At 73.9% G+C, this 57,671-nt stretch carries 46 protein-coding genes and 3 pseudogenes (1 of these 49 running past the window's edge); 27 read left to right on the top strand and 22 right to left on the bottom strand.

All coding sequences use genetic code 11. The annotated features are described in order from the left end of the window. The 3 genes and pseudogenes from ACZ4W5_RS27380 to ACZ4W5_RS27370 form a co-directional block, all read right to left on the bottom strand. A protein-coding gene (locus ACZ4W5_RS27380) for a hypothetical protein (protein WP_360244086.1) crosses the window boundary here: on the bottom strand, positions 1-561 show its 5' portion. The gene continues 435 nt to the left of window position 1, outside the view; only the first 561 of its 996 coding nucleotides appear in the window; the start codon lies at positions 559-561; the stop codon falls past the left edge of the window. Between the two features lie 1,432 nt (positions 562-1,993). Continuing rightward, a pseudogene (locus ACZ4W5_RS27375) lies at positions 1,994-2,856 on the bottom strand (ISL3 family transposase); the annotation flags it as partial. 29 nt (positions 2,857-2,885) lie between these two features. Further along, entirely contained in the window at positions 2,886-3,113 is a 228-nt protein-coding gene (locus tag ACZ4W5_RS27370) for a hypothetical protein (protein WP_465657534.1), read from the bottom strand. Between the two features lie 340 nt (positions 3,114-3,453). Here ACZ4W5_RS27370 and ACZ4W5_RS27365 point away from each other — a divergent pair, with 340 nt between their 5' ends. Next, entirely contained in the window at positions 3,454-3,765 is a 312-nt protein-coding gene (locus ACZ4W5_RS27365) for an Rv3488 family transcriptional regulator (protein WP_360244103.1), read from the top strand. A 7-nt stretch (positions 3,766-3,772) separates the two neighbouring features. Here the strand turns inward: ACZ4W5_RS27365 and ACZ4W5_RS27360 are convergent, their stop codons facing one another. Then, a complete protein-coding gene (locus tag ACZ4W5_RS27360) occupies positions 3,773-5,038 on the bottom strand; it encodes an APC family permease (RefSeq protein WP_465657533.1) in 1,266 nt (421 codons plus the stop codon). A gap of 77 nt (positions 5,039-5,115) precedes the next feature. Further along, positions 5,116-5,388, bottom strand: coding sequence for a hypothetical protein (locus ACZ4W5_RS27355; RefSeq protein WP_465657531.1), 273 nt, complete (start codon positions 5,386-5,388; stop codon positions 5,116-5,118). A gap of 150 nt (positions 5,389-5,538) precedes the next feature. Here ACZ4W5_RS27355 and ACZ4W5_RS27350 point away from each other — a divergent pair, with 150 nt between their 5' ends. The 3 genes and pseudogenes from ACZ4W5_RS27350 to ACZ4W5_RS27340 all read left to right on the top strand — a co-directional run bounded on the left by ACZ4W5_RS27350 (position 5,539) and on the right by ACZ4W5_RS27340 (position 6,930). Continuing rightward, positions 5,539-5,736 carry a hypothetical protein gene (locus ACZ4W5_RS27350; RefSeq protein ID WP_465657530.1) on the top strand — a complete coding sequence of 66 codons (198 nt, stop codon included), beginning with the start codon at positions 5,539-5,541 and terminating at the stop codon, positions 5,734-5,736. A gap of 88 nt (positions 5,737-5,824) precedes the next feature. Continuing rightward, positions 5,825-6,211: pseudogene (locus ACZ4W5_RS27345) on the top strand (thiopeptide-type bacteriocin biosynthesis protein); the annotation flags it as partial. A gap of 95 nt (positions 6,212-6,306) precedes the next feature. After that, entirely contained in the window at positions 6,307-6,930 is a 624-nt protein-coding gene (locus ACZ4W5_RS27340) for a hypothetical protein (RefSeq protein ID WP_465657540.1), read from the top strand. Positions 6,931-7,088: 158 nt separating this feature from the next. Here the strand turns inward: ACZ4W5_RS27340 and ACZ4W5_RS27335 are convergent, their stop codons facing one another. Together ACZ4W5_RS27335 and ACZ4W5_RS27330 are read right to left on the bottom strand one after the other, a co-directional pair. Then, positions 7,089-7,739, bottom strand: a complete 651-nt coding sequence (locus ACZ4W5_RS27335; protein WP_465657529.1) for a helix-turn-helix domain-containing protein — start codon at positions 7,737-7,739, stop codon at positions 7,089-7,091. Positions 7,740-7,766: 27 nt separating this feature from the next. Further along, positions 7,767-8,810, bottom strand: coding sequence for a zinc-dependent alcohol dehydrogenase family protein (locus ACZ4W5_RS27330; protein ID WP_465657527.1), 1,044 nt, complete (start codon positions 8,808-8,810; stop codon positions 7,767-7,769). Positions 8,811-9,007: 197 nt separating this feature from the next. Between ACZ4W5_RS27330 and ACZ4W5_RS27325 the strand changes: the two genes are divergently transcribed. After that, the gene (locus ACZ4W5_RS27325) at positions 9,008-10,723 is read left to right on the top strand and encodes a sensor histidine kinase (protein ID WP_465657525.1); all 1,716 of its coding nucleotides are present in this window, start codon (positions 9,008-9,010) and stop codon (positions 10,721-10,723) included. On the opposite strand, the gene ACZ4W5_RS27320 is transcribed toward ACZ4W5_RS27325, so the two are convergent. The 6 genes from ACZ4W5_RS27320 to ACZ4W5_RS27295 all read right to left on the bottom strand — a co-directional run bounded on the left by ACZ4W5_RS27320 (position 10,720) and on the right by ACZ4W5_RS27295 (position 13,906). Beyond that, positions 10,720-11,703 carry an Acg family FMN-binding oxidoreductase gene (locus tag ACZ4W5_RS27320; protein WP_465657524.1) on the bottom strand — a complete coding sequence of 328 codons (984 nt, stop codon included), beginning with the start codon at positions 11,701-11,703 and terminating at the stop codon, positions 10,720-10,722. The genes ACZ4W5_RS27325 and ACZ4W5_RS27320 overlap by 4 nt on opposite strands. A 32-nt stretch (positions 11,704-11,735) precedes the next feature. Beyond that, on the bottom strand, positions 11,736-11,876 hold the full coding sequence (locus ACZ4W5_RS27315) for an SHOCT domain-containing protein (protein ID WP_360244124.1): 141 nt from the start codon (positions 11,874-11,876) through the stop codon (positions 11,736-11,738). Positions 11,877-11,976: 100 nt separating this feature from the next. After that, complete coding sequence (locus ACZ4W5_RS27310) at positions 11,977-12,654, bottom strand: response regulator transcription factor (RefSeq protein ID WP_360244127.1); 678 nt, start codon at positions 12,652-12,654, stop codon at positions 11,977-11,979. 31 nt (positions 12,655-12,685) lie between these two features. Further along, positions 12,686-13,123: a universal stress protein gene (locus tag ACZ4W5_RS27305; protein WP_360244130.1), complete on the bottom strand. Its 438-nt coding sequence runs from the start codon at positions 13,121-13,123 to the stop codon at positions 12,686-12,688. Positions 13,124-13,136: 13 nt separating this feature from the next. Further along, a complete protein-coding gene (locus ACZ4W5_RS27300; protein ID WP_360244133.1) occupies positions 13,137-13,739 on the bottom strand; it encodes a CBS domain-containing protein in 603 nt (200 codons plus the stop codon). Beyond that, the gene (locus ACZ4W5_RS27295) at positions 13,739-13,906 is read right to left on the bottom strand and encodes a CBS domain-containing protein (RefSeq protein WP_465657521.1); all 168 of its coding nucleotides are present in this window, start codon (positions 13,904-13,906) and stop codon (positions 13,739-13,741) included. Before ACZ4W5_RS27295 ends, ACZ4W5_RS27300 begins: the two co-directional genes overlap by 1 nt. A 161-nt stretch (positions 13,907-14,067) precedes the next feature. Here ACZ4W5_RS27295 and ACZ4W5_RS27290 point away from each other — a divergent pair, with 161 nt between their 5' ends. Next, complete coding sequence (locus tag ACZ4W5_RS27290) at positions 14,068-15,480, top strand: MBL fold metallo-hydrolase (protein ID WP_360244139.1); 1,413 nt, start codon at positions 14,068-14,070, stop codon at positions 15,478-15,480. Between the two features lie 77 nt (positions 15,481-15,557). Here the strand turns inward: ACZ4W5_RS27290 and ACZ4W5_RS27285 are convergent, their stop codons facing one another. Continuing rightward, a complete protein-coding gene (locus ACZ4W5_RS27285) occupies positions 15,558-16,229 on the bottom strand; it encodes a CBS domain-containing protein (protein ID WP_465657519.1) in 672 nt (223 codons plus the stop codon). A 5-nt stretch (positions 16,230-16,234) separates the two neighbouring features. Next, positions 16,235-18,952 (bottom strand): bifunctional acetate--CoA ligase family protein/GNAT family N-acetyltransferase, encoded by a 2,718-nt coding sequence (locus tag ACZ4W5_RS27280; protein ID WP_465657517.1) that lies wholly within the window; start codon positions 18,950-18,952, stop codon positions 16,235-16,237. A gap of 184 nt (positions 18,953-19,136) precedes the next feature. Here ACZ4W5_RS27280 and ACZ4W5_RS27275 point away from each other — a divergent pair, with 184 nt between their 5' ends. Continuing rightward, the gene (locus ACZ4W5_RS27275; protein ID WP_465657515.1) at positions 19,137-21,497 is read left to right on the top strand and encodes a glycoside hydrolase family 65 protein; all 2,361 of its coding nucleotides are present in this window, start codon (positions 19,137-19,139) and stop codon (positions 21,495-21,497) included. Positions 21,498-21,505: 8 nt separating this feature from the next. On the opposite strand, the gene ACZ4W5_RS27270 is transcribed toward ACZ4W5_RS27275, so the two are convergent. Further along, positions 21,506-22,123 (bottom strand): Rv1733c family protein, encoded by a 618-nt coding sequence (locus tag ACZ4W5_RS27270; RefSeq protein ID WP_465657514.1) that lies wholly within the window; start codon positions 22,121-22,123, stop codon positions 21,506-21,508. A 192-nt stretch (positions 22,124-22,315) separates the two neighbouring features. Between ACZ4W5_RS27270 and ACZ4W5_RS27265 the strand changes: the two genes are divergently transcribed. From ACZ4W5_RS27265 to ACZ4W5_RS27225, 9 genes and pseudogenes are all read left to right on the top strand, one after another. Further along, on the top strand, positions 22,316-22,558 hold the full coding sequence (locus ACZ4W5_RS27265; RefSeq protein WP_360244154.1) for a DUF1918 domain-containing protein: 243 nt from the start codon (positions 22,316-22,318) through the stop codon (positions 22,556-22,558). A 12-nt stretch (positions 22,559-22,570) separates the two neighbouring features. Then, positions 22,571-25,117, top strand: a complete 2,547-nt coding sequence (locus ACZ4W5_RS27260) for a cation-translocating P-type ATPase (protein WP_465657512.1) — start codon at positions 22,571-22,573, stop codon at positions 25,115-25,117. 150 nt (positions 25,118-25,267) lie between these two features. Beyond that, on the top strand, positions 25,268-26,146 hold the full coding sequence (locus ACZ4W5_RS27255) for a universal stress protein (protein ID WP_360231323.1): 879 nt from the start codon (positions 25,268-25,270) through the stop codon (positions 26,144-26,146). A 156-nt stretch (positions 26,147-26,302) separates the two neighbouring features. Beyond that, positions 26,303-26,836, top strand: coding sequence for a flavodoxin family protein (locus tag ACZ4W5_RS27250; RefSeq protein WP_360231326.1), 534 nt, complete (start codon positions 26,303-26,305; stop codon positions 26,834-26,836). 6 nt (positions 26,837-26,842) lie between these two features. Continuing rightward, positions 26,843-29,797, top strand: a complete 2,955-nt coding sequence (locus ACZ4W5_RS27245; RefSeq protein ID WP_465657509.1) for a cation-translocating P-type ATPase — start codon at positions 26,843-26,845, stop codon at positions 29,795-29,797. Between the two features lie 192 nt (positions 29,798-29,989). Continuing rightward, positions 29,990-32,353: a phosphoenolpyruvate synthase gene (gene ppsA / locus ACZ4W5_RS27240; protein ID WP_465657507.1), complete on the top strand. Its 2,364-nt coding sequence runs from the start codon at positions 29,990-29,992 to the stop codon at positions 32,351-32,353. 143 nt (positions 32,354-32,496) lie between these two features. Continuing rightward, entirely contained in the window at positions 32,497-32,958 is a 462-nt protein-coding gene (locus tag ACZ4W5_RS27235; protein WP_360231335.1) for a universal stress protein, read from the top strand. A gap of 441 nt (positions 32,959-33,399) precedes the next feature. Beyond that, complete coding sequence (locus tag ACZ4W5_RS27230; protein WP_360231338.1) at positions 33,400-33,678, top strand: dsRBD fold-containing protein; 279 nt, start codon at positions 33,400-33,402, stop codon at positions 33,676-33,678. 333 nt (positions 33,679-34,011) lie between these two features. Then, a pseudogene (locus tag ACZ4W5_RS27225) lies at positions 34,012-34,338 on the top strand (transposase); the annotation flags it as partial. 138 nt (positions 34,339-34,476) lie between these two features. Here ACZ4W5_RS27225 and ACZ4W5_RS27220 read toward each other — a convergent pair. Continuing rightward, positions 34,477-35,637, bottom strand: a complete 1,161-nt coding sequence (locus ACZ4W5_RS27220; protein WP_465657538.1) for an MFS transporter — start codon at positions 35,635-35,637, stop codon at positions 34,477-34,479. Positions 35,638-35,742: 105 nt separating this feature from the next. On the opposite strand from ACZ4W5_RS27220, the gene ACZ4W5_RS27215 reads away from it, so the two are divergent. The 5 genes from ACZ4W5_RS27215 (at position 35,743) to ACZ4W5_RS27195 (ending at position 45,981) form a co-directional block, all read left to right on the top strand. Further along, positions 35,743-36,498 (top strand): AraC family transcriptional regulator, encoded by a 756-nt coding sequence (locus ACZ4W5_RS27215; RefSeq protein WP_465657504.1) that lies wholly within the window; start codon positions 35,743-35,745, stop codon positions 36,496-36,498. Positions 36,499-36,569: 71 nt separating this feature from the next. Continuing rightward, positions 36,570-37,313: an SOS response-associated peptidase gene (locus ACZ4W5_RS27210; protein ID WP_402490164.1), complete on the top strand. Its 744-nt coding sequence runs from the start codon at positions 36,570-36,572 to the stop codon at positions 37,311-37,313. 155 nt (positions 37,314-37,468) lie between these two features. Further along, positions 37,469-43,666 (top strand): FxSxx-COOH system tetratricopeptide repeat protein, encoded by a 6,198-nt coding sequence (gene fxsT / locus ACZ4W5_RS27205; protein ID WP_465657502.1) that lies wholly within the window; start codon positions 37,469-37,471, stop codon positions 43,664-43,666. Between the two features lie 6 nt (positions 43,667-43,672). Beyond that, a complete protein-coding gene (locus tag ACZ4W5_RS27200; protein ID WP_465657501.1) occupies positions 43,673-44,932 on the top strand; it encodes a CHAT domain-containing protein in 1,260 nt (419 codons plus the stop codon). Then, complete coding sequence (locus ACZ4W5_RS27195; protein ID WP_465657499.1) at positions 44,929-45,981, top strand: hypothetical protein; 1,053 nt, start codon at positions 44,929-44,931, stop codon at positions 45,979-45,981. Before ACZ4W5_RS27200 ends, ACZ4W5_RS27195 begins: the two co-directional genes overlap by 4 nt. Before the next feature lie 28 nt (positions 45,982-46,009). Here the strand turns inward: ACZ4W5_RS27195 and ACZ4W5_RS27190 are convergent, their stop codons facing one another. Further along, positions 46,010-46,555, bottom strand: coding sequence for a hypothetical protein (locus ACZ4W5_RS27190; RefSeq protein WP_402490154.1), 546 nt, complete (start codon positions 46,553-46,555; stop codon positions 46,010-46,012). A gap of 225 nt (positions 46,556-46,780) precedes the next feature. Beyond that, positions 46,781-48,022: a styrene monooxygenase/indole monooxygenase family protein gene (locus ACZ4W5_RS27185; protein ID WP_465657497.1), complete on the bottom strand. Its 1,242-nt coding sequence runs from the start codon at positions 48,020-48,022 to the stop codon at positions 46,781-46,783. A gap of 230 nt (positions 48,023-48,252) precedes the next feature. Here ACZ4W5_RS27185 and ACZ4W5_RS27180 point away from each other — a divergent pair, with 230 nt between their 5' ends. The 3 genes from ACZ4W5_RS27180 (at position 48,253) to ACZ4W5_RS27170 (ending at position 51,775) form a co-directional block, all read left to right on the top strand. Next, a complete protein-coding gene (locus ACZ4W5_RS27180; protein ID WP_360231362.1) occupies positions 48,253-48,606 on the top strand; it encodes a zinc ribbon domain-containing protein YjdM in 354 nt (117 codons plus the stop codon). Between the two features lie 187 nt (positions 48,607-48,793). Further along, positions 48,794-49,858 (top strand): alcohol dehydrogenase catalytic domain-containing protein, encoded by a 1,065-nt coding sequence (locus ACZ4W5_RS27175; protein WP_465657495.1) that lies wholly within the window; start codon positions 48,794-48,796, stop codon positions 49,856-49,858. A gap of 183 nt (positions 49,859-50,041) precedes the next feature. Continuing rightward, entirely contained in the window at positions 50,042-51,775 is a 1,734-nt protein-coding gene (locus tag ACZ4W5_RS27170) for a penicillin-binding transpeptidase domain-containing protein (RefSeq protein WP_465657493.1), read from the top strand. Positions 51,776-51,960: 185 nt separating this feature from the next. Here ACZ4W5_RS27170 and ACZ4W5_RS27165 read toward each other — a convergent pair whose 3' ends face one another. Beyond that, positions 51,961-53,232 (bottom strand): MFS transporter, encoded by a 1,272-nt coding sequence (locus tag ACZ4W5_RS27165; RefSeq protein ID WP_465657537.1) that lies wholly within the window; start codon positions 53,230-53,232, stop codon positions 51,961-51,963. 144 nt (positions 53,233-53,376) lie between these two features. On the opposite strand from ACZ4W5_RS27165, the gene ACZ4W5_RS27160 reads away from it, so the two are divergent. Together ACZ4W5_RS27160 and ACZ4W5_RS27155 are read left to right on the top strand one after the other, a co-directional pair. Further along, positions 53,377-54,537, top strand: coding sequence for a hypothetical protein (locus ACZ4W5_RS27160; RefSeq protein ID WP_465657492.1), 1,161 nt, complete (start codon positions 53,377-53,379; stop codon positions 54,535-54,537). A 32-nt stretch (positions 54,538-54,569) separates the two neighbouring features. After that, the gene (locus ACZ4W5_RS27155) at positions 54,570-55,094 is read left to right on the top strand and encodes a GNAT family N-acetyltransferase (RefSeq protein ID WP_465657490.1); all 525 of its coding nucleotides are present in this window, start codon (positions 54,570-54,572) and stop codon (positions 55,092-55,094) included. Positions 55,095-55,118: 24 nt separating this feature from the next. Here the strand turns inward: ACZ4W5_RS27155 and ACZ4W5_RS27150 are convergent, their stop codons facing one another. Next, entirely contained in the window at positions 55,119-55,613 is a 495-nt protein-coding gene (locus ACZ4W5_RS27150) for a nitroreductase family deazaflavin-dependent oxidoreductase (protein ID WP_465657488.1), read from the bottom strand. A 148-nt stretch (positions 55,614-55,761) separates the two neighbouring features. Between ACZ4W5_RS27150 and ACZ4W5_RS27145 the strand changes: the two genes are divergently transcribed. Beyond that, positions 55,762-56,445, top strand: a complete 684-nt coding sequence (locus ACZ4W5_RS27145) for a TetR/AcrR family transcriptional regulator (RefSeq protein WP_465657486.1) — start codon at positions 55,762-55,764, stop codon at positions 56,443-56,445. Positions 56,446-56,530: 85 nt separating this feature from the next. Here ACZ4W5_RS27145 and ACZ4W5_RS27140 read toward each other — a convergent pair whose 3' ends face one another. Then, complete coding sequence (locus ACZ4W5_RS27140) at positions 56,531-57,571, bottom strand: helix-turn-helix domain-containing protein (protein ID WP_465657484.1); 1,041 nt, start codon at positions 57,569-57,571, stop codon at positions 56,531-56,533. Between the last annotated feature and the right edge of the window lie 100 nt (positions 57,572-57,671).

The raw sequence follows: 57,671 nt of genomic DNA, 5'->3' as shown, positions 1-57,671 counted from the left end.
CATGGAGATGGCGTCGGCGATGGAACTGTCCATCAGCCAGCTGAACGAGGCGGGGCCGGTGTCACAGATGCGGGCCAGCCCGATACTGCAGCCGTAGTTGTTGGCGGAGTTCATCCGGTAGACGCTGGCGTCCCATGCCGACGGGGAGTCGTTGAGCTGGGCGTGCAGGCCGACCTGCCCGTTGGTGGGGGCGTGGTCGAGTTTCTCGACGTACTGGAAGAAGTACTCCCGGACCAGGGCGAGCAGCGCGTGCACCGCGTCGTGCCCCCAGCCCTGCTCGTCCATGGCGGTGACGACGTCGGCGGCCGAACGGCCGTACATGCGGAAGTCGCCGCGCACCAGGTCCAACGGCGGGATGCAGATGTCGTCGCAGATCGTGCTCAGGGCGACGTAGTGCAGGACGGCCGGCTGGCTCGCGTACCGTTCGCCGCACCAGGTGGCCATCCACTGAAGGGTGTCCCGGCAGGCGTAGGCCACCACCTCCGCGGCCGTGGTGTCGCCCTTCTTCGCCCAGTCGGAATAGTCGATCCTCGTTCCTTCCCCGGCGTCGACCCTGGCCACGACCGCGCGGAGGAGAGGCCAGAGGTTCGCCTCGTGGGACTTCGAGGTACCCGCCTCGTAGCCGCCACCTCCCATGAGGAGAAACAGGTCCGCAGTGTCCTTGTTGTACCGGGACCGGGCCGAACGGGGGACCGATGGCGCTGGAGTGGTCCTGGGGTAGTGCAGAAACGTGCACGCCACGGTCTCGCGGCAGGCCGGGCCGCACCACATCAGGTGCGCCGAATCGAGCAACTCCGCTGTGGTGCGGGACCGGGCCAGCCCACGCAACGCCTCCGTCGCCGACTGCCGGTAGTGCAGGAGGTCCACGCACACCGGAGCGCGACCGCTGCCCACCGGCCCCACGACAGGCGCCGGCAACGGTCGCACCGTCCGGGTGCCCACAACGGTGGCGAACTCCGAGGCCGGAGGTACCCCTTCCCAGAGTGCACCGACCCTGCCGGCCGAAAACCTCATCCGCTGATCGAGCATGCCCATGTTCGTCACCGGACCGGTCTATCGCCCGGGCTGCGCACACGGGGTGATCGAGTACTTTCCTCACTCGAACGAGCTAGTGTGATGCGCCATAAACCGCCCGCCGGATCGCACAGCGGAGTTGATCGCTGCGACGATGCCCAACACGGTGGGCAACGCCCCATGCGGGCCAGCGAGTCCGTCGGCCCGGGCGGCGTCGTCCGGCGCGGTCCGCAGGTGGCCGAGGTTTTCGCGCTCGCCGACGCGTCGGGCGCCGTGGGTGGCGGCGGTGAGGTGGTCCAGGGCGTCAAGGTCGGGCACCGGCGGGCGGCGCTCACCAGGCCCAGGAACAGACCATCTGATCTGGAAGTCAGCTGCTGAGGTCGAACACGCCCCACGTGGTGAACGGCTCGGTCTGGACGTAAATCCTGCTTCCTCGGCTGACGACCCGTCGGCGGCTGGAGGCTGGGCCATCGGGCAGGGAGAGCCGGCCGACGTCGGTTGGCTCGACAGATGTCTCGGTGAGCTCTCCGTAGGCGAGTCGGTCCCGCTCCTCGCGGTAGCCGCCGTAGAAGGCCACTCGCTCGCCGTGGATGGCTACCGCTTTGGCGCCCCGAACGCGGTTCGACCACACCCTCACGGTCGACGAGCGGGAAGTCCGTGTAGGGGCACGCCCAGGCGGTGGTGCTGGACACGTTCAGGGCGTAGCAGTCGAAGAGGCCGGGGATGCGGGCGCCGTCCGACGTCCAGGTGAGCCGGCCCGTGGCGCTCCAGCGGCGGATTCCGTCCGGGTTCTCGTCGAAGTGACCGACCCAGATATGGTCGGACTCGTCAACGAGCAGGTGCTCGATGGCGTCTCCGACGGAGAAGGACGAGGTCTCGCGCCCGAGGGCGTCGAAGACCTGGACCTGGTTCGCGTCCTCGTCCCGTCCGGCACGCGACGCGGCGACGACGAACCCACTGTCCGACAGGCGGTCCAGGCGCCCTGGCCGAGCAGCTCGTGGACTCGCTTCCAGCGCTCGCGGCTGGTCTGCTCGCGCACACCCCCGGGCCGGGCAGGGTTCACCACGGTCACCCAGCAGGAAGCGTGGGAGCGGACCTCGGCCAGGACCCTCCCGCACAGGTTCGACCAGAGGTGCCACCTGTCGCTGACCTGCACCGCTTCGGGGAGGGCCTGCGGATCGCCTCGCCGTAGGAGCCGGAGCCGTCGCGGCAGACATACTCGGCCCCGGGGTGCTCGCGCAGCCACGCGGCCAGGGGCTGGGCGGTGCGGTCGGGCAGGGCGTCAATCCGCTCGCCGGTCTCGGCGTCGACGAGCACGGTGGCGTAACGCTGACGCCGGCGCAGGGCGAAGTCATCGACGCCGAGCACGCGCGGGACGCACAGCCGTGGCAGGGCCTGGCGCATGAGCAGGCGCAGGGCGGTCGAGCGGGAGATCGCGCAGGCCAGCACGCGGGAAAGGCGGGCGCCCGCCCGGCCCGCTAACTCCTTGACGATGTAACCGAGTTGGTCGGCAAGGCGGCTCGTGCGCCGCTGGTAGCGTTCGATCAGTCCGGCGACCTGCTCGCGGAACGTCTGCCGCGGGCAGCCCAGGACCGGGCAGACCATGCGCCGGACCCGCACCGACACCACGACGCGCCGCCCGTCCACCGGCACGTCCGCGACCACCCGCCCGTGGAAGCCGTGCACCCGCCCCGTCGGCTGCCCGCACATCGGGCAGGGCACCGGATCATCCCGGGTCCGTGCCGACACGCGGATGACCTCGCCCTCGTCTGTCACGGCATCGACGACGAGCGCCGACAGTCCCGAAAACACCACAGTCACAAGCCCGTTGACATCACGCATGCCATGCCAACAACAACCGTCACCCTTCGTTACCACCGATTACGGGACAGAGCCATTCCTTGTACAGACCCCAAGCCCCCGGCCTCGCACCCGAGAGTGTAGGAGCCGGGCATCGAGAGGCAGGGCCGCAGCTCGCCTACGGCGGTCTTGATGACCTCGGCGACGGCGAAGGCCGCGACGACGGCGAGGGGTGCGGCGAGGGCGGCGGTCATGGTGGCGGCGTCGGAGCGGCGGGCCTGCCACCAGGCGGGGAGCATGAGGATCGCGAAGACACCCAGGCCGTAGTTGGTCCATAACTCGGCGGGATGGTTGAGCCAGTGGGTGTGGCAGGCGAAGTCGGTGACGGTGGTGAACAGCGAGCCGCCGATGTGCGAGCCGTCGTAGGCGAGCTGGGCGGCAGGTGGTGTCGTTACGCGTGGTCTTCTGGTGGGCGGTGCTGCCGGGTGTGCGGGTGGGGGCCCTCCGACACTGTCGTCTACATGAATGTAGACGTTCGGAGTGGGGGTCCGGTTGCGGGCGCCCTGTTGGTGAACGAGCCGACCCGGAGCGTAGTATCGGTAGCCGATATCGGATTCGTGAATACCTGGGAGGTCGGGGGTGCGGGAGTTCCAGCGGGGAGCGGTGCGGCTGCACATCCTCCACCACGCGGCCGAGGAGGAGATCCACGGCGCCTGGATGGCCGAGGAACTGGCCTCGCACGGGTACAAGATCAGCCCGGGGACGCTGTACCCGACGCTGCACCGGCTGGAGTCGGCCGGACTGCTGGCCTCCGAGCAGCGGGTGGTGGACGGGCGGGCGCGCCGCGTCTACCGGGCCACCGAAGCCGGCAAGCGGGCGCTGACGGAGGACCGGCAGGCTTTGGCCGAGCTGGCCCGCGAGCTGTTGCCCCCGGACCAGCTCCGGCCCTGACATCCAGTCAGCTGCGGGCGCGGGTCTTGCGGATGCCGTAGGCAGCGGCGCCGAGCGCGATCACGACCGCGCCCCACAACACCGAGGTGGCGGGCAGCGCGAACGCCAACACCGCGCAGCCGATCGCTCCGACGATCGGCACGATCCTGGGCGGGCGTCCTTCAGCGAGGGTGAGGGTCCGGGCGGAGGCGTTGGCGACGGCGTAGTAGGCGAGGACGCCGAAGGAGGAGAAGCCGATCGCGCCGCGCACGTCCGCGAACGCCGCCAGGACCGCCACGATCGCGCCGACCGTGAGCTCAGCTCGGTGCGGTACCTGGAAGCGCGGGTGGACGGCGGCCAGGGCGTGGGGCAGGTGGTGGTCACGGGCCATGGCCAGGGTGGTGCGGGAGACGCCGAGGATCAGCGCGAGCAGCGAGCCGGTGGCGGCGACCGCGGCGCCGACGCGCACCACCGGGGCCAGGCTCGGCACCCCGGCGGCGCGGACCGCGTCGGCCAGCGGCGCGGTGGTGTGGGCGAGCCGGTCGGGGCCGAGGACGGCGAGGACGGCGAGCGCGACGACGGCGTAGACGACCAGGGTGATGCCGAGCGCCACCGAGATGGCACTCGGGATCGTGCGCCCCGGGTCGCGGACCTCCTCGCCGAGGGTGGCGATGCGCGCGTACCCGGCGAAGGCGAAGAACAGCAGCCCGGCGGCCTGGAGCACGCCGTTCCAGCCCGTGCCGGTGCCGATGGTCCAGTGGCTGGTGTCGGCGCCGGAACTGGTGAAGCAGGCGGTCACCACCGCGGCGAGCACTGCCAGCACCACGGCGACGATGGCCCTCGTGAGCCAGGCGGCCTTCTGCAAGCCGACGTAGTTCACCGCCGTCAGCGCGACCACGGTGGCGACCGCGACCGCGTGGGCCTGGGCGGGCCAGACGTAGGAGCCGACGGTCAGCGCCATCGCGGCGCAGGAGGCGGTCTTGCCGACCACGAAGCCCCAGCCGGCCAGGTAGCCCCAGAAGTCACCGAGCCGCTCGCGCCCGTAGACGTAGGTGCCGCCCGACTGCGGGTAGCGGGCGGCCAGGCGGGCGGAGGAGGTGGCGTTGCAGTACGCCACCACGGCCGCCAGCGCCAGGCCGAGCAGCAGTCCGGAGCCGGCCGCCGAGGCTGCCGGGGCGAGGGCGGCGAAGATCCCGGCGCCGATCATCGACCCGAGGCCGATCACCACGGCGTCGAACACGCCCAGGTGCCGCTGCAACTGCCCGGCGCCAGCCTGGGTAGGTGGCTTTCTCATGACCCACTCCTTGGCGGCGCGCACCCGCACCACTACGTCTACGAAATCCGATATCGGCAGACGATATATGAGCCGGGTTACAGGCCCGGCCGAGTGGCGGACAGGAGCGGCAGGCGGTCATGGACCTTGCGGAAGAGCCCCGTAGCGGCGACAGCGTCCTGCCCGACGGTCGTCCGGCCGCGTCGCGGTCGCGGGCCTGGCGACCCGGTGTGCTGGCCGCCGCGGTCGCCCTGTGCCTTGGGGTGCTCGGCGCGGGCCTGGCCGCCTCCGGCACCCCCCGCCTTCGACAGCTCGACCAGCGTGACGGTGCCGGCCGACGGTTCGGCGGACGCCGGGTTCGCGCGCGACATGGCCACCCACCACCGGCGGGCCATCGACCTGTCCTTCATCGTGGCGACCGCACCAACCTGCGCTCGGGCCCGCACGCGCTACTCGTCGAGGAACCCGACCCGGCCGCTCTCGGCTAGGCCGGCGGCCGCGCCCACGAGATCGTCGTCCCGGTGACCGCAACCCGAACCCCGGCCTGGCCGCGCGTGCCCAAACCCACCCCGGCCCGCATTGTGCGGCGCGGCCACGGCGACGCCCCTGGCACCTCACGGGTGCTCCTCGCTTCCCTCTACGGCGACCCGGCCCGCCAGGACACGGTCCTCGCCCGCCACCTGCCCGACCTGTTGGAGCGCCTCGGCCGGCCCGCGTGACGGTTCGTCCGCTTCCGCGACCCGCGCCAGCACCTGCGACTGCGCATCGCCCTTCCCGCCCCGGGCGCCTTCGGCCCCCGCCGCCACCGTGATCAGCAGCCGGACCGCCGAACTCCACCAGGCCGACCTGCTCGCGGAGGTCGTGTACCCGACCTCCTACGCGGAGACCGGCCGGTGGGGTGAAGGGCCCGCCTGGACCGCGGCTGTGCTGGTTTTCCGCGCCGACTCCGCAGCCGTACTCGCCCAGTTGACCCAGCCCGAGCTGCCCGACCGGCAGGCGCTGCTCGCCGCGCACGCCGTCGCCATCGCGGCCGGGTTCACCGGTTCGGCGACCGCCGGCCTGCGCTGGCTCGTCGACAACGTTCCCTCCCGTGCCCCGGCAGCCATCGCCCGGCCCGTCTTCGCCGAAGCGGTACGCCTCGCGGACCCTACGGACGGCTGGGCGGCGCTGCGCGAAGAGCCAGGCGGAGCCGAGCTCGTGCAGGCGTGGGCCGGCCGCGAGATCGCGCTGGAGGCCTACCGCCACCACTTCCCTGGACCATCGCCTTCGAGCGCCGCGAGGAGGGCTGGGTGTCGGTCGACGACCAGCTCGCCGTCTTCATGCCGCTGCGCGGCAGCATGGACGACGCCCGCCGCACCGTCCACCTCACCGGTGAGGGCGACGTCACCCTCCAGGTCCACGCGGTGCTCACCGTGCTGTGCCGCCCCGGCGATCAGCGGGCAGCCGAACGGGCGATCGACCACTGCCTCGCCTTTGAACCGGACGAGGGCCTGGCCGTCTTCACCACCCGCTTGACACTGACCGCGCTCGACGCGGCCGACCTGGACACGCTCGCCGCCCGAAAGCTCCTCGCTCACCTGGCCAGCCGGACAGGTGAATCCGGCGACGGCTACGCGCTGCGCGACCTCCTCGCCCACGCGGGTGTCCGACGCCGTCTTGACCCGGTTCACGGCGCGGCACTCGAACGGGCTCTCGCCGCCTGCGCGCTGGGCTCCGCGACCCTCCCCGACGTCCTGCGCAACCGGCTGGAGGAGGTGCTGAAGCAAGCCCAGGAGGTGCTCGAAAAGTGCCCGTTCGACCCAGGCTCGCCTGGAGCGAATCCGCTGCAGCGCCGCGTTCGAACAGCACCGTCGTCCGTCGCCTCCGCACGCGCGAAGGCGTCCAACTCCTATTTCTCAAAGGAGAGTTGCTGAACTGATCGGTCTGAGATAGGCGGAGACCGCCGACCAGGCCAAGGAGGCGCGATCTCACCGAGGTGCCGGAAGCCGAGCACACCGACGCCGCCGGCGTCGACCGGTTCGCCCACGCCTCGGGAGTCCGACCGGCTCATCCCGACAACCAGACGGAGCGTTCACCCTGCGCCGATCCTGCGGCCGGTGACCTCGGTGGGCCGGATGCGCACCCACAGCGGGCGGGCGCCGCCGGCCCAGGGTGTGGCGCCCGGTAGCGCTGCGAGCCGCTGCTGCTCCTGCGGGTCGTCGATGTGATGGGCCTCGCCGAGGATCAGGACGCTCCAGCCGTCGCTGCGGTGGTCGTCGATGTGGTCGACCTGGAACGAGGCGGGCGAGCCCTCGACCGGGGCGGCGGTGCCCCTGGGGGAGGTGCGGTAGACGATCGTGCGGGCGTCCACCGTGTAGTTGACCGGAAGGACGGCGGGTGCGGGTCCCACGGGCAGGCCGACCCGGCCCACGCCGTGGCTGCCGAGGAGTTCCCAGCACTGCGGCTCGGTCAGGTGGAACAGTGGGCGCGGGTCGGCCTCGGCCTGCCCCGGTGGTGCGTCCGGGCGGTGGCCGGACAGCAGCTCCGGCCAGCTCGTCCCGAGCGCGGTGGCGATCCGGACGAAGGCGGGCGGGTCGAACTGGGGCCCGGTCTTGAGGAGTTGGCGCAGGTAGGCCGGTGCCATGCTCGCCCGGTAGGCCAGCGTTCCTTCGCTCAGGCCGAGTTGGTCGCGGCGCTGGACGATCCGGCGGGCGATGGCGACGGGGTCGGGGCGTTCGGTCATGGTGGCGGTTCCTCCGTCCATGGCAGGTCACGTCCGGAAGAGCGCGACCTTGAGCGCGCCGGTGTCGGCCGCGTCGGCGAAGACGTCGTAGGCGTCCTGCATCTCGTCCAGCCCGAAGCGGTGCGTGACCAGCCCGCCGACGTCCAGTCGTCCGACCGCCAGCATGTCGAGCAGCAGCGGGGTGCTGTGGGTGTCGACCAGGCCGGTGGTGATGGTGACGTCGCGGATCCAGAGGTCCTCGAGGTGGAGCACCGCCGGCTTGCCGTGCACGCCCACGTTGGCGACCCTGCCTCCGGGGCGTACCAGGCGGGTGCACAGTTCGAAGGACTCGGGGACGCCGACGGCCTCGATGGCGACGTCGACGCCGAGTCCGTCCCGGGTGAGTGCCCGCACGGCCTCCGGGGTGGCTTCGGCGACGGTGAGGGTCGTGTCGGCGCCGAAGCGTTTGGCGGCGTCGAGGCGGCTCTGGGCGAGGTCGATCGCGATGATCCGGGAGGGGCTGTAGAGCCGGGCGGTGAGGACGGCGGCGAGCCCGATCGGCCCGGCGCCGACGATCGCGACGGTGTCGCCCGGGCCGACCCGGCCGTTGCGCACCCCCACCTCGTACGAGGTGGGCAGGATGTCGGCGAGCAGCAGGGCGTCCTCGTCCCGTACACCGTCCGGCAGCTTGTACAGGGAGGTGTCCGCGAACGGGGTGCGGACGTACTCGGCCTGGCAGCCGTCGATCAGGTGGCCGAGGATCCAGCCGCCTCCGCCGGTGCACTGGCCGTAGCTCGCCGCGCGGCAGTAGGTACAGCGGCCGCAGGCGGAGATGCAGGAGACCAGCACGCGGTCGCCGGCCGCAACGGTGCGCACGCCCGGTCCGGTCTCGGTCACGGTGCCGACGGCTTCGTGGCCGAGGACGCGGCCCTCGGTGACCTCGGGGACGTCGCCCTTGAGGATGTGCAGGTCGGTGCCGCAGATGGTGACCGCGTCGACCCGGACGACGGCGTCCTCGGGGTCGCGGACGGTCGGGTCGGGGGCCTCGCCCCAGGTGCGGCGGCCGGGGCCGTGGTAGGTGAGCGCTTTCATGACTACGGTGGCTCCTCTCGGGCGGCGGAGCCGGGGCGGTTCCGTTCGCCCTTCCAGCGTTCTCCGCGCCGGTGCCCGCTGCCAGGGGGCTGGTGGGGTGTTCGCACTGGGCCGATGGACCCCTTTCGCCCGACGTGCCACGGCGGGCGCGCCTACGCTGGTCTGTGGGCCATCGGGGGTGAGCCAGGGAGGATCCCTTGGACAGCGAGTCGGAGAGCTCCGAGCCCGTGCCGAAGCTGCGGCTGGACGAGCTCCTGGAGGAGCTCCAGGCCCGCTTGGACGCCGCTCGTGGGACCCGGGACCGGGTCCACAGCCTGCTGGAGGCGGTGCTGGCGGTCGGGCGTGATCTGGAGCTGGCCCAGGCCCTGCAGCACATCGTGGAGGCGGCCGTCACCCTGGTGGACGCCGAGTACGGCGCGCTCGGGGTGATCGGCGAGGACCAGCGGCTGTCACAGTTCATCCCGGTCGGGGTCACCGACGACCAGGTCAAGGAGATCGGCGACCTGCCGTCCGGACACGGCATCCTCGGCGAGCTGATCCGCCGCCCCGAGCCGCTGCGGCTCAGCCGGATCTCCGACCACCCGGCCTCCTACGGCTTCCCGGACAACCACCCGCCGATGCGCAGCTTCCTGGGAGTGCCGATCCGGATCCGGGACAAGGTGTTCGGCAACCTCTACCTGACCGAGAAACGCGGCGACGGCGACTTCGACGCCGAGGACGAGTCCGTCCTCGCCACCCTCGCCGTCGCCGCGGGCGTCGCCATCGACAACGCCCGGCTCTACGACTGGGCCAGGCAACGGCAGCGCTGGCTGGAGGCGAGCGCCGAGGTGACCAGCAGCCTGCTCTCCGGGAGCGCGGAACAGGAGGTACTCGACCTGCTGCTCGCCCGGGCGACCGAGATCGCCGGCGCGGACCTCGCCGTCGTCGCCGTGCCGCTGGCGGACACCGGCGAACTGGAGGTCCGCATCGCGGTCGGGCTGGGGGCGGAGGAACACCGCGGCCTGGTGCTGCCGGTCGAGGGTTCCCTCGTGGGCGCGGCCTTGCGCACGGGCGGGCTCGTGGTGAGCCCGGACGTCCAGACGGATCCTCGGATCACCGCGGGCCCGCCGCGCTGGCGGGGGCTCGGCCCGGCGCTCGCGGTGCCCGTCGGCTCCGCCGAGCACGGGATCCGGGGCGTGCTGTTGCTCGCCCGCGCTGCCGGCGCGCCGCTGTTCGAGAAGGACGAGGCCGGGCCCCTGCTCGGCTTCGCCGGCCAGGCGGCGGTCGCGATGGAACTCGCCGAACGGCGTCGCGACTCCGAGCAGGTGGCGCTCCTGGAGGAACGCGACCGGATCGCCCGCGACCTCCACGACCTGGCCATCCAACGCCTCTTCGCCACCGGCATGACCCTCCAGGGCGCGACCCGCTTCATCGATCACCCCGAGGCGACCGACCGCGTCCTGCGGGCGATCGACGACCTGGACGAGACTGCCAAGACCATCCGCGCCACCATCTTCGGCCTGCGCCTGCGCGAGAAGGGCCCGGCAGCGACCGGACTGCGCACCCGCATCGTCGAGGTGCTCGAACGCGCCGCCCGCTCACTCGGCTTCGCCCCCGGGCTGCGGATGAGCGGCCTGCTCGACGTCACCGTGCCGCCGGAGATCGCGGAGGCGGCCGTCGCCGTCCTGGAGGAGGCGCTGTCCAACGCCGCCCGTCACGCGAAGGCCTCGGCCGTGGACGTCACCGTGACCGCCGGCGAGGAGCTGACCGTGGCGGTCACCGACGACGGCGTCGGCCTACCCGAGGGCGGCCGCCGCAGCGGCCTCGCCAACCTGGCCGACCGCGCCACCGCCCTGGGCGGCGCCTTCACCGCGGACGCCCGTCGGGAGGGCGGTAGCGAGCTGGTGTGGCGGGTCCCGCTGCCCGACGGTTAGGCGTCGGGGGCCAGGACATCGCCGGGTGCCAGCCGGGGCGTCGGCGCGCCCTCGGGGCCGTAGCCGAGACGGATCAGCATCTGGACGTGGCCGGGGCCGCGGTCCGGGTCGCGGGCCTCCCAGCGCAGGTACGGCCACTCCATGGCCTGGTGCAGCAGCGAGGCGCGGACGCCGTGGACGGTGGCTGCGAGCAGGACGTGTTCCAGGGCCAGGCCGGCCCGCAGCCAGTCCTCCGGGTTGTCGCGTTCGGTGGCGAGGACGGCGATGCGGGGTTCCCTCTCGAAGGGGGCGGGCGCCTGGTGCTCGGCGGCGTGGATCGCGGAGAAGTCGCGCATCGGCAGGTGACCGGCCGCGTCCTGGGGGCCGAGTGCGTCGACCGGGATGCCGTAGGGCGGTGCCTCCCCGGTGCGGATCCAGCTGCGGCTCTCGGTGCGCTGGGCCTCGTCGGTGGTGTTGCGGCGTTCGGCCTCGGCGGTGAGGTGCAGAAGTCGGACGGTCTCCTGGTGGTCGGGCAGGTGGAGCAGGGTTTCCTCGGACCGTGCGGCGGTGACGAGTTCGTCGAGGACGGCTTGCGGAACCGGCTTGCCGGTGAACGGTGTCCGGGTGGAGTGCCGGTGCCAGATCGCCTCGTACAGCTTGTCGGTGCCCTGGGCACGTGCGGCGGCCGGGGCGTCCAACTGGACGGTGGCGAACAGGTCCGGTTCGCCCGGGTCGGGTAGTAGCCGTACCTCGGGTGCCCAGCCGAGGTGGCGGGCGGCGACCCGCAGGTTGAGCACGGCCGCACCGACGGAGATGTGCAGCGCTCGGCCCTGGGGGTCGGCGGTCGGCACCGCCCGGCTGAGGTCTGCCCGAACCTCCATGGTCGAGGTGTCCGGCTGGAGCCGGAAGCGCCAGGGCTGGCTGTTGTGGATCGAGGGCGCCGCGACCGCCGCGGAGACGAGCTTCTCCAGCGCGGTGGCGTCGAGGGCGAGGGTGGGCATGACCGCCTCCATGGTGCGTGGATCAGCCGACGTCAGCCGAAGGCGTGCGGGTTGCCGCCGCGCAGGGTGTCCAGTCGGGCGTGGTACTCGTCGCGGTCGATCTCTCCGTGGCCGAGGCGCTTGGCGAGCAGTTGTCCCGGAGTGGACGGCTGCGGCACTGTCGCGCCGGGCACCGGCGCTGACGGGAGGTCGATCACCTCCACCGTGCGGCGAGGGAACGGCGTACCGCTTGGGCCGTTCGGCACCACCTCCGGGCCCATCGGGCCTGACTGCTCAGCGCGGTCGCTGGTGGTGCTGTTGCTCGGGTTCGGCGTGGGCGGCGAGGACGGCTGCCTGGAGACGGCGTTCGACGCCCAGCTTGGCGAGCAGGCGCGAGACGTGGTTCTTCACCGTCTTCTCGGCGAGGTACAGCTCCTGGCCGATCTGCCGGTTGGTCTTGCCCTCACCCACCAGCGCGAGGATCTCCCGCTCGCGCGGCGTGAGTCCGGCGAGCACCGTGTCGGTCTCGTTCTCGTCGTGGTGGCGCAGGCTCTCCATCAGCTTGTGCGTGGTCGCCGGGTCGAGCATGGACTGGCCGGAGGCCACCGTGCGGACGGCGCTGACCAGGTCGGCGCCCTTGACCTGCTTCAGGACGTAGCCGGCCGCTCCGGCCATGATCGCGTCGAGGAGGGCGTCATCGTCGTCGAAGGAGGTCAGCATCAGGCAGACCAGGCCGGGCATCCGGTCCCGCAGCTCACGGCACACGGTGACGCCGTCGCCGTCCGGGAGCCGAACGTCGAGCACGGCGACGTCCGGGCGCAGCGCGGGCACCCGGGCGAGTGCCTGGGCACAGGTGCCGGCCTCGCCGACGACCTCGATGTCCTCCTCGGCCTCCAGCAGGTCCCGCACCCCCCGGCGGACCACCTCGTGGTCGTCCAGCAGGAAGACGCGTACGGGCTGGGGCGCGTCCATGGCCGGCTCCGAGGGTGGGTGGGGTGTGACATCACCGATTCTGCGCGTTCGTGCCGCCCTCCGCACAACGTCGGCCGTCGGGCACCACGACGACCGGGCAGCGGACACCGCGGATCACCGCCCGGGTGACCGGGCCCAGGTGCCGCCCGGTTCGGCCGAGCACCACCAGCTCCGCGGAGGCCGCGGCAGCCACTACCCCGGCGGGCGCGTGCTCGTCCATCAGGGCGACATCCACCTCCAGCCCGGGGTGGTCCGCTCGCAACCTCTGGGCCGCGTCCGCCAGCACGCCGACCACTCGGCCGCGGACCTCGCTCACACCGGGCAGCCCGGGAGCCGCGTGCTGCGGCCAGGGCCAGGCGTGCACCAGACGCAGCCGCAGGCCGCGGCGGACGGCCTCGTCCGCTGCCCAGCCCGCAGCGGCGAGGCTCTCGGGCGAACCGTCGACGGCGGCGAGCACGAACGCGGCCACGGTACGTCTCCGGTCAGGCCGGCGCGGCGAGCCGCAGTTCGACGCCGACCACACCGGGTACGGAGCGCACCAGGCGTTCCAGGATGTCGGCGGAGACGGTGTCCGGCAGGCCGCCGGTGAGGGTGATCCGACCGTTCTCGGAGCGGACGTCGGTGTCCACCGCGGCGCTCGGGCCGAGGGTGGCGACGAGCTCGAAACGGACCCGGTCGGCGAGTTCGCGGTCGTCGCCGAGGTAGACCTTCAGCAGGTCGCCCCGACTGACGATGCCGACAAGGTAGTCCTCCTCGTCGACCACCGGGAGCCGCTTGAGGTGGCCACGGGCCATCGCCCGGGCGGCCTCGTTGAGCGGACTGCCGGGGTGCACGGTGACCGCGGGGACGGACATCATCAGCCCCGCCGTCAGGGCTTCGGCCCGCTCGCTGTCGCGGTCGCGGGCGGTGAGCAGGTCGGCCTCGGAGACCACCCCGATCACCCGGCCGTCGCCGGTCAGCACGGGGACTGCGCTGACCTGCCAGCGCTGCAGGGTCTCGGCGATCTCGCGGAAGTCCGCGTCGCGGCCGACGGCGACCACGGCGTGGGTCATGACGTCGGCGACGGTGCTCGGTGCGCTGGTCATCACGGACCTCCTACGACCAGGCCCAGCGGTCGGCCCTGATCGTCGACGACCGGGATGGCGGTGATGTCGTTGCGGTGGAACAGCGCCGCCACCTCCTTGACCGGCGTATCCGGCCGCGCGGTGACGACTTCTCGGGTCATCACGTCGTTCACGCTGCGGTGCTGCATCGTCCTCACTCCTCCTCGGGTGGGCCCCGCCTTCACTGTCCGTCGGCCGGTGGCGGCCGCACAGGGCCGGACGGTCCTCCCCGGGGGCCGATTCGGCCCAGGACAGCGCGGCCGGGCGGCCGGACGATGGGAGGAAACCTCGCATCCCGCTGGAGGCGGCCATGACGACGAGCACCGGCACCCCCCGGGCCGGTCTGCTGACCTTCCTCGGCGGAGTGGGCACTGTTACCGGCAGCAAGTTCCTGGTCGAGACGGACCACGCCCGTGTGATGATCGACTGCGGCCTCTTCCAGGGTCTGGCCGACCTGCGCAGGCTGAACCGGCGCCCGCTGCCGCTCGACCCGGCCGACGTCCGCGCCGTCGTGCTCACCCACGCGCACCTCGACCACTGCGGGTACCTGCCCCGGCTGGTCCGCGATGGGTTCCGTGGCCCCGTACTCACCACCCCCGACACCGCCCGGATCGCCGAACTGATCCTGCGCGACAGCGCCCACCTGCTGAAGGAGGAGGCGGACCACGCCAACGAGCACGGCTGGTCCAAGCACCGGCCGGCCCAGCCGCTCTACGATGACGAGGACGTCGAGAACGCGCTACGGATGTTCGACCCCGTCCCGCTGGACACCGATGTCGAGATCACCACCGGCAACGTGCTCCGAATGCACCGCGCCGGACACATCCTCGGCTCCGCCTGGGCGCACCTGGTGCTGGAGGACGGCCACACCCTCGCCGTCAGTGGGGACCTCGGCCGCCCCGTCCACCCCCTGCTGCGCCCGCCGGAACCGTTCACCGGGGCCGACGTGCTGCTGATGGAGTCCACGTACGGCCACCGTCACCACGAGGAGACGGCCGCCCGTGAGTGGTTCGCCGCCGCACTGGAACGGACGCTTGCCCGCGGGGGGACGGCCGTCATTCCGTCCTTCGCCGTCGACCGCACCGAGGTCGTGCTGCACCAGCTCACCGAGCTACGGCGGTCCGGCCGGCTACCGGCCGCCGTACCGGTGTACGTGGACAGCCCGATGGCCCTGGCCACCCTGCAGATCTACCGGGAGGCGTTCGCGGCCGGTTCAGACCAGCTGCGCCCCGACGTCCTGGCCCAGGGCCCGGCCGCCCTGGACCCGGAACCCTTCACACTGGTCCACTCCCTCCAGGACTCCCTCGCCCTCGACCACGCCCATGGCCCCGCCGTCATCGTCTCCGCCTCCGGCATGGCCACCGGCGGCCGAGTCGTCCACCACCTCGCCCGCCTGCTGCCCGACGCGCGCAACACCGTCGTCGTGGTCGGCTACGCCGCCGAGGGCACCCGTGCCCGCGACCTGGTCGACGGCGCCCGTACGTTGAAGATGTACGGCACCTATGTCCCGGTGCGCGCCGAGGTCGTCAACGTCCCCGCCTTCTCCGCGCACGCCGACGCCGCCGAGATCATCGACTGGCTGCGCCAGGCCGCGCCGCCCAGCGCCGTCTACCTCGTGCACGGGGAGCCCGAGGGCTCGGAGGCGCTGCGCGACCGGATCGACCGGGAACTCGGCTGGACAGCGGTCGTCCCGCGTTCGGGCGAGCGGGTGCTGATCCGCTGACGAGCCTTGGTGGGGCGGACGAATGCGCCGGCTGGCTCGATGGCGTCGGGCTCGACGTGAACGAGGAAGGCGGAGAACTACTGGATGTCGTCGATGTCCCAGGACAGGTGGTCGGCGAGGGCGTTCAGGCCGTCGATGCGGGCGATCTGGAGGCACAGGGCAGCGGCATCGCTGCGCGCGCGGGTGCGGCCGGTCACCGAGACCAGGCCGCGTTCGCAGCGGATGTGCAACGAGCCGGGAACGACTCCGCTGCCCGGGGTGAGGGCGATGGCGAGCGCCTCGGAGCGGATGGCCTCGTCCTCTCGGCGCAGGGCGTCGAGCAGGTCGTGGGTGGAGAGCAGGCCGACCAGGCGGCCGCCGGCGTCCACGACGGGCAGGTGGTGCAGGGAGTGCTCGGCGATCTGGGCCACCGCTTCGGCGACGCTCGCGTCCTCGGTGACGGTGACGGCCGGAACGGTCATGAGGTCGCGGGCGAGCAGTTCCCGCTGCGGGTCCCGCTCGGCGTGGGCGGCGAGGAGGTCGGAGGCGGCGACCACGCCGACGACGGCGCCGTCGGTGGCCGTCACCGGCACGATGCCGCGGCGGGAGGCGCTCAACACGGCGACGACGGTGGCGAAATCAGTGCCGGGGGTGACCGCGATACCGGGGCGGCTCATGCAGTCCCGGACGAGCGTGCGACCCGGCGACGGTGTGGGGTCGGCGGACGGGAAGGTGTCGGCGGGGCTGCCGTCGAGGATGCTGCGCCTCATGGTGTTCACTGCCCTTCGGCGGCGGAGGGGCGCCGTAGCCGCCGCAGGTAGGGGTCGAAGGACGGGCGGCGTTCGAGGCGTACCCGGGCGTCCACGCACACGGCACCGTCGGGACGGGCGATGACCGGGTTGAGGTCGGTCTCGACCAGCTCCGGGAAGTCCTCGGCGAGCCGGGACAGCCGGGCGAGGACGGATCGGACCGCCAGGAGGTCCACGGGCGGCGCCACGCCGGTGCCCGTCAGCAGGGGCGCGCTCCGGAGTTCGGTGACCATGGTGGTCAGGTCGCGTTCGCTCAGCGGGGCGAGCCTGGCGACCTGGTCGGCCAGGACGTCGGCGGCGGTGCCGCCCATGCCGAGCACGACGAGTGGGCCGAACACCTGGTCCTGGACCACGCCGGCGAGAAGTTCGACTCCCGGTGAGGCCATCGGCTGGACCACCGCTCCGGCCAGTTCCGCGCCGAACCGCTCATCGAACTCCCGGTACACGGCACGCACTTCGGCGTCGGTGGCGAGACCGGTGCGAACGGCGCCGACCGCGCTCTTGTGCACCTGGTCCGGCCAGTACGCCTTCAGGGCCACCTTCCGCTCGTGCCCGAGGCCGCGCAGCCCGTTCGCCGCCACCACCGCCGTGTGCTCGTCGCGGGCCCACACCGAGGTGGTCAGCGGCAGCCCGTAGGCCTCCAGGAGGTCGGCGGTGGTCAGCGGGTCGAGCCAGCCGCCCTCGGGGTGGGCGGTGAGGTAGCCGTCGACCAGGCTGCGGGCGGTGTGCACGTCGCAGTCCGGGGCGTCGGCGGGCGCGGACGGAGATTCGGCGAGCCAGCGGGCGCGGTCCCGCGCGTGGGCGAGGGCACGGGCGGCGGCGACGGAGTCCGAGTAGGTCGGCAGCAGGCCACCGTCGGCGCAGCCGCGGTAGCAGACGGGCACCTGCTGGTCGAGGAGTACGGCCGCGATCGGGACGCGGCGCCGGGCCGGGCCCTCCAGCAGCGCATGTGCCGGGTCCTGGCCGGAGGGTTCGCGCAGTGCCGTCGGCACCAGGCAGACCAGGATGGCGTCGACCGCCTCCTCACGCTCCAACGCTCTGAGGAACAGCGCGAGTTCGGTGGGCCGTACGGCCGCCGTGGTGTCCACCGGGTTGCGGGTGGAAGCACCGGGCGGCAGCAGCTCACCGAGGCCTGCCGGGAGCTCCGGCAGCTCCAGTCCGGCCTCCGCGCAGGCGTCCGCAGCCAGGATGCCGATGCCGCCCGCATTGGACACCACGGCGACCGCGCCGCGCGGCGCGGGCAGCGGCTGGGCGTGCAGCAGCGCGGCGGCCTCGACGAGTTCCTCGATGCTGCGGGTCGCGGTGATGCCGGCCTGCCGGAACAGCGCCTCGCGGGTGACGGTGGGGGTGGCTGCGGCCGCGGTGTGCGAGGCGGCGCCCCGGCGGCCGGCGGTGGAGCGCCCGGCGTCGACGGTGAGCACCGGGATGGTGCGGGTGACGCGGCGGGCGGTTCGGGCGAAGGCGCGCGGGCTGCCGAAGGACTCCAGGTGGAGCAGCGCGAGGTCGGTGCGACCGTCCGCCTCCCACCACTGGAGGAGGTCGTTCCCGCTGACGTCGTACTTGTCGCCGAGCGAGACGAAGCTCGACACCCCGACGCCCAGCCAGGCCAACCGCTGGAGCAGTGCGATCCCGACGCCGCCGCTCTGCACCGCCACTCCGGCGGTGCCCGGCCTGGGGAAGGCGCCGCCGAACTCTGCGTCCAGCCGGACGGCCGGGTCGGTCTGGGCCATACCCAGGCTGTTCGGCCCGACCAGGCGCATGCTGTGCCGGCGGCAGGCGCGCATCAGCCCGCGGGCCTCCTGCGCGTCGAGGCCCGAGGTGAGTACCACCAGGGCTCGGACCCCGGCGGCGCCGCATTCCTCGGCCACCCCGGGGACGGCCCCGGCGGGCACGGCCAGCACGGCGAGGTCCGGCACGGCGGGCAGCGCACGGACGGAGGGATACGCGGGCTCCCCGTCGATGTCCCTGGCGTGCGGGTTGACGGCCCGGACCGTGCCCGTGAAGCCGCCCCGCCGGATCTTCCCGAGGACGGTCCGTCCGACCGAACCCGGCCGCCGGGACGCCCCGACCACCGCGACCGAGCCCGGGCGCAGCAGGGCCGTGAGGCTCGCGATGTCGGCGAGGCGGCCGCGTTCGTCCACGGCTGAGCGGTAGCGCTCGTCGCTCTCCTCCAGCGGTACCCGGATCCTGACCTCGCCCTGGGTGTAACGGCGCTCGACGGGTAGCCCGAGGTCGGCGAAGACCTGGTGGACGGCGCGGTTGCCGAACAGGGTGTCGGCTTCGAAGAAGCGGATGCCATCCGCCCGGGCGCGGTGCACCAGGTGTTCCAGCAGCAGGGTCGCCACTCCTCGGTGGTGCCAGCGGTCGGCCACCGCGAGGGCCAGTTCGGCGGTCTCCGCCGGGTGGTCCAGCCGCTCGCAGTCCGCCTCGCCGACCAGGTCCTCGCCGGCCCAGGCGCCGAGCGCCAGCAGCCCCGGCCTCGGCGCGCACAGCCGGTCGGCGGCCCGCACGGGCGCGTTGCGGCTGACCCCGAAGAACCGCAGCCGGCGGCTCTCCTCCGACATCCCTTCGGCGTGCAGGGCGAGCACGGCGCGGTGGTCGTCCGGGCCGAGCGGCCGGAGTTCGACCGTGGTGCCGTCGGCCAGCAGGGCCTCGGCGCTGGTATGCGGTGGAACGGTCGGCATGGCGCACCTCCTGCTCCGTTCCAGCCTCCGCGCCCGCCCAGGCCGGTGGAAGGGCCGACCGGCCCTGGCCGCCCCCGCCGACCGGCGTGAGGCGGCGCGGCAGCCGGGTGGGCAGACTGGAGGCAGGCCAGTCGGCACGGGAGGTCACCTCGTGGCACCAGACCCACCCGCGGGGTATCCCGACATGCCGGACCCGTGGACGCTCCGCTACGAGGGCTTCGACCCGGTTGAGGAGGGGCTACGGGAGGCGCTGTGCGCGCTCGGCAACGGGTACGTGGTCAGCCGGGGCGCCGCGCCGGAGGCGGTGGCCGACGGGGTGCACTACCCGGGGACGTACCTGGCGGGCTGCTACGACCGGGCGGAGTCGACGGTCGCCGGGCGGGTGATCGGCAACGAGGACCTGATCAACGGCCCGAACTGGCTGCCGCTGACGTTCCGGCCGGTGGGCGGATCGTGGTTCACCGGACCGCCGGCCGAGCAGGTGCTGGAGCTGGACCTGCGACGGGGGCTGCTCACCCGCACCGCCCTCGTCGTCGACGAGCAGGGACGGCGGACCCGGCTCGTACAGCGCCGCATCGCCAGCCAGGCCCAGCCGCACCTGCTCGCCCTGGAGAGCAGCTTCACGCCGGAGAACTGGTCCGGCCCGCTGCAGGTCCGCTCGGGCCTGGACGGCAACGTGGCCAACACGGGGGTCGCCCGCTACCGGGGGCTGGCCTCGCGTCACCTTCTGCCGGCCGGACAGGGGGCGGACGCTGCGGGGCTGCTCCGACTCGAAGTCGAGGCTGTCAACTCGCCCTTGCGGATCGCTCTTTGCTGCCGGACGACGGCCGCTGCCGCGGAGCCGGCGGCCGAGTGCCGCGAGGGCTGGGCGGCCCACCTCCTCACCCTGGACACCGAACCGGGCCGGTCCGTCACCGTCACGAAGACGGTCGCCGTGCACACCTCCCGCGACCGGGCGATCGGGACCCCGCTGCGCGCCTCCCGCCGGCTCGCCGCCGAGGCCGGCGACTTCGGGCAGCTGCTCGCCGAACACGCCCTGCGGTGGGCGGAGTTGTGGCGCCGCTGCGGGATCGATGCCGATTTCGACGGCGCCGGTCCACTGCACCTGAACCTGTTCCATCTGCTGCAGGCCTACTCGGAGCACTCCGTCGACCTCGACGTCGGCATTCCCGCCCGGGGACTGCACGGCGAGGCGTACCGGGGGCACGTCTTCTGGGACGAGCTGTTCGTCCTCCGGCTGCTCAACCTGCGTTTCCCCGAACTGGCCCGGGCCGTGCTGCGCTACCGCCACCGCCGCCTCCACGCCGCCCGCCGAGAGGCCCGCGAAGCTGGACTGCGCGGAGCGATGTACCCGTGGCAGAGCGCGAGCGACGGCAGCGAGGAGTCCCAGCAACTGCACGTCAACCCGCTGTCCGGCCGCTGGCTGCCCGATCACAGTCACCTGCAGCGCCACGTCGGCTCGGCGGTCGCCTACAACATCTGGCAGTACTACCAGGCAACCGGGGACCGGGACTTCCTGGCCACGGCCGGCGCCGAGACGCTGCTGGAGATCGCCCGCTTCTGGTCCTCGGCCGCCTCCTACGACCGGCCCCGGGAGCGCTGGTCGATCCGCGGCGTCCTCGGCCCCGACGAGTACCACGACGCCTACCCGTGGGCGGACCGGCCGGGACTCGACGACAACGCCTACACCAACGTGCTGGCCTCCTGGGTGCTGGCCCGCGCCCAGGACGCCCTGGACGTCCTGCCCGGCTACCGACGCGACGAACTGCGCGAGCGCCTGGCCCTCGACGACGCGGAGCTCGAACGCTGGCAGGACGTCGGTCGGCGCCTGAACGTCCCCTTCCACGAAGGGGTCCTCAGCCAGTTCGACGGCTACGAGCGGCTCGCCGAACTCGACTGGACGGCCTACCGGCTCCGCTACCCCGACCTGCGCCGACTCGACCGGATCCTGGAAGCCGAGGGCGACACCGTCAACCGCTACAAGGCCTCCAAGCAGGCCGACGCGCTGATGCTCTGGTACCTCTTCTCCGCCCGCGAAGTACGCGACCTGCTACGGCGCCTCGGCCACCCGGCCGGCCACGAGCTGCTGCGCCGCACGACCGACTACTACCTGCGGCGCACGGTCCACGGCTCGACGCTCAGCTCGGTGGTGCACGCCTGGGTGCTCACCCGCTCCGACCGCCGAGCCTCCTGGCGGTACTTCCGTGACGCCCTGGTGGCCGATCTCCGGGACAGCCAGCACGGCACGACGGCCGAAGGCGTCCACCTGGGCGCCATGGCGGGCGCGGTGGACCTCCTCCAGCGCTGCTACACCGGCCTGGAGGTCCGCGAGGACGCCCTCTGGCTCGACCCGCACCTGCCCTCCGCCCTCGGCCGGCTCGACCTGGACCTGCGCTACCGGGGCCACTGGGGCCTGGGAATCTCCGTCGACCGCCGCACGGTCACGGTGAGTCTGCGCGAGGACCGCCAGGAACCGGTCCGCATCCGCCTGCGCGGGGCCGAGGCGACGATCCGGCCGGGCGAGACCCGGCGCTTCCACCTGTAGCCAGGACCTCACCGCCGCCCGGACCACCCGGGTTCCACCTGCTCCCACGCGGACTCCCAGTCCGCCTCCGCCCGCCGGTCCAGCCGACGGCGGCGCAGGGCGACCCAGCCCTCCGTACCGAATCCGAGCGCGGTGACCGCGCCGACACCCACCAGGACGGCGTCCGAGACGAGCAGTCCGTTCGACCGGGGGGCGCCGACCGGCTGCCCGGCGTCGTTCAGCCCGACCGGGAGCGCCGCGCCGGTCGTCGTGCCGTCCGGCACGGGGATGCTGCCCGCACCGGGCCCGATCGGGTACGTCCACCGCGCCGGGGCGTGCTCCCGCGCGCTGCCCGCCCTGGGGTCGTCCGACTGCGCGGGACCCGTCGTGACGGCGGTGACGACATGCCGGTGGCGGGCGGTCTGCGCCGCGTCGTGCGCCTCCGAGCGGTACACCAGGAGGGCGGCGACCGCAGCCAGCACCAACGTGACGAGCACCATCAGCGCCGCCCCGGTCACCAGGCGGCTGTACGCCCGGTCGAGCGGACGGCAGAGCGGGTTGTGGTCACGGCCGGCAGCCCGGCGGACGTGCCCGCGCAGGGACGTGCGCGATACGGGGCGCCTGTGCGTGGCGGCTGCGGCGAACATGGCGCGCCTCCTCGGTGTCGGGCGGCTTCTGTTCTCACGGATCAGTCTGGCGAGCCCGCCGCGGTTCCCCGAGGGTCTGACGGGCCCGGGATCAGGGACCGACCGGCCCCAGCCCCGGCCCGGTGCCCGGTGGTGCGATAGGAGGTGGACGGCGGCCGCGCCCCGGCCCCGCACCGAGTCAGGGAGGACGCCATGAGAGCCGCCGTCGGAGACCGCATCATCGTCCAGGGCACCCGGCCGGGCGCCGCGCGCAGGGACGGCGAGATCGTCGGCCTGCACCATCCGGACGGCAGCCCGCCGTACGACGTGCGCTGGTCGGAGGACGGCCGGGTGACGGAGTACTTCCCCGGTCCGGACGCACAGATCCACCACTTCCGCCATCATCCCGAGGCCGCCGCTACCGCGCCGCCCCATCCGCACCTTTTCGCCGACTGACGGGCCACCGCCGTGACAGTCGCAGCCCGTGCCCCAGCGCGTGGACTCACCAGTACCGAGGCCGCGCGACTGCTCGCCGAGCACGGCCGCAACGAGGTCGCGGCCGACCACCGGGTGCCGCTGTGGGCCCGGGTGGCCGACCAGCTCCGGGATCCCCTGATCACCGTGCTGCTCGCAGCCGTCGCACTGACACTGGCGATCGGCGACCACCCGGACGCGATCGTCATCACGCTGGTCATCGTGATCAACACCAGCGTGGGCGTGGTCCAGGAGGTCCGGGCGGAGAGCGCCGTCGCAGCACTCTCCCGACTCTCCGCCCCGGCCGCTCTGGTGGTGCGTGACGGGGTGCAGCGCACGGTGTCGTCGGCCGAGATCGTCCCGGGAGACGTCGTCGCCCTCGCCGAGGGGGACATCGTGCCGGCCGACGCCCGGCTCACCGAGGCGGCAGCGCTCCTGCTCGACGAATCGATGCTGACCGGCGAGTCCCTGCCGGTGCCCAAGTCGGTCGAACCCGGGGCCCCGGGGGAAGACAGGGTCCGGGCGGGGACGGTCGTGCTGAGGGGCCGCGCCCTGGCCGTGGTCACCTCCACCGGCGCCGACAGCACGCTCGGCCGGATCGCCGCCATGCTGCGGCCCCGGCCCGAACCCACGCCGCTCCAGCGGAGGCTGGCCGGGCTCGGACGGGTGCTGGCCGCCGTGGCGATAGGACTCTGCGCGCTGGTCTTCGTCCTCGGCCTGCTCCGGCAGCAGCCGCCCGGCGAGATGGGGGTGACGGCCATCAGCCTTGCGGTCGCCGCCGTGCCCGAGTCGCTGCCGGCCGTCGTCACGCTCGCCCTCGCCCTGGGCGCGCGCCGGATGGCCGCCCGCCACGCCGTGGTCCGGCGGCTGCCGGCCGTGGAGACGCTCGGCTCGGTCACCGTGCTGGCGACGGACAAGACCGGCACGCTCACCGAGGGCCGCATGGTCGTCGAGCGCCTCTGGACACCGCATTCCACGGCCACCGTGACCGGTCCCGGGTACGGACCGGCCGGTGGGATCCGGATCGACGGAACCCCCGACGACGAGGTGAAGAGTCTGCTCACCGCCGCCGCGCTGTGCAACGACGCCGCCCTGCGGCCCCCGACGGACAAGGACGGCCAATGGGGAGCGCTCGGCGATCCCACCGAAGCCGCCCTGCTGACGGCCGCCGCCAAAGCGGGCCTCGACTACCGACAGTTGCGGGAGACCCATGCCCGGGTCGCCGAGACTCCGTTCGACAGCACCCGCAAGAGAATGAGCACCGTCCAGCGCAGGCGTGACGGAGCCCTCGTGGCCTGCCTCAAGGGCGCCCCAGAGGCGGTCCTCGACCCCGCCGTCCTGGCCGACCCGCCGGAACTGCTGGAGCGGGCCCGACGGGCGGCCGCCGCCCTCGCCGCCGAGGGCTACCGGGTGCTCGCCGTGGCCAAGGGGCACCTCGATCGCCTGCCGCAGCCGCCCGAGGAGGCCGAACACGGCCTGCGGCTGCTCGGCCTGACCGCCCTGGCCGACCCGCCCAAGCCGTCGGCGGCCGCCACCCTGGCCACCTGCCGCCGCGCCGGCATCCTTCCCGTCCTGATCACCGGCGACCACCCCGCCACCGCCCGCGCCCTGGCCGTCCGGGTCGGCCTGCTCGAACCGGGCGCCGGACCGGAGGTCGTGGTCAACGGGCAGGCCATCGCCACCGGAGCGGTCACCGACCTCACCCGGGCACGGATCTTCGCCCGCACCGACCCCCGACAGAAACTGGACATCGTCCAGGCCTGGCGCGCCCGGGGCGCCGTCACCGCGATGACCGGCGACGGCGTCAACGACGGTCCCGCCCTGCGCCAGGCGGACATCGGCGTCGCCATGGGCCGGCGTGGCACCGAAGTCGCCCGCCAGGCCGCCGACCTGGTCCTCGCCGACGACGAACTCGCCACCGTGGTCGGCGCGGTGGAGGAGGGCCGCCGGGTCTACGACAACATCCGCCGCTTCCTGGTCTTCGGGCTGGCCGGCGGTGCGGCAGAGATCCTGGTGATGCTGGCCGGACCGCTCTTCGGCCTCGCACTGCCGCTGCGGGCAGGCCAGATCCTCTGGATCAACCTGCTCACCCACGGCCTCACCGGCGTCGCCATGGGCGCCGAGCCCGTTTCCCCCGGCGCGATGACCCGGCCCCCGCGCCCGCCGCACCAGCACATCCTCGGCTCGGGCGTGTGGCAGCGGGTGCTGCTGCTCGGCCTCGTCGTCGCAGCAGCCTCGCTCGGCGCCGGGCTCTGGGCCCACGGCGATGGCCGCCCGTGGCAGACCGTCCTGTTCCTCGCCCTGCTGACGGCCCAGCTCGGCACCGTCCTCGGGCTGCGCGAACGCCTGCTGACCCGCGCGAACCTCTTCCTCCCGCTGGCCGTCCTCACCTCCGCCGCACTCGCGGCGGCCGCCCTCTACCTGCCGTTCCTGCGCGACGTACTGGACACCGCGCCGCTGTCCTGGAGCGACCTCACCGCCCCCGGAGCCGCCGGGCTCGCAGGCTTCGCGACGGCCCGGCTGCGCAAACAGGGGATCTAGGAACCCGGAATCGCCATCGCTTCCGACGGCCGACTGGCCGCGCTGGGCCCGACGGTCTGCTGCGGCGGGGCCGGTCGGCCCTCGCGGCGGGCTCGGACCGGTGCCTAGCGTAAAGGCAGGTCCGCGAATGCCGAACCGAGGAGGACCGCCATGACACCCGCGAGCTCCGACAGCCCCGGCCGTTCCGTCGTCCTCGGTGTCGACGCGGACGACACCGGCCGGATGACCGCCGCCTGGGCCGCCGACGAAGCCGATCGCCGGGGCCTGTCGCTGCGACTGGTGCACGCCGTCCCGCCGCTGTACCGGGGGTTCCGGCACGTCGACGAGGACCGCTACCACAAGGCCCTGCTCGAACGGGCCGAGCGAGCCCTCGACCGGGCCGGGTCCGTGGCCTGGGAGCGCCACCCGGGGCTGGAGCTGACGACCGATGTCCCCGAGGACTTCCCAGCCCCGGCGCTGTGCCACGAATCCCGGGATGCCGCGCTCGTCGTGCTCGGCTCCCGTCGGCTGGGCCGGGCCGAAGAGGCACTGAGCGCCTACTCGGTCGCCGTCCCGGTGAGCGCCCAGGCCCACTGCCCGGTGGTCGTGGTCCGCGACCCGGAGCACACCACCCAGGACCCGCCGTACGTCGTCCTGGGCGTGGACGGCAGCCCGTCCTCGGAGCACGCCGTCGACTTCGCCTTCGACTTCGCCGCCGAACGCCGGGCGGCCCTGCGGGTCCTCTGGGTCTGGCGGCGGCCGCCGGTCGGCAACCTCGACGAGGCCGCCACCGAGCAGATCCTGCGCCGGCTGCTCTTCGAGTCCACCGCGGGGCGCCACGAGCGTGCCCCCGATGTCACCGTGACCCACGAGCTGGTCCGCGGCCACCCGGTCGAGGAACTCGCCAAGGCCTCCGAGCACGCCCTCGCCGTGGTCGTCGGCCGCCGGGGAAGCGGCGGGTTCACCGGCATGAGGCTCGGCTCGGTACCCCACGGCCTGCTGCACCGCGCGCACTGCCCGATCATCACCGTGCCCGCTTCCCCGCGCTGAACCAGCCCGCTCGTTGCCAGCTGGACGGGGTCGGCTCGAACTGGTCGAGATCGCCCCGCACGGCTGCGGGACCGTCCGGCTGCCCGATCCGGCCCGAACGGCCCATCTCCGCCCCGGATCAGGGCGCGAGGCTGGAGCCGACGAAAGGTGGAGACCATGCACACCGTGATCGTGTACGAGAGCATGTACGGCAACACCCGGGAGATCGCCGAGGCGATCGCCGAAGGCGTCCACCGAGCCGACCCCGGGGCAGCCGTGGACTGCCTCCCGGTGGCCGAGGCCGATGCCGAGCTCACCCGCTCCGCGGACCTGCTGGTGGTCGGCGGCCCGACGCACATGCACGGCATGTCCTCCGGGATCAGCCGCCGGATGGCCGCCGCAGCCGAGGCACACGAGGAAGGACACGAGGAGGCCGCCGCCGAGGCGCGGGAGGCCGTGGAGGGCCCGGGTCTTCGGACCTGGTTCCACGACTTGCCGAAGACCGGAGACGGCGTCCACGCCGCCGCCTTCGACACCCGGGTCGACATGCCCCGGGCCGGCGGCGCCGCCAACGGTATCGCCCACCGGCTCGCCCACCGCCACTACGACGTCGTCGCCGAACCCGAGGGCTTCATCGTGGAACGCAACGACGGGCCGCTGCGGGCCGGCGAACTCGACCGCGCCCGTGCCTGGGGCGCCAAGCTGGTCTGACCGCAGGTGGAACCGGACCCGCAGGACGGTCTGATCACGGCCGGCGACAGCCGGGCCGCGCCCCGGGCCGCCCCACTTGGAACAGCTGAGGCGACCCCCGAGCCCCGTGAGCCCCTCGCCCTGCTCTTTCGCGACCTGCGCACCTCGCCCGACGGCCTGAGCGAGCGCGAGGCTGCCCGCCGGCTGACCGTCTACGGGCCCAACACGCTCGTACGACGCGAGGGCCGCCGCTGGCCGCGCGAGCTCGCGCACCAGTTCACCCATCCGCTCGCGCTGCTGCTCCTCTGCGCCGCCGCACTGGCGGGCGTCAGTGGTGCCCCGAACCTGACAGGCGCGATCCTCGCGGTGGTCGGGTTGAACGCCCTGCTCGCCTTCGCGCAGGAGCGGCAGGCCGAACGCGCCGTGGAGGCCCTCGCCGGGTTCCTGCCCGACGACGCGACGGTGGTCCGCGAGAGCCGGCGACGGTCCGTGCCGGCCACCGAGCTGGTGCCGGGCGACGTCCTGGTGGTCGAGGAGGGCGACCGGGTCTCGGCGGACTCACGCCTGCTCTCGGGCGGGGTGGAGGTCGACCTCTCGGCGCTGACCGGCGAGTCCGTACCCGTGTTCCGCTCCGCCGAGTTCACGGACGGATCCGGGCCGCTGCTGAACGCCCGTGACCTGCTCTTCTCCGGCGCCGCGTGCACCGGCGGAGCGGCCGTGGCGGTGGTGACGGCAACGGGCATGCACACCGAGCTCGGCCGGATCGCCGCCCTCAGCCAGCGCACCCGGCGCGAGGAGAGCCCGCTGGAACAGCAGGTCAAGCGGGTCGCCCGGCTGATCGCGGTGATCGCGGTCGGAGTCGGACTCGCGTTCCTGCCGATGGGCTTGGCGGCCGGCCTCTCCCTGACGGCGTCCGTGGCGTTCGCCGTCGGACTGCTCGTCGCCAACGTGCCCGAGGGCCTGCTGCCGACGATCACCCTGGCGCTCGCTTCAGGCGTTCGCGACCTCGCCCGGCGCGGTGCGGTGGTCAAGCGGCTGTCCGCCGTGGAGACCCTCGGCTCGACCACGGTGATCTGTACCGACAAGACCGGAACGCTGACCGAGAACCGCATGCGGGTCACGGAGGTGTGGACCCCCGGAGCCGCGACGAACGGCACCCCCGTACCGGACAGCGAAGCCCTGCCACTCGCCGAAGCGGCCGCCACCTGCACCACCGCCGACCCGGCGGCGGGTCACGGAGACCCGACCGAACTCGCCCTCCTCGACCTGTCCGCCCGTCTGGGAAGCGATCGCACACCGTCTCGACGGGACGAGGAACGACGGGCCCTGTTCCGATTCGACCCGCGTATCAAGCTGATGACCACCGCGGACGCCCGTGACGGCTCGGTCGTCCTGCACACGAAGGGCGCCCCGGAGGAGGTGCTCACCCACACCACCGGGCTGCTCGACCACGGCGTCGAGCGCCCGATCAACGCGGCCGACCGTACGGAGGTGGTCAACGAAGTCGGCGAGCTCGCGGCGCGCGGCCTGCGCGTCCTGGCCGTCGCGCGCCGTGCCCTCGCTCCCGGGCAGCCGCTACCGAACCGCCGCGAGGACGCCGAGCACGACCTCTGCCTGATCGGCCTGGTCGCCATGTCCGACCCGCCGAGGCCCGAGGTGGCCGACGCCATCCGGAGGGCCCACCGGGCGGGGATCACCGTCCACGTGGTCACCGGCGACAACGGCCTGACCGCCGCGGCCGTCGCCGAGCAGGTCGGCATCGGCCACCGCGGCATGCGCATCGTCACCGGCACCGAACTCGACGCGATGGCCGACGACCGTCTGGACGCCTTGCTGGCCCGCGGCGAGGAGGTGATCTTCGCCCGGACCTCACCCGAGGCCAAACTGCGCATCGCCGACGCACTGCGGGCCGAAGGCCACACCGTCGCCATGACCGGCGACGGCGTCAACGACGCGCCCGCCCTGCGCCGCGCCGACATCGGCGTCGCCATGGGCCGCTCCGGCACCGAAGTCGCCCGGGAGGCCGCCACCATGGTGCTCACCGACGACGACTTCGCCACCATCATCGCGGCCGTCGAGGAGGGGCGACGCACCTACGACAACATCCGCAAGTTCATCGTCTACATCTTCACCCACGCCGTTCCCGAGGTCGTCCCGTTCCTGGTCTTCGCCCTCGCCGGCGGCGCCGTACCCCTGCCCCTCACGGTGATGCAGATCCTCGCCATCGACCTCGGCACCGACACGCTCCCGGCCCTGGCCCTCGGCCGTGAGCGCGCCGAACCGGGCCTGATGGACCGGCCGCCCCGGCCCCGCGCGGAGAAGGTGATCCAGCCGGCCATGCTCGCCAGGGCGTGGGGCTTCCTCGGTCTGATCTCCGCCGCACTGGTCATGGGTGGCTTCTTCCTCACCCTCGCCCTCGCCGGCTGGCACCCCGGCGACCCGACCGGCCGGGGCACCGCGCTGCACCTGCCGTACCAGCAGGCCACCACCGTGGCCTGGTTGGGTATCGTCGCCTGCCAGATCGGCACCGCCTTCGCCGCCCGGACCGACCGGGCGGCGCTGCGAGCCGTCGGCGTCCTCGGCAACCGCCAACTTCTCGGCGGCATCGGCTTCTCCCTCGCGTTCGCCGCCGCCGTCGTCTACCTCCCCGCGCTGCAGCGCGTGTTCGGCACCGCCGCCCTCTCTCCCGCCCAAGTCCTCGTCGTGGCACCCTTCCCGTTCCTTGTCTGGGGAGCGGACGAACTGCGCCGTGCGATCGTCCGCCGCCGTGCGACCGAGCCCCCACCCGAAACCCCGCCCGCGCCGGTGACACCGCTGCCAGGTCCGCCGAGCCCGCACCACCCGCTTCCGATCCTGCTCGCGCGGCACGGTTGGAGCGCCCACCGGCTCACCCACGCCCTCGGCGTCGGAGAGCACGCGGCCGCCGAGATCGTCGCGCACGCCCACCGGATCTCCACGGAGCACGGTCACCGGACGAGGTGAGCCGCTGTCCTGCGCCGCCCCACTGCCTCTCTCCCGTGGCGGCCCCGCGCCCAGTCCGTGCTGCGTTGGGCCGAACGGCCCTGATTCGGCGGCCGGTCGGGCCGGTAACCGAGGGCGCACGCCTCTCGAAGCTCCCTCCACCGCCGACGGACAGTGGCAGGGACAGAGCCCTCGACTTGCCTGGAGGCTGCCATGCGCCGTGTCATCCGCTTCCGTGAACTCGGCCGCGAGGACGTCGGCCTGGTGGGCGGCAAGAACGCCTCGCTCGGCGAGTTGATCACCGGTCTCGGCCCGACGGGAGTCCGGGTGCCGGACGGCTTCGCCACAACTGCGGACGCCTATCGCGAGCTGCTCGACGCAGGTGGTCTGCGTGAGCGGATCGCCGAGCAGGTCGGCCTGCTCCACAAGGGCGTTCCGCTGCCCGAGGTCGGCGCCGCGATCCGCTCCGCCGTCCTGGCCGCTCCGCTTCCGACCGCCCTCGCGCGCGAGGTCGTCGCGGCGTACGGGGACCTCGCCCGCGAGGCCGGGCGCACCGACCCCGATGTCGCGGTGCGCAGCAGCGCCACCGCGGAGGACCTGCCGGAGGCGAGCTTCGCCGGCCAGCAGGAGACCTTCCTCAACGTCCGCGGTGCCGACGCCCTGCTGGACGCCTGCCGCCGCTGCTACGCCTCGCTGTTCACCGACCGGGCGATCGACTACCGCGAGCGGATGGGCTTCGACCACCTCTCCCTGGCCCTGTCGGTCGGGGTGCAGCTGATGGTGCGCTCCGACCTCGCGGGCGCGGGCGTGGTGTTCACCCTGGACACCGAGACCGGCTTCCCGGGCGTGGTGGTCATCAGCGCCGCGTGGGGGCTGGGCGAGACGGTGGTCAGCGGCCAGGTGGACCCGGACGAGTACACGGTGTTCAAGCCGGTTCTCAAGGACCACCACCTCGACCCCGTGCTCCAAGTGCAGCTGGGCGCGAAGCGCCTCAAGGCGGTGTACGGCGAGGGCGGCTCGACCACGACCGTCGACACCGACGAGGACGAGCGGGCCCGCCCGGTACTCGGCCAGGGCGACGTCCGCACCCTCGCCGAGTGGGCGGTGGCAGTCGAGGAACACTACGGCTGCCCGATGGACCTGGAGTGGGCCAAGGACGGCATCACCGGGCAGCTGTTCCTCGTCCAGGCGCGGCCGGAGACCGTGCAGTCCCGCCGACACGGCGAGGTGCTGCGCCGCTTCCGCCTGACCGGAACGGGCGAGCGGCTGGTGGACGGCATCGCGGTGGGCGAGGCGGTCGGTGCCGGACCGGTGTGCGCGCTCGCCGAGCCGGTCGGGCTGGAGCGCTTCCCGCAGGGCGCCGTCCTGGTCACGGAGATCACCGACCCGGACTGGGAGCCGCTGATGAAGCGCGCGGCCGCAATCGTCACCGACCACGGCGGGCGCACCTCGCACGCCGCGATCGTCAGCCGGGAGCTGGGCGTGCCGGCGGTGGTCGGCACCGGGTCGGCGACGGCCGTACTGGCCGACGGGCGGGAGGTCACGGTCTCCTGCGCCGAAGGCGCGGAGGGTCACGTCTACGCGGGCCGGGTCGCCTTCGAGGCGACCGAGATCGATCTCGGCTCGCTTCCTGCCACCCGGACCAAGGTGATGCTCAACCTCGCCGACCCGGGTGCCGCCTTCCGCTGGTGGCGGCTGCCGGCGGACGGCGTGGGCCTGGCCCGTACCGAGTTCGTGGTCGCCCACCAGGTGCGCGTCCACCCGATGGCCCTGGTCCACCCCGAGCGGCTGTCCGCCGAGGACCGGCGGCTGGTGGACGAGCTGGCGTACGGCTACCCGGACCGTACCGACTACTTCGTCGACCGGTTCGCCCGAGGCGTCGCCCGGATCGCCGCCTCCCGCTGGCCGGACCCGGTGGTGGTGCGCACCAGTGACTTCAAGACCAACGAGTACGCCAGGCTCATCGGCGGCGCTCCCTTCGAACCCGTCGAGTCCAACCCGATGATCGGCTGGCGCGGCGCGAGCCGCTACTACGACCCCGGCTACCGCGAGGGCTTCGCCCTGGAGTGCCGGGCGCTGCGCCGGGCCCGGGACGAACTCGGGCTGACCAACGTCGTGGTGATGATCCCGTTCTGCCGCACCCCTCAGGAGGCCGACCGGGTCCTGTCCGTGATGGCCGACAACGGGCTCACCCGAGGCGCGAACGGCCTGCGGGTGTACGTCATGGCCGAGATCCCGGCCAACGTGCTGCTCGCCGAGCAGTTCGCCGAACGCTTCGACGGCTTCTCCATCGGCAGCAACGACCTCACCCAGCTCACCCTGGGCGTCGACCGCGACTCCGCTCTGCTGGCCCACCTCTTCGACGAGCGCGACCCGGCCGTGACCCGCAGCATCGAGTCCCTGATCGCGACCGCCCACGCGGCCGGTCGCCACGTCGGCCTCTGCGGCCAACGCCCCAGCAACGACCCGGACTTCACCCGGTTCCTGGTCCAGGCCGGGATCGACTCGATCTCCGTCACCCCGGACAGCTTCGCCGCGGTGAAGCGCGCCGTGGCCACGGCCGAAGAACGCTGCTGACATGGCGCCCACCCGGCGAGCCGGCCGTGCCCGTACCGAGAACCGACGAGGAGAGCGCCAGGAGCACCGCCACCACCCAGCGGCCGGCCCGGACGACAGAGGCGCCGAACGACCGCCGAACGACACGAACGTGGAGATGTGCGATGAACGAGAAGGACGAACGACCGGCCAGGATCGTCGTGGGAGTGGACGGATCTCCGCCTTCCAGGGCCGCGCTGGCCTGGGCAACCCGCTATGCCGAGGCCACCGGGGCCACCGTGGATGCGGTGATCGCCTGGCAGTATCCCGTCGGATACGGCTGGCCCGCACCTGGTCTCCAGGCGTTCGATTTCGAGGACAACGCCCGTCAGGCTCTGGCCGACGCCGTGAGCGAGACGGGGGCCGGCGCCCCTCGGGTCCAGATCCGACAGCACGTCGTCCAGGGCCACCCCGCCACCGCCCTCCTCGAATCCGCCGACGGCGCGCACCTGCTCGTCGTGGGAAACCGCGGACACGGCGGCTTCACCGGAGCACTACTCGGCTCGGTCAGCCTGCACTGCGTCCACCACGCGCACTGCCCGGTCGTCGTCGTCCGTGGCGAGACCGGATCCCGACCCGAGTCGTGACCGGCCCGGGGAGTCGATGGGGACGCCGAATGCATGTCGGGACACCCCCGTGCCCAGCTCGTCGCTCCTGCATCTTCGTCCGGCCCTCGACCGGCGAGCGGGCCGGGTGAGGCCGGAGAGTCGAAGGGCCGCAGGTCGTCCACCTCGCCGGGCCTCCTCCACCCTCGCGGATCCGGAACGCTGCCCCCAGCGGCTTGGGGCCTCGGTGTGCGGGGCTCCTCCGCCCTCGTCCCGCGGCACGTCCGGCTTTGCCGACGCGCCGGTGACGGCCCCCGACAGGTCCTGGCCGATGGGGTCCACCGGCGGGTCGAACGGCCCTGCCCTCCGGAGCCCGGCGGCGGTCTCCTGGACGCAAGGGCCTGGTTCTCGCACCGCCCCCGCCAGATGAACCCTGTCGAGCCCGGACCGACCATCCCAGCCCGAGAAACCCAGGAGCCGATGATGACCACGACAACCCCGAACTCGATGCGCACCAAACGGTGGTCCCTGCGCCTCGACCTCTTCGAGGAGGGTGACACCACCAAGGTCCACGCCACCCTCGACACGGGCGACAACACCCTGGAGGCCCGCACCGCCGCCCACCGTAACCCCCTCGACCCTCCCGTCCCGGAGATCGGCGACGAGTACGCCGCCGGCCGCGCCCTGATCGACCTCGGCCACCGGCTCCTGCGTGCGGGCCTCGCCGATGCGGCCGCCAACGACCGCTCCGCGGGTGCCTGAGACGACCCGCGCTCTCCGTCACCGCCCTGGCGTACTACTACATCCAGAACCAGTGGCAGCGGATCAAACAGGCCGGGCCGGTTCACATCCCCGATGACATGACGATGTACGGCAATCGCCACTTCTTCGCCTCGAACTGCCTCACCCACAACATCCCGCATCACCGACGTCGCCGATCGGATGGGCCACAAGAGCATCGACGTCACCTTCAAGATCTACCGCCACCTGATGCCCGGCTCCATCGGCCGCGCCGCACAGCTCCTCGAGCTCGGACTCGCTGCCTGACTAGTCGGGGTGGCAGTGGCGTCAAGCGGCCGACATGCGCTGCTGCTCACCCGGCCGAACGCCGTCGCCGCCGACAAGGCGTACTCGTCGAAGGCCAACCGTGCCTACCTGCGCAGACGCGGGATCACCGCGGTGGTCCCGGAGAAGGCGGACCAGGCGGCCAACCGCAGACGCAAGGGCTCCGCGGGCGGCCGGCCGGTCACCTTCGATCCAGACCGCTACAAGCGGCGCAACCACGTCGAACGGTGCTTCCAGAAGATCAAGACATGGCGCGGCCTGGCCACCCGGTACGACAAGAGCCCGGAAAGCTACACGGCAGGCCTGCACCTCCGCGGATCGATCATGTGGCTGAAGTCCCTGACCTCAACCACATGATCCGAACTTCAAACGGCTCCTAGGGCACTGAGCTTCAACCCCGAGCGGCGCAGCGCACGAACACCCGGACGCGACCGCCCGCCCCGCCCGGCCCGGACGGCCCCTGCCCACCCCCCGGGCAGGGGTCGTCCCCTTTCGTCAGACGCCCGGCTCCACCGGCGGCTGCGTCGGCTCCGGCAGGGTGCGGAACAGCGCCCAGCTCAGCAGCGGCATCGCCACCAGCGGCACCAGCGCCGTCCGCAGCGAGGTCGCGTCCGCAAGGCCGCCGATCAGCGGGCCGGCCAGGCCGCCGATGCTCACGGTCAGCCCGAGGGTGATCCCGCTCGCCGTGCCGATCCGCGAGGGCAGGTAGTCCTGCCCCAGCGTGACCTGGAGCGAGAACGGCACGTACAGGCCCGCCGAGGTCAGCGCCACGCAGACGTACAGCGCCGGCCCGGGCACCACCAGCACCCCGGCCACCGCCACCGCCGCGACCAGGTACGACCAGCCCGCCACCGCCACCCGCCCCCACCGTTCCGCCAGCGCCCCGCCCAGCACCGAGCCCACCGCGCCGCCCGCGTACAGCACCACCAGCGCCGCCGTCCCCGCCCCCGAGCCGCCGCCGAGCCGCTGGGTGACGTACAGCGACAGGAAGGTGCTCAGCCCGGTGAAGACGATCGAGCGGCACACCACGGCCAGCGACAGCCGGACGAAGGCGGCCCGGTCGTCCCGGCCCGGCCGGCTGACCGGGCCCGCCCCGGCGGCCCGTTGCCGGGCCAGCGCGCGCAGCACCGGCAGGCACAGCACCGCCCCGGCGAGGGCCGGCAGCAGGAGCAGCGGGGTCAGCCGCAGCCCGCCGAGCCCGACCACGGCGGCGACCAGCAGCGGGGCCCCCGCGAAGCCCAGGTTGCCGCCCAGGGAGAACCAGGCCATCCCCCGGTGCCCGGACCCCCGGGCCACCGCCCTCGCCACCCGCGCGGACTCCGGATGGTAGGCCGCCACGCCGATGCCGGACAGCGCCACCCAGGCGAGCATCGACCCGTACGAGTCGCCCAGCCCGCAGAGCCCGATGCCCGCGCCGCCCACCAGCGTGCTGACCGGCAGCAGCCAGGGCAGCGGCCTCCGGTCGGTCACCGCCCCGAACAGCGGCTGGGCCACCGAGGACAGCAGCGAGGCGGCCAGCACCACGCCCGAGACGGCGGCGTAGCCGTAGCCCCGCTCGGCGACCAGGAAGGGCACCAGGGCCGCCACCGCACCCTGGTAGACGTCCACGCAGGAGTGCCCGAGGGACAGCAGGGTGATCGACGTCCGCCCCGACAGCCCTCGCGTCGGTCCGGCTGCCCGTTTAGTTCGAGTGGTTTGAGTGCTCACCCGGACATGCTGGAACCGGCACCCCCGATCGGACTTCCGATAATCTGCCAGGCAATGTCGCCAATCCGCCACGATCCCGTCGCCCCCACCCGGGCCCAGCTGCTCGCCCCCGGCACCGGGATCGACGCCCACCGCCACGACGACCACCAGATCGCCTACGCCGCCCGGGGCGTGGTCGCCATCACCACCGACGCGGGCTCCTGGGTCGCCCCCGGCACCCGCGCGCTCTGGATCCCGGCCGGCACCGTGCACGCCCACCAGGCGCACGGCGAACTCGAGCTCCACCTGATCGGCCTGCCCGCCACCGAGAACCCGCTCGGCCTGGACCGGCCCACCGTCCTCGCCGTCGGCCCGCTGCTGCGCGAACTGATCGTCGCCCACACCCGCGCCCCTGCGCAGGACAGCCCCGAGCGCTCCCGGCTGCGCGCCGTCCTGCTCGACCAGCTGCGTGCCTCGCCCCAGCAGCCGCTGCACCTGCCGACCCCCGCCACGCCGCTGCTCCGGGCCGTGTGCGCGCTGCTGTACGCCGACCCCGCCGACCGCCGCACCCTCGCCGAACTCGGCCGGGCGGTCGGCGCCAGCGACCGGACGCTGTCCCGGCTGTTCCGCGCCGAGCTCGGCATGACCTTCCCCCAGTGGCGCACCCAGCTGCGGCTGCACCACGCCCTGGTGCTGCTCGCCGAGGGTCGGCCGGTCACCGCCGTCGCCCACCGGTGCGGCTGGTCCTCCGCCAGCGCCTTCATCGACGTCTTCCGCCGCACCTTCGGCCACACCCCGGGCCACGCGCCCGACGACCGCCCGGCGCGCTGACCGGCTCCCTGGCCGCCTCCGTCGCGTGCCGAGCCCCCGGTTCGTCGGTGCCGGGTGGCAGGCTGGGAGGCATGTGCGGCCGCTTCGTCTCCACCACCACGCCCCAGGACCTCGTCTCGCTGCTCGGAGAGCTCCGGTGGGACCCGGCCGAAACCCTCGCGCCGAGCTGGAACGTCGCCCCCACCGACGCCGTCCCGGCCGTCCTGGAACGCGTGGACCGCGAAACCGGCGAACTGCTGCGCCAGCTCCGCCCGCTGCGCTGGGGCCTCGTGCCGTCCTGGTCCAAGGACCCGTCCGGCGGCGCCCGGATGATCAACGCCCGCTCGGAGACCGTCGACAGCAAGCCCGCCTTCCGCAAGGCCTTCCGGGCCCGCCGCTGCGTCATCCCCGCCGACGGCTACTACGAGTGGCGCGAGGTGCCCGCCACCGCCGACCGCAAGAAGTACAAGCAGCCGTACTTCCTCAGCACCGGCGCCACCATGCTGATGGCCGGCCTGTACGAGTTCTGGCGCGACCCCGCCCGCCCCGAGGACGACCCGCTCGCCTGGCTCGCCACCACCACGGTCATCACCACCGACGCCACCGACTCCGCCGGGCGGGTGCACGACCGGATGCCGCTCACCGTCGCCCCCGACGACGTCCCCAGCTGGCTCTCCCCCGCCCACACCGACCCCGCCGAACTCCACCACCTGCTGCGCCGGCCCGCCGACGGCGCCCTGCGGGTACGCGCCGTCCCACCCGTCGTCAACAGCGTCCGCAACAACGGCCCCGAGCTGCTCGCCGCCGCCCCGGACCCGCTGGGTCTCGCCGACTGACGACGGCCCGGCCACCGCCCGACCACCGCCCGCTCCCACCCGGGCCCCGCCCAAACCCCGGGAGGCCGCCGATCCGCTGACAGCGCGTCCGACCTGCACTACGGTAGGCGGGCAGAGCAGGACACGGGGGCGGGGGCGAGGGCGGCGCGGTGTTGATGTCCATCACGGCACACGGGCGTCCCGAGAACGGCATGCCCGGCCCGGAGCCCGACGAGCAGCGCCGCCGCCCCGGCTCGCCGTTCGCCGGCGGCCGTGACCCGCACGTCGCCGTCCTCCCGCCCGAGGCCGCCCGGGCCGCGCTGACCGTCCGGGCCACCACCCCGACCCCCAACCTCCCGCCCCGGGCCGCCGGCCGACTCATCGGCCGGGAGGGCGAGTTGCGCGCCGTCGGCGAAGCCCTCGGACACGCGGACGGCGGCGGGCTGGTCACCCAGGCCACCACCCTGCACGGGCTCGGCGGCGTCGGGAAGACCAGCCTGGCCCTGCACTACGCCTACGCCCGGGCCGGGGACTACCGGCTGATCTGGTGGATCACCGCCGAGTCCGAGGGCCAGCTCGCCGAGGCCTTCGCCGGGCTCGCCGTCCACCTCCACCCCTCCTGGGCGCTCACCGCCCCACCCGGCCAGCAGGTCGAGTGGGCCATCGCCTGGCTGCGCGCCCACGACCGCTGGCTGCTCGTCTACGACAACGCCGAGGACCCGGCCCACCTGACCCCCTACGTCGGCCGACTCCTCGGCTGCGGCCACCAGTTGGTCACCAGCCGGCGCGCGAGCGGCTGGCACCCCGGGATCCGGCCGGTGCGCGTCGACGTCCTCGACGCCCCCGAGGCCGCCCGGCTGCTGTGCGCCACGGCGTACACCGGCGACACCCTGGACGCCGCGGAGCAGGCCGAGGCCCGGGCGCTGGCCGACGAACTCGGCCACCTGCCGATCGCCCTCGCCCAGGCCGGCGCCTACGTCCAGCAGACCGGCACCACCTTCGCCGCCTACCGCGAACTGCTGCGCGCCACCGGCCCGGTGGGTCCGGGCGCCGAGTCCACCGTGGCCCGGCTCTGGCGGACCACGCTGCGGACCGTCCAGCACACCGCGCCGTTCGCCGTCGAGCTGCTGCGCACCCTGGCCTGGTACGCCCCCGAGGCGCTGCCGCGCGAGGTGCTCACCCCGTACGGCTCCCGCCGGCCCGAGGAGGTCGACCGGGCGCTGCGGCTGCTCGCCGACTACCACCTGATCACCCTCGGCGAGACGGTCGCCGTCCACCGGCTGCTCCAGGCCGTACTGCGCAAGGCCGACGGCGATCGCACCTTCCGGCAGCGGGCCGAACACCACCTGGCGGCGGCCGCCACCCGGCTCTGGCCCTCGGGCGGCCCCGGCCTGCGGCGCGCCCTGCTGCCGCACGTCCGGGACCTGGCCGACAGCGGCCCGTCCGACCGGCCGACGGCCGGCACCGTCGCGCTGTACGAGCTGGCGGCGGCCGAACTCACCGACCGGGCTCAGCGGGTGTACGCCGTACGGCTGGTCGAGGCGGTGGCGGACGCCCAGCGCCGGCTGCTCGGCGAGGACCACCCGGACACCCTCACCACGCTCGGACGGCTCGGCCGGCTCCAGGCCAAGACCGGAGACCCGGCCCGGGCCCTCGAACTCTGCCTGGACGTGGTCGCCCGGCGCACCCGCCTCCAGGGCGCGGACCACCCGGACACCCTCACCGACCGGCACACCCTCGCCCAGGCCCACCGCAAGGCCGGTCAGCACGAGCTCGCCGTCGCCGAGTACCGCGCCGTCGTCGCCGACCGGGCCCGGGTGCTGGGGCCGGACCACCCCGACACCATGCACAGCCGGGCGAGCCTGGCGTACGCCCTCCAGGTGGCCGGGCAGCACCGGGAGTCGGTGGCCGAGTACGAGCAGCTGGTGGCGGACGCGGAACGGGTGCTCGGCACCGACCACCCGGACGCGGTGACCCGGCGCAGCGGCCTGGCCTTCGCCCAACTCGCCGCCGGCCACTACAGTTCGGCGATCGCCCGGTACGAGCAGGTGGTCGCCGACCGGACCCGGCTGCTCGGCCCCGACCACCCCGACACCCTGAACGGCCGCCGCTGGCTCGCGGCCGCCCACGCCGACACCGGCGACCACCTGGCGGCGCTCGCCGCCTACCGGGCCCTCGTCGCGGACTGCACCCGGGTGCAGGGCCCCGACCACCCGCAGACCCTCTACGCCCGCAAGCGCCTGGCCTCCGTCCTCCGCAAGTCCGGCCGGCCCGCCCTCGCCGTGGCCCGGTTCGAGGAGGTCGTGCCCCACTACACCCGGGTGCTGGGCCCCGACCACCCGCACACCCTGAACGCGCGCAGCGGACTGGCCCGCGCCCACCGGGAGGCCGGCACGCCCGAGCTCGCGGTCGAGCAGCACCGCGCCCTGGTCCGCGACCGCACCCGCATCCAGGGCGAGGGGCACCCCGACACCCTGGAGGAGCGCAGCTTCCTGGGCTTCGCCCTGCGCGTCGCCGGACGGCCCGCCGAGGAGGTCGAGGAGCTGGAGCGGCTGGTCGCCGACCGGGCCCGGTTCCAGGGCCCCGACCACCCCGACACCCTGGACGAACGCTCCGGCCTCGCCCGGGCCCTGCACGCCGCCGGCCGCCCGCGCGACGCACTCGCCGTGCGGCGCCGGCTCCTCGCCGACCGGCGACGGGTCCATGGCGACGACCACTTCGAGACCTTCGACGCCCGGCTGCGGCTGGCCCGCTCCCTCGACGAGGCCGGACAGCACCGGAAGGCGGCCGAGGTGTGCGACCGCCTGGTCGCCGACCGTCAACGAGCTGTCGGCCCCGACCACCCGGACGTGCTCACCACCCGCTGGTGGCAGGCCTCGATCCGCTCCAACGCCTGCGACTACCGCAAGGCGCTGACCCTGTTCCGGCTGCTGCTGGCCGACCGTGTCCGTATCCAGGGCCCCGACCACCCCGCCGTGCTGAACACCCGCTTCTGGCTGGCCACCACCCACCGCAACCTCGGCCGGCACCGCGAGGCCCTGGCCCAGTACGAGGCGCTGCTCGCCGACCGTGTCCGTATCCAGGGCCCCGACCACTCCGACGTCCTGAACACCCGCTTCTGGCTCGGCCACAGCCACCAGTCCCTGGGCGACCACCGCCGCGCCCTGGAGCTCTACGAGGCCCTGGTGGCCGACCACGTGCGGATCCACGGGCCGGACCACCCGGACAGCATCGACGCCCGGGTCAGCTGCTTCGCGCTCCATCTGAACACCAGGAACCACCGCCGGGCGGTCGAGCTGGCCGAATCCCTGGTGCGGGACCGGACCAGGCTCCAGGGCGCCGACCACCCAGAGACTCTGACCGCCCGCCACTGGCTGGCGACCGCGCACCAGAACGCGGGCGCCCACCACCGGGCGGACCAGCTGTTCGCCGCCCTGGTCGAGCACCGCGCTCGCGTCCAGGGCCCCGACCACCCCGACACGCTGCTGGCCCGCTACGCCCACGCGTCCGCCCGCCAAAGCGCCAACGACCCGCAACGCGCGGTTCCGCTGTTCGAGGCGCTGGTCGCCGTCTGCGACCGGGTCCTCGGCCACGAGCACCCGGACACCCTCAACATCCGCATCGAGCATGCCCTCAGCTGCCACGAGGCCGGCGAGCACGAGCGGGCGGCCGAGCTGTTCGAGGCGCTCGCCGCCGACCTCGTCCGGGTCCTCGGCCCGGACCACCCCACCACCGTCCGGTGCCGGCGCAAGCGCGCCTCGGCCTGGCAGGGATCCGACGAACACCCCAGAGCCATCGCCGAGTTCACCTCGCTGGTGGCCGACCTCACCCGGGTCCACGGACCGGAACACCCGCACACGCTGGAGATGCGCGGGGAGCTCGCCCGCTCGTACTCCCGGGCCGGCGACCACCGCCGCGCCGCGGAGTCGTTCGCGGCCCTGGTCGCCGACCGCACCCGGATCCTGGGCCCGGACTACCGGGACACCCTCGACGCCCGGTGGTGGCAGGCCCTCGCCCAGAGCGATGCCGGCCACCACCGCAGGGCGGGCGAACTGTTCACCGCCCTGGTCGCCGACCGCACTCGGGTGCTCGGCGCCGACCACCCGGACACCCTGAACACCCGCTGGTGGGAGGCGGCCTCGTGCCGCTCGAACGGTGACCTCGACCGGGCCCGGCAGCTGTGCGAGCACCTGCTCGCCGACCGCCTGCGGCTCGACGGCCCGGACCACCCGGAGACCCTCGAGACCCGGTACCTCCTCGCCTGGGCCCACCGGACCGCCGGCGACCACCTGCTCAGCATCCGGCTCAGCGAGGCCCTGCTGCTCGACCGGATCCGGATCCACGGCCCCGACCACCCGGCCGTCCTGACCGCCCGGAGCGTCCTCGCCGCCGACCTCGCGTACGCCGGACTGCGCCGACAGGCCGTCACCGACCGGGAGCAGCTGGCCACCGACCACGACCGCGTCCTCGGCCCTGACCACGCCGACACCTTCGCCGTCCGCTCCCTGCTCGCCCAGGAGCTCGCCAAGACCGGCGAACCGGACCGGGCGACCGCGCTCCTCACCGACCTGGTCACCGCCCGGTGCCGGACCCAGGGGCCGGACCACCCGGACACCCTGGAGGAGCGGCACGAGCTCGCCCACACCCACCGCCTCGCCGGACGCCACCGGCAGGAGATCGCCGAGGTCCGGGCGCTCCTCGCCGACCACGAACGCGTCGACGGCCCGGACCACCCCGCCACCCTGACCGCCCGCCACCACCTGGGCCACGCCCTCCGCCACGGCTGGCAGCACGACCGCGCCGACGCGCTCTACCGGGCCCTGCTCGCCGACCGCAGCCGGATCCTGGGAGCCGACCACCCCGAGGTGCTCGACGTCCGGGACAGCCTCGCGCGCAACCTCGCCGCGGCCGGCCGCCACGCCGAGGCCACCGCCGCCTACCGCGACGCGATGACCCACGCCCTCGCCGTGTACCGGCCCGGGCACTCCTTCGTCCGCGAGCTCCGCCGCGACCTCGCCAGGACCCTGCTGCTGGCCGGTGAGACCACCGCGGCCGTCGCCGAACTGGCCCCGCTGGCGCAGGAGTGGAGCCGGCTCACCGGTCCGGGCCTGCCCGAGCTGGTGCACGCCGGCTGCGTCCTCGCCTTCGCCCGGCACCTGGACGGGCAACCCGAACCCGCGCTCCGGCTGGCCGGCGACCTGGTCGCCACCGCGACCGCCGCCCTCGGCGACCAGGACGACGCCACCGTCCCGGCCCGCCTGACCGAGGCACTCCTGCTCGCCGACGGACCCCGCCCGCTGCGGGCCGTCGTCCGGCTGGAGGAGCTCGCGGAGGCCTGTGCCGAGACCCGGGGACCGCGCAGCCCGCTCACCCTGGAGGTCCGCCAGGGCCTGGCCCACGCCCGGCTGCGCGCCGGGGACGCCGACGGGGCGATCCGGGTGTACGAGCGGATCATCGCCGACCGGCTCACCGTCGGGGACGCCTCGCCGACCACCGCGCTGCTGGCCGGTCACCGGGAGGCCGAGGACGTCGCCGTCAGCGTCGGCGCCCTGCGCACCGGGCCGGTCCCCGTCGCTCCCAGCCTCGCCGTCGGACTGGCCCGGGCGCTCGCCGCGGACGGGCGCCACGACACCGCCCGGGCGTTGCTGGCGGCGGTCCGCGTCGGGCGCGAGGCCCTGATGGGCCCCGGGCACCCGCTGACGGCCGAGGCCCGTACCGCGCTGACCCGGCTCGACCGCGCGGAGCCCGCGCCCCAGCCCCCGCCCGTCTTCGGCGCACCCTTCCCCGTCCAGGCCGCACCGCACCCCCAGGCCGGGCCAGCCCACCCCCAGGCCGGGCCGGCCCACCCCCAGGCCGGGCCGGCCCACCCCCAGGCCGGGCCGGCCCACGCCCAGGCCGCGCGGGGCCACGCCGGGCTCGGCCGGGGTGCGCCGGAGCTGCTCCCCCGCCGTACCCGCGGCTCGGTGCACCGCGCCGTCGAACCACCGGCACCCCGGCCCGCCTGGCGGCCCCGCCTCACCCTGGTCGAGGACCCCGCCGTAGGCGTCACCACCCACGTGGAGTTCCACCTCGAACCCGCGGACGGCTCCGTACCCGCCGTCCTCCCCGAGCTGCGCCTGGTCGCCGCCGTGTCCCCCGAGGCCCTGCTCGACCCGCCCGTCGCCGACCACGTCCCCGCCGGTGCGCCCGCCCGGTTCGCGCTCACCCCGGCCGTGGCCGGCCCGCACACCGTCCGGATCACCGTCTTCGACCGGGGTCACGGCGCCGTCCTCCAGGACCTCTCTGCCGTCCTGGACGTCCCCGACGTCCCCGACATCCCCACCAACGTCCCCACCGACGTCCCCGCAGAAGCCGAAGACCAGGAGCAGGAGTAGATCGACGTGCCCCGGGACCTCCAAGTCGCCGTCCGCCAGAACCCCTCGGCCGACTACACCCGGCTGCCCCGGCAGCTCGGCCCCACCGACGGCGTCCCGCCCAAGGGCCCGGCCCCGCTGGACCTGATCGTCTCGCTCCGCCGCCACGGCGACGAGCTCCACGTCAGCGCCTTCCGACCGGGCGAGCGCACCCCCGGGAACCGCAGCCACCGGGCCCGGCTCACCGTCTCCGCGCCCGAACTCCTCGCCAAGGCCGCCCGGTTACGCTCCATCTGGCGCGACCGGCTGATCGGCTACGACCCCGACCCGTACCACCCCTACCCCTTCGCCACCACCGTCGACTTCACCCCGCTCGCCGAGGTCGCCGAGCGCAAGGTCGCCGAACTCGCCGAGGAAGGGCGGTACTTCCTGGAGACGATGTTCGAGGGGGGCGACCGCAGCCTGGTCCTGTTCCGCGACTACCTGAACCGCACCCTCACCGAGCACGGCTCGCTGCGGATCAGCTTCGACTCGGACCTCCACCTCCCCTGGCCGATGCTCGCCGTCGAGGGCCACCAGCCGGACGACTGGGCCGACTTCCTCGGCCACCGCCACCAGGTCGAGCAGACCGGCGCCGCCTACCCGCCGATCCAGTCGCCCTCCTCCCCCCGCGCCAAGCCCGTCACCAGCCTCAACACCGACGACCAGCTCACCGGCATCGGCCGGGCGCCCGAGGTCCGCAAACTGCTGGAGGACCGCTCCCAGCTGACCGTGCGCACCGAGTCGGACCGGCTGCTGGAGGCGCTGTCCGCGGCCGTGCTGGACGAGGACGTCATGTACTTCTGGTGCCACGGCCAGTTCGTCGCCAACGACTCACCGTACGAGCAGCTCGCCGTGCGGCTCTCCGACGACCGGCACATCGACGCCGAGCTGGTGCGCCGCCACCGCCGCCGCCACCTCGACCGGCCGGATGCCGTGTTCCGGCCGTTCGTGCTGCTGAACGCCTGCCACACCGGGCAGTCGGCAGCCGCCGAACTCGACCACCTGGGGCGGGCGTTGGTCGACCTGGGCGCAGACGGCGTGCTTGGGCCGCAGCTCCAGATCCCGCAGGAGTTCGCCGCCGAGTACGCCTTCGCCTTCCTCGACCACTACCTGACCGGCGAGTTCACGGCCGGCGAGATCACCCAGCAGCTGGTGCGGTGGTTCGCCCGCGAGTACTGCAACCCGCTGGCGCTCGCCTACTCCCTGCACTGCGGCATCGACAGCATCCTGGAGCTCAACCCGTGACCGCACGCGTGCACCCGGCCTCGACAGCCACCGTACGGCCCGCGACCGTCGACCTGGACGAGCACGGCCGGCTGCTCGTCCCCGGTACGAGCACTCCCGTCCCCGAGGCCAGGGTCGCCGACCACCTGGCCCGGCACCTGCGGATCCCCGAGTGGGCGACCGACCTGTACGTGTACGTGCACGGCTGGCAGACCAGCCCGGCCGCCGCCGACCGCTCGGCCGCCGCCCTGGTCGAGCGGGCGGTCGCCCTGCACCGCGCCGCACCCGCCGGCTACCCGGGGCTGGCCGCCGGGTTCCGCCCCTGGTGCGTGGTGGTGCGCTGGCCGTCCTCCAGCCTGCCGTCCCTGCACGGCTACCGGCGGATCCGCGAGCGGGCGCACGCGATGAGCGCCCGGGGCCAGGCCGGGCGCATCCTCGGCCACCTGCTCGGCTACCTCGACACCGGCCGGGGCCGACCGGACGCCCCGCGGGTGCTGGCCAACCGGCACGGCCAGTACCTCCACCTGCTTGGGCACTCCTTCGGCGGCCGCTTCCTCTGCGAGGCCGTCCAGTACGCGGCCGACCGCCCGGCCGGGCCCCCGGTGCTCAGCTGGACCGCCCGGCCCGGCGACCCGAGCCGCCCGTTCACCGTCGACAGCGCCCTGGTCTTCCAGATGGCCGCGCCCCGGGACGCCTTCACCCGGCTCTTCCCCCGGCTGTTCCTCGGCCCCGGCCGGGCCGGCGCCCCGCTGCGCGGCCCGCTGGTGCTGACCCACTCGCGCTGGGACCGCGCCACCGGCTTCTGGCACCTGCGCGCCGAGGGCCACCCCGGCATCGGCCACTCCGGCACCGGCGCCGCCCCCGTCCCACAGTTCACCACCCGGCTGCGGCCGACCGACTCCCCGTACCCGCACGCCGACCTCGACCACCCGATCGTCAACGTCGACGCCGGCCACCGCTACCGCGGCAGCCTCGCCGCCCGTCACCTCCACCCCTCCGGCGCCCACTCCGACTTCCACCACCCGGAGTCCGCCCACCTGCTGCTCAGCCTGGCCTCGCACTCCCGCTGAGCCGCGGTCCAACGCTGGTCAGCGCTGGTCAGCGCTGGCGGACGGCGGTGAACCCGCAGACCGGTGTGCAGAGCGTGACGATGCCGCTGTAGCGGTAGTTGGTGCGCCCCCGCGAGATGGTGTGCACCGTCAGCTTCTCGCGCAGGGTCAGCTGGTGGCAGCGCGGGCAGGCCGCGTCGACCTGCTTGCCCCAGGGGCGGTTGGGGTTGAGCTTGCTGATCGCCACCCCCATCAGGACCACGGACAGGCCGGTGCCGATGAAGCCGACCGCCTGCCAGACGCCCTTCCCGGACTCGCGGCGGTCGATCATCTCGTCGTAGCTGAACGTGCCCCCGCCGCCGCGGTTGGAGATGATCTGGCAGGTGTTCTGCCTGGTCATGGTCTGGCCGTCGCAGTCCGGGGCGCTGGTCGGATCGGGCTTGCCGACGACCAGCGCCAGGAAGAGACCGAGACCGGCCAGCAGGACCAGCACCACCAGCGCCGTGGCCCGGCTGCGACCGGTCTGCAGGCGCGTGCGCTCCTTCACGGCCGTCTCTATCACCGCGTGCGCCATGTTGCTGCCGTCGACCGCCACCACGTGTCTCCTGTTGTTCGCGTTCTGTGCTCCGTTGTTCCCCGGCGGACCGAGGCCGACACGAACCCACCATCATCAGGTCGTTCCCGTGCGGTACTTGGTGAGAGCTTGACCCTGTCGTGACCCCTTCGAGGCCGATGCCCGACGAATGCCCCCGGCGGCTGCCCGACGGATTCCCGCGACGGATGCCCGACGGATTCCCGTACCGGATGCCCCCGGCGGTGCTCAGCCCCGCGCCTCCAGGGACGCCAGGTAGGCTGCGGCCTTCTCCGGGTCGAGCAGCCACTCCTCGACGTCCTCCGGGTGGTCGAAGCAGTTGGCGAACCGGTCGGCCACGGCCGGGAACCGACCGGCGGCGCCGAACAGTTCGATCGCGTGCGGGGGTGCCGGGCGGAGCATCGCGTTCGACCAGTCGGTGACGGCCCGGCCGGTCTCCGCCCAGAAGCGGTCGAAGGCGGCCTGCTGGAAGTCCCGGTCGAAGGGCTTGTCGCCGTGCGCGAGGATCGCCTCCAGGTACGCGGCTGCGCACTTGGCGGCGGCGTTGGCGCCCTGCCCGGTGATCGGGTCGTTGGTGACGACCACGTCGGCGACACCCAGCACGGCGCCGCCGCCCGGCAGTTCGCCGACCGGACGGCGGACCACCGGGGCGAAGCGGCCGGCCAGGGTGCCGCCGGCGTCGGTGAGTTCGACGCCGGCGCGGGCGCGATCGTACTCCCAAGGAGTGAAGGTCTTCATCAACTCCAGCGTCACCCGCAGGTGTTCGCCCGGGTCGCGGAGCCCGTCGAAGGCGTCCGCCGGACCGCCCGGCTGGGCCTCCCAGAGCAGGATGTCGCAGGGCCCGGCGGCCGTCAGGGCCGGTACGACGAAGAACTCGCCGACGCCGGGCACCAGGTTGCAGCGCACCGCCGGGAACTCCTCGTCGGGGCGCGGCGCCAGCCCGTGCACATAGCTCGCGGCGAGCGCGCGCTGTGGACGCCGGAACGGGGAGCGCTCCTCGTCGCGCTCGAACAGCGAGGCCAGTCCGCCCTTTCCGGAGGCGACCAGCACCAGGTCGTAGGAGCCGGCGAGGTGTTCGACGTCGGCGGCGCTCACCTGCCGCACCTCCAGCCGGCCGCCGCGCTCGGCGTAGAGCTCCAGCCAGGTGGACATCTTCAACCGCTGGTCGACGGACTGGGCGTGGGCGGCGAGCCGTCCGGTCCAGTCGATCACCCTGGCCGCGCCCGGGCCGCTGACCGACAGTCCGATGCCCTCGATCCGGGGCGCCGCACCGGCCCACAGGTCCAGGCCGAGGGCGCGTTCGTGGCGCAGCGCGGAGTCGAACATGCACTGGCTGGACAGCACCTGACCGTCCCGCACCTCCTGGGCGTCACGGTTGGTCAGCAGCGTGACGTCGTAGCCGTGGGACTGCAACCCGAGGGCCAGTTGGAGGCCGGCCTGTCCGGCGCCGACGATCAGAATCCTGCGCATCGCCCCTGCTCTCCTGGTGGTCCGTCCGGTCCCGACCGCCCGCGGGCCCGGCTGCCAGGGTCTGGATATCAGTCCGGAGCGTCCGCGTCCACGGCGCGAACGGAGCGGGCACGCGCCGGGAACGGAGCAGGCACGCGCCGGGATGTTGATTTGAAAAATTCTTCAAGTTCATACAGGCTGGCGTGCCGCCGACCCCGTGCCGACCGGACAGAACAGGACAGCCCGCACCCATGAGCGACACCCTCCCGCCGTGCCCCTCGTGCTCCAGCGAGTACACCTATGAGATGAACGCCCTGCTGGTCTGCCCGGAGTGCGGCCACGAGTGGGCACCCGGCGACTCCGACGCCGAGGCCGGCGCGGGCGAGCGGGTGGTCCGGGACTCGGTCGGCAACGTGCTGAGCGACGGCGACACCGTCACCGTCGTCAAGGCCCTCAAGGTCAAGGGCAGCGCCTCGGGCATCAAGGCGGGTACCAAGGTCCGCAACATCCGCCTGGTCGACGGTGTCGACGGCCACGACATCGACTGCCGGATCGAGGGCTTCGGCGCGATGCAGCTCAAGTCCAGCGTGGTGAAGAAGGCCTGAGGCCGGCGGGGCCCGGTTCCGGGGCGTCGACGAAGCACCGACAGCACGGGCCGCAGTACGGGACCGGCAGTACGGGACCGGGAGCACGGGACCGGCCGCGCGTGGCCGACCCCCGGCGGACGCAGCAAGCTGGTGTGGTCAGCGTTCGCGGGCCCGCCCCGCGCCGACCTCCGTGAGAAGGATCGCCATGGCTGCCACCACCCCCACCCCCACCTCCACCCCCGCTTCCGCCGACGGCGTCGTGCGCGCCGTCCACGTCGCCGCCCCGGGCGGGACGCCCGAGCTGGTCGAGGTCCCGCTGCGCACCCCCGGCCCCGGATCCGTCCGGATCACCGTCGAGGCGTGCGGCGTCTGCCACTCCGACCTGCTGATCGCCGGTGGCATGCTGCCCGGCACCACCTTCCCGGTCACCCCCGGTCACGAGATCGCGGGCCGGATCGACACCCTCGGTGACGGCGTCGAGGACTGGCGGGTCGGCGACCGGGTCGCGGTGGGCTGGTTCGGCGGCAGCTGCGGGCGCTGCGAGGCCTGCCGCGACGGCGACGCCATCCTCTGCCCCCACCTGAAAGTCCCCGGCGCCGCCTACCCGGGCGGCTACGCCGACTCCGTCATCGTGCCCGCCGACGCGCTCGCGGCCGTGCCCGACGGCCTGACCGCCGCCGAGGCCGCGCCGCTGGCCTGCGCCGGGGTGACCGTCTTCAACGCCCTGCGCCGCTCCGCCGCCCGCCCGGGCGACACCGTGGCGGTACTCGGCCTCGGCGGCCTCGGCCACCTGGGCGTCCAGTTCGCCCACGCCATGGGCCTGCGCACGGTCGCCATCGCGCGCGGCGCGGAGAAAGAACCGCTGGCGTACCAGCTCGGCGCGGACCACTACGTGGACAGCACCGCCGGGAACGTCGCCGAGGCCCTCCAGTCGCTCGGCGGGGCCAAGGTCGTACTGGCCACCGTCACCGACGCCGACGCCATGTCCGCCACCGTCGACGGCCTGGGCCGCCGCGGCGAACTCGTCGTCGTCGGCGTCTCCCCCGACCCGCTCGCCATCAGCCCGCTGCAGCTGATCGCCGCGGACCGCAAGGTCTACGCCCACTCCTCCGGTTCCGCCCTCGACACCCAGGACACCCTGCGCTTCGCCGAGCGCACCGGCGTCCGGGCCTGGATCGAGGAGCTCCCGCTGGCGGAGACCGCCGCCGCCGTGGCGAAGATGAGCAGTGGGAAGGCCCGGTTCCGCATGGTCGTCACCACCGGCCGCTGACCGGCCGGCTCCCCGCGCCATCCCCAGGTCAAGCGTTGGCAAACACCCTGCCGTCGAACGAGCGATCGACGACGCTTAGGCTGGTCCGCGCCCGAACGACCGGACAGGCGGCCGCACGGCCGGATCCGCCGGCACCGGGACGGGCCCGCGAGCACAGGAAGCGCCCAGGGGGGACACAGAACCATGCACCACGAGCACGAAGCGTACGAACCGTACGAGGGCCACGACCACGACGACCACCTCGTCTCCGCCGACGGCCACCAGGAGGCCCCGGGCCGCTCGCGCTCACGCCGGATCTGGCTGGTGGCGGTCGGCGGGGTGTTCACCGCGCTGCTGATCGTCGGCGGGTACGGCGCCTACAACGTGATGAGCGCCGTGACCGGCGGCTCCACCCGCACCGGGGACGAGGCCGCCCCGACGGCCGCCAAGGAGCCTCAGGCTCCGCCCACCGCCGAACAGGCCGACGCCGTGGCCAAGGACTTCCTGGCAGCCTGGGGCCGCGGCGACCTCACGGTCGCGGCCGGGCTCACCGACCGCCCGGAGGCCGCCCGGATGGCGCTCGCCTCGTTCCACGACAACGTGTCCGCCCGCGCCCTCACCCTGACCGGGACGGGCCCCGCGCCCGTCGGCACGCCGCGCGAGCCCGCCGTCGGCTACCGGGTGCGGGCGGAGTTCGACGGCACCACGCAGGCCTGGGAGTACGAGAGCACCCTCGGCGTGATGCGGGCCTCCGACGGGCGGCTGCTGGTGCGCTGGGCGCCGACCGTGGTCCACCCCAAGCTGGCCGCCGGCCGGACCATCGCCGTGAAGGCCCTGCCCGACCCGGTGTCCAAGCCCACCGACCGCAAGGGGCGGCCGCTGGACGCGTTCCCGTCGCTGCAGTCCGTGCTGCCCCAGATCGCCCCGCCCGACGGCGCCAAGGTCGTCACCGGGCAGGCCGTGGTGCTCTCCGGCGGCGGACAGCAGACGGAGCAGCTGTTCGTGCTGACCCCGCCGAGCGCCCCGCAGGTCAAGCTCACCCTGGACGCCGACCTCCAGCAGGTCGCCGAGGAGGCGGTGAAGCAGCAGTCCGCGAACGGCAAGCCCGCCTCGCTGGTGGCCGTCCAGCCGAGCACCGGCAACATCCTGGCGATGGCCTACGCCCCGCTGGGCGGTTTCAACCGCGCGGTCGGCGGCGGGCAGGCGCCCGGTTCGACGATGAAGGTGATCACCGCGGCCGCGCTGCTGGAGGCCGGGGTCACCCCGGACACCGCCGCGCCCTGCAAGGAGACCACCAACTCCCCCAGGAGCTGGCACAACGACGAGCCCGGCAGCCACCTCGACTACACCCTCAGCGACGACTTCATCCAGTCCTGCAACACCGGCTTCATCGACAAGGGCCTGGAGAAGCTCCAGCTCGGCACGCTCAGCTCGGTCGCCCGCGACCAGTTCGGCCTCGGGCTGCAGTGGCGGATCGGCATCCCGAGCCGCGACGCCACCATCCCCGTGCCGGGGAACAAGGACGAGGCGGCGGCCGCGTACATCGGCCAGGGGCAGATCCAGGTGAACTCGCTGCTGATGGCCTCGGTCGCGGCCACCGTGCAGAGCGGAACGTTCCGTCAGCCGGTGCTCCGCGAGGACGCCAAGCGTGTGACGGCCCCCGGGAAGCTGCCCGGCGACGTCGCCCAGGGGCTGCGCTCGATGATGGCCCGGACGGCGACCCAGGGCACCGCGCGCGCCCCGATGTCCGGGCTCGGCGGCCAGATCGGGGCCAAGACCGGCACCGTCGAGGCGGGTTCGGGCCAGGCCACCAACAGCTGGTTCATCGCCTACCGCAACGACCTCGCGGTCGCGGCCGAGGTCGAGGGCGGCGGCCACGGCAACAGCGCCGCCGGCGTCGCGGCCGCCCAGGTGCTCAAGGCGGGCGGCAAGGGCTGACGGGGGCCGCGCTCGGAGCCGGTCGGCCTGGTCCGGGGCGCGGGCGGGGGGTGCGTTCGCCGATCTCGGCGGTGCGCCCAGCACGGTCCGGTGGCCTCCCCGACCACGGTGCCTCCCCGACCGCGGTGGCCTCCCCGACCACGGTGGCCGGCTCCCCCGCAGCACGGCTGCATCTGCACGCGACGCTAACGGTCGGCCTCCACCGACGCGGACCCGCCCTGCCGCTGGGCCGGCACGGGCGCCACGGGGCGGCTCCGCTCGGCCCAGGCGGCCACCGGCGGTCCGGCCGCGCCCACGGCGGCGAAGAACACCCCGAGGAGCAACCAGCCCGGCTGTCCGAGCGCCAGGACCGCACCGGCCAGGACCGCCGGGGCGAGCGCCTGCCCCGCGTCGAAGCCGATCCCGAACAGGCCCTGGTACTGCCCCTGGGCGTGGTCGGGCGCCAGGCCGAAGGCCAGCGCGTAGCCGCCCGAGGACTCCCACACCTCGCCCACGCTGTGGACGCCCACCGCGAGGACGGCGAGCACCGGCGCGACCCACACCGGGACGTCTGCGGTCAGCGCCATCAGCGGACAGCTGACCAGGAACAGCAGCCCGGCGAGCCGGAAGGCGCGGCCGCCCTGCCGCGGGGTCTCCACCGTGGATCCGATCCTGCTCTGGAGCAGTGCGCAGACAGCGCTGTTGACGGCGTACACCGCCGCCACCGTCCAGCGCGGTGCGTCGGTGTGGGCACTCAGCCAGAGGGGCAGCAGCACCGAGACGGTCTGGTACTGGAGGCCCATGGCGCTGTAGAGCGCGACGAAGGACACGTACGGCCGGTCCGCCAGGACGGACCACCGGCGGTGCTCCGCCGGCCGGGGCAGCGGCCGGTAGTCCGGGACACCCAGGAAGGCGATCAGCCCGGCGGCGGCGAAACTGGCGGCGTTGGCGAGGATCAGCACGGTGTAGGCGGCACGGGTGTCGATCTGGATGGCGACGGCCGCGCCCAGGGTACCCACGACCACGCCGAGGTTGACGAAGGTGCGCAGCCTGGCCCGGAACGCGGCCGGACGGTCACCGCCCGCCCGCGCGACGATCGCCCCGCCCGCCGCGCCGCTCGCCGTGGCGGCCAGCCGGTCCAGCGTGGCGACGAGCGTGAACGCCGCCCAGCCGTCGATCAGCACGAAGGACGCCATGGTCACGGCCTGCAGGGCCAGGCCCACCAGCCAGACGGTGCGCGGCCCGTGCCGGTCGGCCAGGTTGCCCGCCGGTATGCCCGCGGCCAGCCCGCACAGGCCCGCGATCGTCAGTCCCGCGCCGACCTGGGCGGCGGGCAGGTGCACCACGAGCGTGAAGTACAGGATCGACGCGGTGTTGAACAGGCCGTTGCCCACCCTGCTGATGAAACTGGCCGTGATCAGGGCCCGTTGCGGCCTTGAGGTCGCACCGTCGCCCGTCCGTTTTCCGGATCTCCGCATGATCATGCCGATCAGGCTAACAGCGGCTCTCCTCGGGCCGATCGGCGCGTCGAACGGGCGTCGCCGGAAAAGCACTTGCCCGAACGAACCGCCCGGTGCCACCATCTGAGCCATGATCACGAGAATCGAGCCCGCCACCCGCTGGTGAGCGCCACGCACGGGCGCCCGTCGCCCGACCACCGCCCCGGACTGTACGACCACGCGCTCCGACTCCACCGGCTGACGCCGGACGACCCTCTCCCGCGCGACGGGGAGCCGTTCCCGGACGCGGAGTTGCACGAGGGTCCCGGCCCTGAACGCCCCCTCGGGCGGGGCACCCAAGGCGTCGGCGTCGTTCGCGTCCTGGACGCGCACTTCGCCCGGCCCTCCGCGCCGCCCGAGGCCTTGGCCCCGGCCTTCCACCACGTCCACGTCCCGATCCATCCCGATGACGGCATCACCGCCGCGGCCCTGCGCCACGACCCGGACCAGGTACGGGCGGCAGGCCGGTGGCTGGTGCGCCACGGCGACGACCAGTGCGCCGTCACCGTCGGCCTCGCGCTGCTCGCGGCCACGGGCACGGCCGAGGACATCCCCCTGGTCCGCACGATCGGGCTGCTGTCCAACCACTTCGGCCCGCTCGCGGCCCACGCGCTGGAACGCCTCGACCCGGGCGCGCAGTCCCTGCTCTGGCTCGCCGACCGGACGGCGAGCTGGGGCCGGGTCTACGTGGTCGAGGCGCTCTGCCGCCTCGACCACCCCGATGCCCGTCCCTGGTTGCTGCGCAGGGCGATCGACGGCGACTTCCTGAACGGCTACTTCGCGGGCACCGTCGCCACGACCGCCCGCCTCCACGAGCAGGTCGAGCACTTCGCCGCCGATCACGAACTGCTGGACCACAGCGGCCGGTTGCTCGCCATGCTGGCGTACGCCTCGGGCATGGGCACGACCCTGCGCCACTACCCCCACTCCGCCACCGTGCTCAGGGCCCACCTCCGTGCCGTGTCCGCCCTGCCCCCGACCGTCGGCCGCCTCACCACCCTCGCCGCCCTCACCCGGCAGCTCGCCACCGCCCCGGCCGAGGACTCCGGGTGCACCGAGGCCCAACGCGCTTCCCTCCTCGCCGACCACCTCGCCCTCCTCGACCGCGAGGACTGGTACCGCGCCACCTGCGCACTGCTGGAGGAGGGCAACGACTGGGTGCACTGGTTCGCCGGGGCGAACGCGACGGAGGTGCCGCTCCGGGCCTTCGCCGGCTGGGTGCCCGACGACGAGCATCCGCGGCCACCGGGCCGACGCCGACGGAGGTTGCGGCGCGAACCGTGACGGTGGCCAGACCGGTCGGGCATCATGACGCGATGCCCGAACTGATCACCCCGACCGTACGGCTGCGGACCTCGTTCCTGGCAGCGGTGGCCGAGTTCCACGCCGAACCCGGCCAGGCCGTCCCGTGGTTCGTCAGGGACGTGGACCCGGCCGCGCTCACCGACCCCGAGGCCTTCGCCGCGTACGTCGCGCGCGTTGTCGCCGAGCGGACCGAGGCGGGTATGCGCGCGGACGCGGGGGTACCGATGACCACCCTGTGGTGGGCCGAGGGCGACCAACTGCTCGGCCGACTGGCGATCCGCCACCGCCTCACCCCGAATCTGGAACGCATCGGCGGCCACATCGGCTACGACGTCCGCCCCGGCGCCCGCCGCCGGGGCCACGCGACCGCGATGCTCGCCGCGGCCCTGCCGGTGGCCGCCGAACTCGGCGTCACCGGCGCGCTGTTGACCTGCGACAAGACCAACACGGCCTCCCGCCGCGTGATCGAGGCCAACGGCGGCCGCCTGATCGCCACCGAGGGGAGCAAGCTCCGCTACCTCGTACCGACCACCTGACGCACGCGCGCGCGACGGCCCCGCTCAGCCGATCGCGACGCGGAAGACCGGGAAGCCGGGGGCGATCCGGAGCAGGTCGGCGGTCGAGGAGTCGGCGTCGATGCCCTCGAAGAAGTAGCCGACCTCCCACTTCCAGCGGCGCAGGTAGGCGCGGAGCACCTCGGGCTTGTCGGCGTCGGGGAGTTCGGTGGCGCGGAAGGTCTCGGTGCGGCGGCCGACCCGCAGTTCGCCGGTGCCGGCGGCCCGGAGGTTGCGCACCCACTGGGTGTGACCGCGCGGCGCGACCAGGTACTGCACGCCGTCGTGGGTGAGCAGGTTGACGGGGGTGGTGCGCCATTCGCCGCTCTTGCGGCCGCGGACGGCGAGGACCCGGGAGCCCCAGAGGCTGATGCCCGCCTTGGTGAGGGCGGCGACGGCGGAGTTGAGGAGCTTGCCGGTGGCGATGCCGAGGCGGGTGGTGGGCGCCACCAGGCGGGTGGCGGGGTCGGGCGACTGGGCGGAGTGGCTGGGCTGGGACATCGGATTCCTCGCTTCCATTCCATGACTACCGCTTCGATTCGAGAGCACTGCTCTCGGCGACGACTCCAGCATGGCACCGGCCACCCCGCAAAGCAAGAGCACTGCTCTCGAATGCGTGCACCGATCCGATCTGTGGCAGACTGCCCCCATGCCAGCGATCCGCACCGCCCGCGAACGGGCCCGCGAGGAACTCACCCGCGAGATCAAGCAGGAAGCCCGCCGACAGCTCGCCTCGGCGGGCGCCCAGCAGCTGTCCCTGCGCGCCGTCGCCCGCGAGCTGGGCATGGCCTCCTCGGCGCTCTACCGCTACTTCGCCAGCCGCGACGAGCTGCTCACCGCGCTGATCATCGACGCCTACACCGAGCTCGGCGAGGCCGCCGAGCACGCCGTCACGGCCGAGCCCGATGCGTCCGCACGCGAGCGCTGGCGGGCCGGCTGGCAGGCGACCCGCGACTGGGCCCGGGCCAACCCGCACGAGTTCGCGCTGATCTACGGCACCCCCGTCCCCGGCTACGCCGCCCCCGAGACCACCGTCGAGGCGGCCGCCCGCCTCCCCCTCGCCCTGCTCGGCGTGGTCCGCGCCGCCCCCCTGCGCCCCACCCCCGCCGGCCCCACCCTCCCGGGCGCCCTGCCCGAGCAGCTGGCCAACCTCGCCGCCTTCGCGGCCCCCGAGCTCCCCGCACCCACCCTGGCCCGCGCCGTCTCCGCCTGGATCCAGCTCATCGGCCTGATCGGGTTCGAACTCCACGGCCACCTGGTCGGCTCGCTCGACCCGGCCACCGACTTCTTCGCCTGGACCGCCGAGGAGACGGCCGACTCGCTCGGCCTCTGACCGAGGCCCGTCCAGCGACGGCTCACCCGGCGACAGCCACCCAGCGACGGCACCGCCTTGACGAACCGCCCGCACCGCTCCCGCATCAATCCGACAGCCGCCAGGCGGCGAGGGCGAGCCTCGCCCGGGTCACCCCCTGGGGCTCGGCGAGGTCGAAGCCCAGCACCCTGGCGAGCTGTTCCAGCCTCCGGGCCACACTGCTGTGGTGCAGGTGGAGCAGTTCGGCGGCCCGGCGCAGCGAGCCGGTGGCACAGTAGGCGTCCAGCGTCGCCAGGTCCTCCGGCCCGTCGGCGATCCGGCCGACCGCGGCCACATCGCCGTTCGCCCGCACGGCCTCCGGCGGCACCTCGGCCAGCAGCGCCAGCGCGCCCAACTCGGCGTACCGGACGACGGGTTCGCGCGCGGTGGTGAAGCGCAGCGCGGTACGGGCCTCGCGCCAGGACCGCTCCGGGCTCCCCGCCCCGCCGACGCCGACCCGGAACCCGGCGGGGAGCCCCGTCAGGTCCGGCAGCGGCTCCCGGGCGGCCGCCAGTACGGCGCCCACGTCCGCCAGCGGCGCCGCCTTCACCGGAACGCCCGGGAAGCACAGCGCGGCGGCCCGGTCGAGCGGGAGCGGTGAGCGCACCGCGGCCACCACCAACGCCCCGGGGGCGAAGCCCAGCAGCCGCAAGGCCCGGGCCCGGGCCGCCTCGTCGCCGTCCGGGCTGATCGCCAGCTCCACCAGGGCGGGATCGGCCATGGTGGTCCGGGCCGGGCCGTAGCGTTCGACGGCGGCCGCGACGGCGATGGCCAGTCGGTCGAGCACCACCTCGTCCAACGGGCCCGCCGGGCCCGGGCGTTCCAGCCACACCGTGCCGATCTCCTCGTCGTCGAGGGTGACCGGCGCCTCGCTGGAGGCCGGTGCGGGCGCGGCGGCCGGCTCGGTCCCGTGCGGCGAGACCCTGGTCACCCGCCCGGTGCCGTGCAACCGGATCCCGGTCACGCATTCGGCGAGCCCCGCCGAGGCCCGCGCCAGGGCCGGCAGGTCCACCCGACGGCGCATCAGCGTGTCGTAGAACGTGACGATCCGGAGCGCGCCGTCGACGTACGGATCGAACCCCGACAGCCGTACGGCCAGTGCTTCCATCCCAGCAGGATAGGGGGGCCGGCCCGGGGGGGGGGGGGGGGGGGTGGGGGGGGTGGGGGGGGGGGGGGGGGGGAGGGGGGGGGGGGGGGGGGGGGGGGGG

The sequence above is a fragment of the Kitasatospora sp. NPDC029367 genome (assembly GCF_055569135.1).
The sequence above is the reverse complement of the archived record's forward strand: the minus strand, read 5'-3'. Positions and strand labels throughout refer to the sequence as shown.

Excerpts from the sequence above, each read along its gene's own strand:
- ppsA (WP_465657507.1), top strand. The coding sequence starts at position 29,990 with ATGCGCCGTGTCATCCGCTTCCGTGAACTCGGCCGCGAGGACGTCGGC.
- ACZ4W5_RS27355 (WP_465657531.1), bottom strand. The coding sequence starts at position 5,388 with ATGTCGCGCGCGAACCCGGCGTCCGCCGAACCGTCGGCCGGCACCGTC.
- ACZ4W5_RS27165 (WP_465657537.1), bottom strand. The coding sequence starts at position 53,232 with ATGCGGAGATCCGGAAAACGGACGGGCGACGGTGCGACCTCAAGGCCG.
- ACZ4W5_RS27185 (WP_465657497.1), bottom strand. The coding sequence starts at position 48,022 with ATGCGCAGGATTCTGATCGTCGGCGCCGGACAGGCCGGCCTCCAACTG.
- ACZ4W5_RS27270 (WP_465657514.1), bottom strand. The coding sequence starts at position 22,123 with ATGTTCGCCGCAGCCGCCACGCACAGGCGCCCCGTATCGCGCACGTCC.
- ACZ4W5_RS27300 (WP_360244133.1), bottom strand. The coding sequence starts at position 13,739 with ATGACCAGCGCACCGAGCACCGTCGCCGACGTCATGACCCACGCCGTG.
- ACZ4W5_RS27170 (WP_465657493.1), top strand. The coding sequence starts at position 50,042 with ATGCACCACGAGCACGAAGCGTACGAACCGTACGAGGGCCACGACCAC.
- ACZ4W5_RS27265 (WP_360244154.1), top strand. The coding sequence starts at position 22,316 with ATGAGAGCCGCCGTCGGAGACCGCATCATCGTCCAGGGCACCCGGCCG.
- ACZ4W5_RS27280 (WP_465657517.1), bottom strand. The coding sequence starts at position 18,952 with ATGCCGACCGTTCCACCGCATACCAGCGCCGAGGCCCTGCTGGCCGAC.
- ACZ4W5_RS27140 (WP_465657484.1), bottom strand. The coding sequence starts at position 57,571 with ATGGAAGCACTGGCCGTACGGCTGTCGGGGTTCGATCCGTACGTCGAC.
- ACZ4W5_RS27295 (WP_465657521.1), bottom strand. The coding sequence starts at position 13,906 with ATGCAGCACCGCAGCGTGAACGACGTGATGACCCGAGAAGTCGTCACC.
- ACZ4W5_RS27320 (WP_465657524.1), bottom strand. The coding sequence starts at position 11,703 with ATGCCCACCCTCGCCCTCGACGCCACCGCGCTGGAGAAGCTCGTCTCC.
- ACZ4W5_RS27155 (WP_465657490.1), top strand. The coding sequence starts at position 54,570 with ATGCCCGAACTGATCACCCCGACCGTACGGCTGCGGACCTCGTTCCTG.
- ACZ4W5_RS27255 (WP_360231323.1), top strand. The coding sequence starts at position 25,268 with ATGACACCCGCGAGCTCCGACAGCCCCGGCCGTTCCGTCGTCCTCGGT.
- ACZ4W5_RS27235 (WP_360231335.1), top strand. The coding sequence starts at position 32,497 with ATGAACGAGAAGGACGAACGACCGGCCAGGATCGTCGTGGGAGTGGAC.
- fxsT (WP_465657502.1), top strand. The coding sequence starts at position 37,469 with ATGTCCATCACGGCACACGGGCGTCCCGAGAACGGCATGCCCGGCCCG.
- ACZ4W5_RS27370 (WP_465657534.1), bottom strand. The coding sequence starts at position 3,113 with ATGCTCCCCGCCTGGTGGCAGGCCCGCCGCTCCGACGCCGCCACCATG.
- ACZ4W5_RS27145 (WP_465657486.1), top strand. The coding sequence starts at position 55,762 with ATGCCAGCGATCCGCACCGCCCGCGAACGGGCCCGCGAGGAACTCACC.
- ACZ4W5_RS27180 (WP_360231362.1), top strand. The coding sequence starts at position 48,253 with ATGAGCGACACCCTCCCGCCGTGCCCCTCGTGCTCCAGCGAGTACACC.
- ACZ4W5_RS27290 (WP_360244139.1), top strand. The coding sequence starts at position 14,068 with ATGACGACGAGCACCGGCACCCCCCGGGCCGGTCTGCTGACCTTCCTC.
- ACZ4W5_RS27150 (WP_465657488.1), bottom strand. The coding sequence starts at position 55,613 with ATGTCCCAGCCCAGCCACTCCGCCCAGTCGCCCGACCCCGCCACCCGC.
- ACZ4W5_RS27285 (WP_465657519.1), bottom strand. The coding sequence starts at position 16,229 with ATGAGGCGCAGCATCCTCGACGGCAGCCCCGCCGACACCTTCCCGTCC.
- ACZ4W5_RS27250 (WP_360231326.1), top strand. The coding sequence starts at position 26,303 with ATGCACACCGTGATCGTGTACGAGAGCATGTACGGCAACACCCGGGAG.
- ACZ4W5_RS27210 (WP_402490164.1), top strand. The coding sequence starts at position 36,570 with ATGTGCGGCCGCTTCGTCTCCACCACCACGCCCCAGGACCTCGTCTCG.
- ACZ4W5_RS27310 (WP_360244127.1), bottom strand. The coding sequence starts at position 12,654 with ATGGACGCGCCCCAGCCCGTACGCGTCTTCCTGCTGGACGACCACGAG.
- ACZ4W5_RS27215 (WP_465657504.1), top strand. The coding sequence starts at position 35,743 with ATGTCGCCAATCCGCCACGATCCCGTCGCCCCCACCCGGGCCCAGCTG.
- ACZ4W5_RS27335 (WP_465657529.1), bottom strand. The coding sequence starts at position 7,739 with ATGACCGAACGCCCCGACCCCGTCGCCATCGCCCGCCGGATCGTCCAG.
- ACZ4W5_RS27275 (WP_465657515.1), top strand. The coding sequence starts at position 19,137 with ATGCCGGACCCGTGGACGCTCCGCTACGAGGGCTTCGACCCGGTTGAG.
- ACZ4W5_RS27360 (WP_465657533.1), bottom strand. The coding sequence starts at position 5,038 with ATGAGAAAGCCACCTACCCAGGCTGGCGCCGGGCAGTTGCAGCGGCAC.
- ACZ4W5_RS27230 (WP_360231338.1), top strand. The coding sequence starts at position 33,400 with ATGACCACGACAACCCCGAACTCGATGCGCACCAAACGGTGGTCCCTG.
- ACZ4W5_RS27175 (WP_465657495.1), top strand. The coding sequence starts at position 48,794 with ATGGCTGCCACCACCCCCACCCCCACCTCCACCCCCGCTTCCGCCGAC.
- ACZ4W5_RS27330 (WP_465657527.1), bottom strand. The coding sequence starts at position 8,810 with ATGAAAGCGCTCACCTACCACGGCCCCGGCCGCCGCACCTGGGGCGAG.